Source organism: Algoriphagus terrigena DSM 22685, from assembly GCF_000429445.1.
Lineage (GTDB): Bacteria > Bacteroidota > Bacteroidia > Cytophagales > Cyclobacteriaceae > Algoriphagus > Algoriphagus terrigena.
In genome coordinates, this window is record NZ_KE386904.1 from 170,900 (window position 1) to 228,570 (window position 57,671).

Below are 57,671 nucleotides of genomic sequence, written 5' to 3' on the forward strand. Positions count from 1 at the left end.
TCAGCTTTGCGCTCCCTATTGTCCAAAGCCGACGTGATCATGTCCACGAGTACCTCGATCAGCCTTCGCTCCTCTTTCAAGAATGGATCTTCCTCCATCTGAGGAAGTGTGTTTTTATAAGCTATCTGAATCTTAACGAGCGTCCCTTTTTTGGTTTTCAGTTCGGAGCAAAACGAATGGTCATAGACACCAAAGTCTGGGGAAGCAAATGATTTATCACCCACGAAAAGAGAAGCTACCGCCAAGTCCGGGAATTGCCACCCGAGCGGCAGCTCTTTCACAATGCTGGAAAAGAGCTGCTCCTGAGGCGCATCTTCATCTCTCAAAATGCGGCTAACTTCAAAGAGTGTTTTTAGTTCCTTGACCCGCTCACCCAGTTCGTAGAGGGTTTGATCTTTTGACTTTTCTGCTGCCTCTCTTCTGGAAATCTCTTTCCCCAAAGCCGACAGGCCGCTGCGCAAGTGGCTGGTCGAATAGTACTGCAAGGCTAGAATTGTGCTGAACGGAACAATCGCTCCAACCCATCGGGACAACGGCGTATGGAGGACACGGGGTTCGGGTAGATCACCCGTGACCTCCAGATAGACCATTCCCAAGTCGGTAATCAGGGTCAACAAGCCGACGGTCAATCCGCCTCTCCATCCCAATAGGAACCCGGCAGTGAGGATCACACTCATCTGCGACAATATGCCCGGATCCATGATTCCGCCTGCGGAAAAACAGGGAATCGTCGCAAACAGCCAGATCATTGCCGTCAGGGAATAACCGGCGACTTGGCTACCTGCTGTCTGATTCAGATATAGACTGACAGCCGCTATCACCACGTTAATCCCCAGAAAAAGAACCCAACGCTGCCAGCTCTCGGGAACGAGAAAAAATTCAAGAGAGATGATACAGCCGATCGTCACAGTCCAGATGATGGTCAGGACATAGACCATGTAGCTTTCGTAGTCTCGCTCCTTGTCTGGTATAGAAAACATTTTATTCATAACTGATAAATGGCGGGCAAGATGGGTGTGCAGCGTCTTTCAGAAAAGCAGTCATATAATGTAAGATATAAATTTTGCCGAAATAGAGAATACAAAACAGCCTTTGGAATGTGCTCTCTCAGCTACTCCAATCGAACCTTTACCGGCTAGTCAACTTCCGGTGGTTTTTTTAAAAATCGGGAAGATTATAGCCCGAACCCTGGGTGTGGATTGGTAATCGGTTATGGAGTCAAACCGGATTTGAAACAAAAAAGGGAAGCCTCTCGACCTCCCTTGTTTTATAACTTGGCTATGCTATTTGAACAACCTCTCCAAAATCTTGTATGTAATCAAATAAGTAGGTCTCACCCCGTCCATGCCCAATGCTCCAGAAGCAAGTGTACTGCCGGTCTCCAGAGGATTGTCTGAGGCGTAGTAAGCGTAGAGTACTTTCACGTTAGATCGGATACTACCGCGAATCTTGGATGCTGCCTGAATTGCCTTTTGGTAGTGGGCTCCTTCCATCTCCAGACCCACAGCGTTCCAGGACGACTCCATGAAGTAGGTGAGAATATCCCTGTTCTGAAGGGATGTGCCAAGCACCGTGATCATCGAGCCATCATAGACCCCCAATCCGTAGCCTTCGAAATCAGACTTCTTCAGCTCATTGCGGAAAGGATAGTTGTCAGCCGTGCCCTCGAATACGTGCGAGTTGGGAACCATCAGGTCGCCTTTGCCGCCGTGTAGGATACCGGCTTTCCCCATGATAGACGTAGATATCACGTTGAGATTGTACTTCTTGCCGTCCCGCGAATAGGCCTTGAGCAGTTCGTCGAAACACTCATACGCTTGCTCTCCAAACGCGTAGTCCATCACCACAAAGACGGGTCTTTTTTCTCGCTCTTCCGGAAGTTTAATTCCCGGAATCAGCGTGTTCTTTTCCAGCCAAGCGGTGTCAATGATCTGCGCGCCGATGTTTGTCCCAGACTCGTCTGGCAAGTCAATGAAGCCGTGCGCGAGGGCATATTCGCGGATTTTCTTTCCGTGATTGTTTTTGGCATTCACCGAAATCTCCATGGCCGCGGATTCGATCTCTTCAAAAGATTTCAGCCCCAAAGCCTGATGTCCGTAGATCGTGTTGACGACGGAGTGCAGATTGGCAGAGATGATGTGGATGGGACGTTTGAGCAAGTCCAGATTCATCAGAGTCTCCTTGATGCGATCCGCCCAACGCTCGCCGTAGACGTGATGCCCCACCCGCTCACGAAGGGTCGCCGAAAAGCTGATCTCCCGATCGAGCCCGTTATTCACCTCGTCCAAGGCTAACTTGCCCAAGTGGTAGACAATGGAAACCAAGCTGTTGGAGTTGGAACTCCTGGAGAATTTCCCCACGGCATCCATCGTCTCTTCGAAGGTTCGGCCGATGATATGACTCAGATAAGCGCTTGCGGTTTCTTTGTCAAATTCCTCTCCTGCGGCCTCTTTTTTGACAAATTCCTCCAGCATCGTCCAATTGGAGGAGATCCGGCCCTTCGGATCGGTGCTGTTGCGGAGGATCTTGCGGGACTCGATGTAGAGAAAAGTGAGGTGGGTCAGGATGTCGTATATGTCAGACCGGCCCCGGGTCATCTCCACATACATGATCTGGTCGTCCAGCCTGAAGCAGTTGCGCTTCCGTTTGGAAGGCACCAGTGGAGTCAAATGTGAGGTCTCAAACCCCTCCCGGCTGACGAGTCTTACGAATCGACACTCCTCGATGCCTTTTGGCAGCCGCTCCATTACATAGAGCAAGCCATCGAGTTCCAGCTTTTCCGGATCAGTGACCGAGCCGTAGATCTCCGGGCTGAGTGTCATGAGTGCGTTGACTAGACCGTCACCGGAAATACCCATCGGCTTGTAACTGCCCCGGTTGAAAAGGTGGCGCATCGTGATATACAGCCGCTCGATGGCTCCTCTGGACTCGTGTGCTCTGGTTCTCTTCATGCTTTGCAAAAAGGGTTAAATTGAGTAAAAATAGGTCTTTTTGGGCAAAGTAAGAAGAAAATCTCCTCGGCAATCCGGCAGAAAAAAGGAGGTCTCTACGGTCAGGTGACAATTATTCAGTCTTGCTCAGCATTTGCTGCTTAAACTGTAGCCCAATCCCGTAAAACGCTTGGGAAGATCGAGCCGAAATTCCAAACCGAAGTTCCGGTTCGAGACTTAGGTTTTTGCCAATCGAAAATGGCTTGCTGACCTTCAGAAGCGGCCGTAATGAAACAGCGGGACTGATCTCATAACTGGTGACTTCTCCGGTTCCAGGTGAGATCTGATCCCAGCCAACGAAGGCTTCCACGAACGGGCCAACTGACAATGTAACTGCCTTGGTGTAAAACCGGTAAAGCACTGGAAAAGTCAGGTAGCTTTCCCGGACGCTGAACTCATCAAAAATTTGATTCCCATCTTCGAAGGTCACATTAATGTAGATATCGGTCCTTTCTGCGCGATAGTAAGTTCCAATCTCCATCCCACTTCGCTTGGTAAAGCTCCGCTCAAACACAAATCCAACGGATGGATAAAAGTCGTTATAACTGACCAGCTCGCCCAGCACAGTCACTCCGATTAAATCGCTTTTTGAATGCTGAGAATGGGCCGAATTGCTAAAAACAACAAGGAATAGGATGGCTAGAAATCCAAGTCTCCGGCAGCTCGTGAAGTACATAAAAATCGGGTTGGCAGTGAAAAATATCGGGAATGTACTGAAAAACAGTAGATGAAAAAATGATTAGTGGTGAAACTGAAAATGAATTTTGACATTGAACCTATCCAGCCCGACACAGACCGATCCTACTTCAGCCTTTCCGCAAAATACTTCTTCAGCTTGTGTACTTTGGGCTTGACTACAAACTGACAGTAAGGCTGCATTCCGTTGAGATTGAAATATTCCTGATGGTAGTCCTCAGCGGGATAGAAGTTGGTGAAGGCGGTGATCTCCGTGACGATAGGTTTGTCGAAGATTTCCCTTGCATTCAATTCGTCTTTGAGGCGGGAGGAAATATCTCGCTGATAATCATTGTGATAAAACACCGCTGAGCGGTATTGGGGTCCAACGTCTCCGCCCTGCTGATTGAGCGTGGTGGGATCGTGAGTTGCCCAAAAAACCTCCAAGAGACTTTCGAGACTGACTTTCTTTGGGTCAAAATAAACGTTGATCACTTCCGCATGTCCGGTGGTGCCGGTGCAGATCTGCTTGTAAGTAGGTGATTCGATCAGACCACCGGCATAGCCAGAAACGACTTTTTCGACACCCTCCAGTCGCTGAAATACCGCCTCCGTACACCAGAAGCATCCGGCTCCCAGCGTGATCAGTTCCAATCCGTCGGGGATTTCAGTGGTAGTCAATGGGAGCTTGGTTTCGTTGGTCATGGTGCTTGCTTTTTTGGGTTTAACAAACAGGAGCTTATTTTGGTTTGCTCAATCCGAGGATCAGGATTTTTCCTCCGGAATTTCCCAGCATGTCTGGCGAGCCCTCTTCCACGGACACTTCAATGACCTTTTCGCGGTACAGCTGCATAGTAACCTCGATGACTTCCTCTGTGAAAAGCTCCCAATCCTCCGGAAACATTTGACGGATCACCGCTGTGGGACAAAATGGGCGGCCCTTTTTCCTCCTGCAAAAATCCAAGATGGCTACGCGGAGCACCTCCATAGTCCGAGGGTTAGTGGCAGATCATCACAAATGCCGGGGGCAGATTTCTAAAGGTAAACTTCACCTCCATGTGGGAGAAGAAACGCTTAAACAGCTTCTTCAGATGATAAGAGTAGGTCATAATTACCATCTTCCCTTTGGGAGCAAGTGAGTCCCTGCTCTTGGATAAGATACTGTCTGTCACATCTTTGGGAAGGATGATAAAAGGCAAAGATGAAACGATGTAGTCGGCTTTTCTCCCGGCAAGGTACTTGTCTATGTTTTCGGCAGAGTCACAAATGATTGTGATATTGGACTGCGGAAATTGCTTTTTCATCGAATCACAAAACGACTTGTTGATCTCAAAAACCAGCAATTCCCCTTCCGGTGAAAGGCGGTCGATAATTCCCTGCGTAATGCTCCCATCTCCTCCACCCAATTCCACCACCAAACTGGCGTGCGCGATATCGGTGTACGAAAGCATCTTATTGACCAAAGCTTTCGAGCTAAAAGCGAGAGCACCTGTCGTACTCAAATTGGAGTAAAGCTCCAACAGCAAATCTGATTTACTCATAAAGTGAAAATGACCGTGGAAGATACCCGATTTTGGGTTATTTTTCGACCTCGCGCCAAAAACTTAATCTCTCTCTATGGCCCAAAAGGCTGAAATCCGCTCGACATTACCACTCCGTGCCCAGACTCTTCTCAGAAATTTCTGGGGGATTTCGCTGACTTTCATCGGTTTGATGGCTATCTCCAGAATCGCCGAAACGGTGCTCGTCTTTCGGGGTTATGTCTTGGAATTTTCTTTTCGGGAGGTACTTTTTGCGGGGCTGGTTCAAGATCTGGTATGGGTACTCTATTTCTTGGGACTGCTTTTTATAGTCTACGTCTGCCTTAGCCTGATCTCGATCAAGTTTGCCAGAATCCTCATCCAAGTGATCACTACGCTGCTGTTGATCATCCACTTAGGCCTGGTTCTTTATTTCAATCAGACGCTGGTTCCGCTTGGTAAGGATCTTTTCGGATACAATTACGCCGACTTGTCCCGCACGGTCACCGCGTCCGGCCAGTTTACAGCAACCAATTTGGCTGCGCTGGCTGGGTTTGCTGCTCTGGTTTTTGGCTTGCTTTACCTCGGGATCCGGGTGTGCAATTTTAGACTTAAGACACTTTTCATCTTCTCTGGGATTCATATGTCTGCGCTTTTACTGATCGCGTTGTGGCCGAATTCCAAAGAATCGGATACCGACGAAACCAAGACGAACATCACCTTAAATAAGTCGAGGTACCTTTCGGAGCAGACCTTCGACGAACTGATGTATGGCGGAGAGTTTTATTTCGACTTTTATCTACGCGCCACCAACGATGACCTGCTCGTCAAGAAGGAATTTACCGACGACACCTATCCCTTTGTTCACAAAAGCAACTATCCGGATGTGCTCAGTCCGTTTTTTGACAGTCTGACGCAAGCTCCGGACATTGTCTTTCTGTTTATGGAAAGCTTTGGCAAGGCTTATTCGGGCAAGGACGCCTATCTGGGAAGCTTTACGCCCTTTCTGGATTCACTGGAACAGCACAGTTTGGTGTGGACTAACGCCCTCTCCTCCACCGGCCGGACCTTCGGCCTGCTGCCGGGCGTCTTCGGTGGCCTACCATTTGGAGAAAAGGGCTTTCTGGAACTTTACGAAGAATTCCCTCCCCACATTTCTCTCCTGAGCGTGTTGAAGAAAAACGGGTATGAGGCCAGGTTCTTTACCGGAAGCGATGCGAAGTTTGATAACGAACTGGATTTCTTAGAATATCAGGGAGTAAACCTGATTGTGGACGAATCGAGCTTCCCGGCCAGCTTTGAGAAAGCGCCCACAAACAGCGGATTTTCTTGGGGATATACCGATAAGGATCTATTCTTATATGGGATCGAAACACTCCCGGTCAAGGCTCCTTCACCTGAGGTTCGAATATTTCAGACCCTGACTTCGCATGACCCCTATCTGGTACCGCAGAGGGAAGTCTATCAGGAGAAAATCAGGGATCATCTCAGCAATTACCTGAAGCTGGATGAGGAAAAAATCCGGGAATACCTCACCTACGAAGACGTCTACATGACGATTCTCTATGCAGATGACGCTGTGAGGCTGTTTTTTGAAGAGTACAAGAAGCGTCCTGAGTTTGCCAATACCATCTTTGTGATCACCGGGGATCACCGTCTGCCTGAGATCCCGATGTCCTCCCGACTGGATCGGTTTCACGTGCCTCTCATGATTTATTCTCCAATGCTCAGTCGGCGAGACTATTTCAAAGGCGTCACCAGCCACTATGAAATCACCCCTTCGCTACTGGCTTTGCTCGAAAAACAAAACCTAGTCACACTCCCCGAGGAAGTCATCTGGCAGGGTCAGGTGCTGGATACCGCGCGTACCTTCCAGTCGCTCATTGCTATGCCGTTGATGAGAAATAAAAATCAACTGATGGACTACATTCATGGGGAGTACTTCCTGTCCGACGGCCAGGTATTTTTGGTCTCTGATAATCTGAATATCGAGCCCATCGAAGACATCAATGTCCTAAATAAACTCACCGGGGAATTTGAAGAGTTCAAAAACAAAAACGGATACATGGTCCAGACCAGAAAACTCCTGCCGCCCCGGTAGGCACTGGACGGTCATCGTATGACAATCCATCCGCTTCCGCCGACTGATCTAATTCGTTCTACTCCTCGACAATCGCGCGAATCAACCCCGGGTAAATCTGCTCTCCGTCAGCCCGATCAAATAGCGCAAAGCCGTAGTCCCCTCCATGGCCGTTATCCCAATAAAAGGGCACCAGACCATGCGTCTTGGCGCTTTGGGTGATGTATAGCAGGTAATATTCCCGATATGCGCCGTTGTCCTCTGCCTTCTTGTCTACAGCGCCATATTCGCCCAAAAGCACCGCAATTCCCTCGTCGATAAAGTTCGCTTTCATCTTCTGAAACTGCCCGTCAGCATGGGATTCGCCGCCCCAGGCAGCGGTCTTGGAGGGGTCGGTCGCATCCTTTCCCCATTGGGTGACCTTCTCATCACCTTGCAGTGCAAACTCGTAGGGATCATAGTAATGAACCTCCACCATCAGTCTGTCCGCCGCAGAATCATCGGGCATTTCAAAGAAGCTGATCCCATAGTCGATGTTTGTGTTGAAGGTCTGCACGACCAGATTCCGATAGGCATTTCTCCCGCCGGTAGATCGTACCGCGTCCACAAAGGTCTGATTGAACGAATTCTGAACCTGACTGTATTCGGGTTTCGGAGCACCATAGTCGCCATCCACCATCACCTCATTCGTGCCCGCAAATAGAAGATGATCATCGTAATCGCGGAAATGAAGCGCTATTTGGATCCACATCTTTTCCAATCTATCATTCACATAATCCTGCTTCGCAAAAGTCGGCTGCATCCAGCCCTCGTCCCAGTGATTGTTAAGGAGCACATACATCCCGTTGTCGATCGCATAGTCTACGACCTCCTGCACCCGGTTCATCCAAGCTTGATCAATGGTAAAGTCGGATGCGTTGCTAAACTTGCTCCAGGCCACCGGAATCCTCACGGCGTTGAAGCCCGCAGCTTTCACCTGATCGATAAAGGCTTTGGTGACTTTGGGATTGCCCCAGGCTGTCTCCCCTCCCATCGCTTCCAGTGAGTTGCCGAGATTCCATCCGACCCCCATCTCCTTGGCCAGCGCGAGACTGCTGATGTCCCGCATGTCGGTGGCATCCGCCGGTATGTGATAGGCCGGAAACTCCGGTACAAAGGCCGCCTGCGAGATCTGAATTGTGCGGACTACACCACCGCCCACGACACGCGCCTCCAAATTTCTGGCAGCTGCCGCCGGGTTTGGATCGATGCTAAAGGTGATCTGTCCATCTCCCTCGCCCTGGGCCGGAGTGACCCGAACCCATTCCGAATTAAGCGTCACGGTCCAAGTGATATTGCCGCTGACGGCGACAGACTGAGATCCGCCGGCGGACTCCGAGGCGATCTCGGATAGTGACACCTGAAGCTGTGAAGGTTCATCCTCGACACTTTCTCCGCAGGAGATCAGAGCCAGGGGGATAAAAATGAGGAAGCAAAGTGATTTCAACAGGTTATTCATGGGCTTTGGGGATGCTTTGCCAAAAGTAGAAAGTGAAAACCCAACCCAAGTCCCCCAAATGTTAGCAATAGGGTGTCGGAATGTTTCATGAATGGCTTGGGGAGAGCTTCTGAAAGTAAAAAAGCCGTTCATTTTCTTTGCTGCGAAAGCTCCCCCATTCAGACATTTTGCCAATCTTAGTCCGCATGAAAGTCAGCCCGCATTCTTTTTCCAAGCCCGTACAGGTCATTCAAGTCTATAGAAAGCAGATTAGGTTTGGTAAAGAAGAGAAAGGAAGTTTTGATCTGAAGCAATTTCTTTCTGCCGAAAAAGTCACCTCCAATGTCGGGTATGTAGAAATCGGAGAGCTCTTCCTCCCAGAAGCAGCCATGGAAAATCAGGGATTTTCCGGAGCCGACCTCTTCGTGTTAGTTGACAATATCATCTCCGAAAAGCCCGCCGAGTGTCTCACCCTGCACTCGCCCGGTGCCAATCCGATTGAGATCTTCAAGATCCGGGGAAATGATCCTGCCGAATTACATCTGGAGTGGAGTTACTTCGGCGTCGGAGATCCGACTCGTCAGTCCATGAAGCTATTCGATCTGGTGCCGGGGAAAGCCTACGAGATCCGGATCAACGGTAAAACGGACTTTTCCCTGACCGGTCGCAGACCCAGACATTACCTGGAGCAGGTCTTTGTGCTGGAGTATTTGGGCTCGTTTGACGACTGTAGATTCTACAGCGACTCAGCCGATTTGCCTGCGAAAAAGCTACCTGCTTCCCGGAAGGTCATCGACTTGAGGAAGCCACTTTGGTGAGCGTCATGGGCTAAAAAAGCCCAAAGACAAATCTGCTCTGGATGGATATCTGTGTAAAAGACCCTATTTCAGCTCCACTGGGATTACCCGATAAAACGCATCTCCATCTGAAGTTTGACCCTCGACACGAAGCTGCAATTGAGGAATGCCGTAGGGCACCTTGATTCTTACTTTGAAAGATCCATCCTTGCTTTTTGCCAAAGGATCCCAATAGACCGTCGGCTTCTTCTTCAGATACTGATCGACAGGCGGATCTTTTGGAAACTCCGGAAAAGCCGTGAATCCCCGGATGGGGAAGATCTGGAAGCCTTCGGAGTTGAACTTCCGGTCACTTTCTGGGCCCGTGCGTGATCCGCTTTTCGTTTCCATCATGATCACTCCGTTGTAGCCCGCCATTCCAAACGTCGCGTTGCTGATGTTGTCATTGTATGCCTTGATGGATTTGAGTTGAGAGGGCTCGAAGCCCAGTAACACATCTCTGAACTCCGCGCCGTCCATAAAAGGCATGGAGGAGCCATCGATGATCAAAAGCGGTGAGCCGGTCTTTTCGCCAAAGGTGTGGTTATTGAATTTCAGCGTGTTGATATTAAATCGGAGTAAACCCAGGATCTGCTCCATCGTCATCGTCTCGAGTTTGTCAGGGCCGACTTCCTGATTGGGGGTGCCGTAGCCATAGTTCCTTTCCTCGGACGTTTCCCGCTCTTTGACTTCTTCTTTCACAAACTCCTCCAGCAAAATATATTCGCCCGAAGTATCCAAAAAAGGCTCGTTTGCTACAGGCCAAGCCTGAACTTCATAGGCTAGCTTTGGAAACGCGTCCCGAAATTCAGGCCGTTGAAACTTAAGCAATTCGACACTGCCGAAGGGTCGGTTCTTGGCGTCCAGCGCAGCGATGGCAACCTGAGCTGTATCTTGGAAGTTTAATCCAGTCGCCCAAAACGCCCCCAAAGAATCCGACAATACCGTTCCATAATCCTCCAAATCTCCCTTGACCAGCGTGATCGTCGTAGCCGTGGCAGGTTTCTTTTTGTCCGGAACAAACGTTCCCGCTACCGAAATCCCATACTCAATCTGAAACGACAAGTCGCTGTCAAATAAATCCGGAAGAGGCACGTCCAGCCAGTCGAGTGCGCTTTCCAGGCGAAGTTCTTCATCAAGCTCCACAGGGATAGTCCCATCCAAGGCGGTCAGGATAAATTCAGTATCCACCGCGTTCTGGAACTCATCCAAAAAGCTAAGCTCCAGGTCCAAAATCCGGTAATTCACCGAATCAGATACCGAAAAATCCTCGCGAATCTCGATATCTCCAAAAAGCGTCTCTTCGACTTTCGGCTTTCCAGCGGCAAAATTCCCCTCGGCCAGAATGGGAATCACCGCCTGAAAAATATCCTCTTTAGGAAAATTCATGTTCCAGTGCGTGTAAGCCCGCAGCAGATAATCGCCGGGTGGCAGATCTTTGTCCAACACCATTCCGCCGGCGACCCTGCCCTGCTCGATCCGGAAGGTTTCTTCGCGGACCTTTTGAAAACTCGAATCTATTAGATCCACATACAGCACCCTGCTCAGACTATCCGCATTGGCGGGATTTTGATAAAGCATCTTTCCACCCAGCCACATCGTCTCTCCGGGATGGAAATACGGCTTGTTGGTCGTCAGCCACGCTTTTTCCCTCAAGGTATTCAGTGTAACGTGTCGTGATTGAAACACCTGTACCTGCTCTATCCAGCCCTTGAAATCGCCGGACGGCAGAAAGTCCAGCGGAAGGGATCGCGCCACCCGCTGACGTCCAATATACCCTGACAATAGCAGCTGCGTTGGATCGATCAGTGTACCATTACGATCGACATCAAAGAAACCGCCTGGCGTCTCCATCCAGGAAATGGCATAAAAGGCGTCGGAATAATAGTCGTTTGGCCAGGTCCTGTCAACATGGTGGACCTCGACCTTGCCCGGTAAGAAAATCCGGTAGATGCCATTGCCCAAAGGCTTGTTGTAGAGAGAAAATACCGTGATCGGCACGATGGACTTTCCGACTTCCTCGTGGAACCTGTTTGTCCTGAGCCTCAATCCAAATTCCGGCACGATTTGATACAGTTCAAAGCCCTGCGCCAGGGAATTTCTCAGCAATAAAGAAAGCGCGAGGTGCCTAACCGAGTTTTCGTAATTGAGCTCCTTCGCCATCGTCCACTTCGGATCAGTGAACGCCGAGTCCAAGGACTTGAAAAATGCCAGCCCATAATAACTGGAGGCGGTGCGATGCATCCGAAAATCCTGAAGGTAATAGTCGATTTCGTAGCCAAGCGCCTTGTTCACAATCTTCAGCGGCAACTGTGCGCTGGCTTTGGTGTAGTTGGGGCCGTTGTTGTTCTTGACGTACTCAAAATCCACTACCCAGGGATTTAGGATTTCGATATCCCGGCCATAGGGATCATCCGGCAAAGCTAAAAATACGGCTTCGAACTGCCTGAAACTTCGTTCCCAGCTTCTGTCCCGCTTGGATTTCAGTTGTACTTCAGAGAGGTTATCTTCCAACAGCTCGAGCTCAAACTCTTGAAAAACAGCCTCACGCCCCTTTCGCTTGATCGTTTTGGAGACCGTGCTATATCCGACAAATGACGCCACCAGATCAAACTCTTCCGGGATCCTGCCCCGGATCACAAACTTGCCGTCCGCGTCTGTCGCACCGCCAAGGGTGGAATTATTGATAAAGACATTGGCAAATGGTAGCGGAAGTCCCGATCCCTTCTCGGTCACCACGCCGGTGATCGTCTGGGCAGCTGCCAAATGCGTCAGCAAAAAAAGAAACGCAAGGAGAATTTTGCGCATGAAGGGTAGATTGGGTTCTGGGTAGTATTGATTTGTAAACTAATGAATTTGTGGGACTTTGACCCATGGTATTGGTTTGATCAGAAATATTTTTCAACCAAAAAATTCGAAAGGATCTACGGTTACCACCCGATTCTTGTGGGTTTTGAATTTCGATTTTCTGCATTTCTTTATTGAATTCCAGTCCTTGGCCGACCTTATACCCCTTGCTACATCCTTGAAGAGGCAACACAACTTTGCTTCTATAGACCGGAAACTTTAAATTGCCTTTTCGCTATTTGCATTGCTATAACTAAAAGCCGCTTCCCCAATTGAATCTCAACTCATGAAATCAAGCCTGCCTGAGGCAGACAGGCATGACCCGAAAAGTCACACAGTGCGATGATTATGATCCGTGCGAGATTCTCCCGGTCCGCCGCGACGAACCGGACAGGCTATATGACTATTAAAAAACAAATTATATACAGATGAAAAAACTGCTTTTTCTAATCATCATTTTTTCCTCATTTCAAATCACGGGATCCGCTCAAAATAAAGAAAGTAAACGACCGAATGTTATTCTAATATTTATTGACGACATGGGTTGGGCAGATTTATCCACTTTTGGAAATACCGATGCCCAGACACCAAATATTGACCGGCTTGCCGCTGAAGGGATTGCGTTTGAGCAGTTTTATGTCAACTCGCCGATTTGCTCGCCGTCCCGGGTGGCGATCTCGACGGGTACCTACCCGCAGCGCTGGGGCATCACTTCCTACCTAGATCACCGCAAGCAAAATCAGGCACGGGGCATGGCAAACTGGCTGGACCCTTCGGCTCCTATGCTGGCCCGCAGCCTCCGTCAGGCAGGCTATACCACGGGCCATTTTGGCAAATGGCACATGGGAGGACAGCGTGATGTGGCTGATGCACCGAGGATCAGCGAATACGGCTTTGACGAATCGCTGACCAATTTCGAGGGTATGGGGCCAAAGCTGCTTCCCCTCACCAAAGACGAAACAGGGAAAGTAGGGAGGATATGGCAAGATGCCGAGATTTTGGGAGGTCCCAGTACCTGGATGCAGCGATCTGAGATTACCACGGGCTTTGTGGACGCGGCTATTGGATTTATTGGAAAAGCCACCAAAGAGAATAAACCCTTCTATGTAAACGTCTGGCCTGATGATGTCCACAGCCCCTTTTGGCCTCCATTTGAAGAATATGGCCTGGCAAAAGAAGCGGGCAAAAGAGGATTATACCTAGCGGTGCTGGAAGCAATGGATAAGCAGATCGGCAAGCTCATCGACTACATTCAGGATGACGAAAGCCTGAGAGACAACACCTTGATTTTGCTTTGCTCGGACAATGGCCCTGAAGTGGGAGCCGGTAGATCAGGAGAGTTGAAAGGCGCCAAAGGTCAGCTCTACGAGGGAGGAATACGTTCTTCTTTAGTGGTGTGGGGACCAGGTTTTATGGACGAAAAAGCAAAAGGAAGCCGTAACAGGCAATCTGTCTTTTCAGCCATTGATTTTGCACCTTCATTGCTGGCGTTTACCAACACCGAGTCTCCTGAAAACAAACTCAGAGATGGCGAAAATGTATTGAAGACTATGCTTGGGGCGTCAAAAGCCTCCCGTCAATCCCCGATATTTTACAGTCGTCCGCCAGACAGAAAGAATGCTAACGGGTTCGAAAACCTTCCCGACTTAGCTGTTCGCGAAGGAGATTGGAAGCTGTTGTGCGATTACGACGGAGGACGACCAGAGCTCTATAACATCGTACAAGACCAGGAAGAAACTCAAAATTTAGCTGAAGAGAAGAGTGAGATTGCCCAAAAGTTGATCGAAAAAGTGACGGCTTGGTATGCTGCTATGCCGCAGCTTTAATTAAATTCTCTTGCCGCCGCGAAACGGCGCATCGTGTCCATCTCTATTGTCCATTTTTCAACGAATGCAGTGTCCGAAATAGAACATGCTCAAGCCGCAGATACTTGATAAAATGCTTTGAGTGCTTATTCTCAAAATGGAATAGCCTTTGAACAAAAAAGAAAAACCACAAATCCATGTTGACTTTCATCCTTTGGTGCATCTTGTTTATCCTCTGCTGGCCCATAGCCATCGCCGCACTGATTCTCTATCCTTTTATTTGGCTGTTGCTTCTTCCGTTCCGTCTTCTGGGTTTTGCCGTCGAGTTGAGCTTCGATTTGGTGAAAAATATCTTTATGCTGCCTTTTCGGATTTTGGGAGTGAGGTAAAAGAGACGCAAGACGCTAGAATCAAGAGGCTAGAGCCAAGAATCAAGAGGCAAGACGCTAGACGTGAGCATCGTGAACCTCTGAGCATTTTTTCAATTTAAGATGAAGCTCCTGTCCTCCTCCGTGGGTGATAAAAATCATGAATTCTACTCGCTGCTTTGGATAGATTGCAATTGATCCAAACTGAATTTTCCAGCAATAGACCATGAAAAACCACACCGAAGGAGGCCATTCGATCAGTCCTGATGAATGGGAAAAAGCCTGGCAGGCCAACTGGGAAAAAGCCCAAATGAGCTATGAGCTCCCAACCGAAATCGGAGCAGCAGTGCCCACGGAGCGGGACTTCTTGCAGCATTCCAGATCCTATGAAAAGGAGATGGAGCGGCTCGCCAAGGTGCAGGCCGAGTTTGAGCGGGCAATCAAACAGATGCAGCACATCGGCCCAGCCGTGACGATCTTCGGTTCAGCCCGGTTCAAACCCGGGGAGCCATTCTATGAGTCCTCCAGAGAAACCGGAAAAGCCTTTGCTGAGGCGGGCTTTTCGGTGTTGACCGGTGGCGGTCCCGGTGCAATGGAAGCTGCCAACAAGGGAGCATTTGAGGCAGGCGGAAAATCGTACGGACTGAATATCATCCTTCCCCACGAGCAGGCTGCCAATCCTTATGTGGACGACACGATCAATTTCGATTACTTTTTCGTTAGAAAGACCATGCTCGTCAAGTACAGCTGTGCGTACATTGTGATGCCGGGTGGATTGGGAACTCTGGATGAATTATTCGAAGCCGCCACGCTGATCCAATGCAAAAAAATAGGACCTTTCCCGCTGATCTTGGTCGGAAAGGAATTTTGGTCAGGCCTCCGGAACTACATCAGCTACCTCGCCGACAACGGAGTCTTCAGGCCTGATGAAATCGGTTTTTCGAAGATCGTCGACACACCCGAAGAGGCCGTAGAACTGGTCATCAAGAGCATGCCAAAGGACATGCGGCTGATCCTCGATCACGAGAAATCCCTTTTGAAACCTCGATTAACTTAAATTCAAAATTCAATGAAAATCAAACTTTTTGGTGCTGCGGGCGGCGAAGTGACCGGTTCATGCTACCTGGTCACCACCCAACAGTCTGCCATCCTGATCGATTGCGGGATGTTTCAGGGTGGTCGCGATTCCGAAGCGAAAAACCTCCTGCCCAAAGGCGCCAGACCGGGCGAGGTTCAGGCGGTCCTTTTGACCCATGGTCACCTGGATCATACCGGGCGAGTCCCGCTTCTGATCAAGCACGGCTTCAAAGGCCCGATCTATAGTACCATCCAGACATTGGAGCTCAGCCGAATCATCCTTGAAGATTCGGCCCGGCTACAAGATGCCGATGCTGAGCGACAAAACCGAAAGCACTGGGTACCCGGCGAACCACTCGTGGAGCCACTCTATGAACCCGAGCACGTTGATGCGATGAAAGCGTTAAATCACGCTATCCCATTGGGTGAAGTTATTCAGATTACAGACGATATCTCGGCAAGATGGATAGAGGCAGGTCACATGCTGGGTTCCGGCAGTATCGAGCTCACCGTGAACGAGGATGGCAAGCAAAAGGTCATCGCTTTCTCCGGCGACCTAGGGCCGCTGAATCTCCCGCTGCTTCGCCCATTTGATCATTTTCAACACGCGGACATGGTCTTCATGGAGTCGACGTACGGCGACAGAGACCACAAATCCTATGACGAGACCTTGGTTGATTTCTTTCAGATCGTAAAGGAAATCAGCGAAAGCGGTGGAAAAATCCTGATTCCGACATTCGCTATCGGACGGGCGCAGACACTCATGTACCACATGGCGGAACTGTACAACACAGGAACTGTCAAGCCATTCCCGATCTACTTGGATAGTCCCATGGCTATCAAGGCGACGGAAGTCTACCGGAATCATCAGCACCTACTGGACGAGGAGTTTCATCTTCTAAAAGAAAAGGGAGCCTTTCCCGTGGATGAACAGTATTTTATCTCAAGTCCAAGTCCCGAAAGCTCGAAAAGCCTAAACGATCTGAAAGGTCCGTGTATGATTCTCGCAGGTGCAGGAATGTGCAACGGAGGCAGGATACTCCATCATCTCCGACACAATCTCCGAGACCCCAACACCCACGTGATCATCGTGGGCTTTCAAGCCCAGGGATCCTTGGGAAGAAAACTGGTGGAAAGACATCCAATTGTGCGAATATTTGGAGAAGAGATACCTGTGAATGCAAAAGTGCACACACTCAACGGATTCAGCGCCCACGCGGGCCAGTCGGAATTGCTGGAATGGTTTTCCTACCTCGCGCCTTCCAAGCCACGGGTTGCCTTGGTACACGGGGAAGACAAAGCCAGAAGCGCTTTGGCAGAACTGATGGAAAAGAAGTTCGGAATCCGTCCGGAATTGCCGGAAATCGGAGATGAAATTGAAATCTAAACTTGATAAAATGGACAACCAACGCTCACTCGCGATTCCATTCGTGACTGATAAAAAGTCTCAACGCTGGACCGCATTGACGGCGCTCCTATTCTTTTTGGCCTTCACATCCGGCTATGCTCAGGTGGGATGGCCGAAAGATGTCTTTGGAAAAGGCGGCGCAAAGATAACCGTCTACCAACCTCAGCCCGAGGCCATGAGCGGAAATGAGATCTCGGGACGCTCTGCTTTCTCTGTCGAAGAAACCACCGGAAGTGAATTGATCTTTGGAGTCTTTTGGTTTTCCGCCAACATGCATACCGACCGGGATGCGAGGACGTTGACACTGGAGAGCATCAAGATCACCGATGTCAAGCTGCCCGGAGTGGAGGATGAGGAAAAGATCACCAAGCTCAAATCCCTCTTGGAGACTGAAATCCCGCTTTGGGGGATTGAATCCACCATCGATGAGATCAATGCGACCATCGAAAACGAGCAGCAGATCAATCAAAGCGAAGGCCTCAACAATGAAGCTCCGGAGATCTTCTATGCCGAAGAACCGACCCTGCTCCTGCTTTTTGACGGAGAGCCAAAGGTCGAGCAAGACAAAGACCTGAAGATGGGTCGCGTGATCAATACTGCCTTTTTGATTATCCAAGCCACTGAAAACAAGAACTATTACCTCTATGCCGGTCAGGGCTGGTATGCTTCCTCCCAAGTCAAAGAAGGCTACGCACTCACCTCAAAACTCCCAAAGTCAATCTCCGCAGTGGATAAGCAGATCAAAGAGCAGCAAGATGAAAAACCCAATACAAAGGCAAAGGCTCCCAAAAAAGTAATCTCCAGCACGACTCCGGCGGAGATCATTCAGTCCGATGGCAAGGCTGATTTTGCCAGCATTGACGGGACAGATCTCCTGTACATGTCCAATTCAGATGACAATATCTTCCGCTACATCGACGATCAGAAGTATTACCTTCTCCTCTCGGGCAGATGGTATTTTTCTCCAAAGCTAGAAGGACCATGGACCTATATCGCTGCGGAAACGCTGCCTGCTGAATTTGCAAAGATCCCCGAATCATCACCAAAAGGCGGCGTCCTAGCCAGTGTGCCGGGCACCAAGGCAAGTACAGACGCGATCCACGATGCGCAGGTGCCCCAGACCGCCAAAGTCGACCGCTCAAAAGCCAAACTGGAGGTAACTTATGACGGTGAACCCAAGTTTGAACCCATCGAAGGAACTTCGTTGGAGCTGGCGATGAACACCAAAAGCACGGTGCTCAAGGGTGGTAAAAAGTACTACGCCGTGGACAACGGGGTTTGGTTTGAGGCATCCAACGCCAAAGGCCCCTGGAAAGTAAGTGATGAGCGTCCAAAAGATGTGGAAGACATCCCGGCCAGCTCCCCTGCCTACAATGTCAAATACGTCTATATCTACGAAAGCACGCCTGAGGTAGTCTACGTCGGCTACACACCAGGCTACATGGGCAGCTATGTCTATGGCCCGACAGTCGTCTATGGTACCGGCTACTACTACAATCCCTGGTATGGCCCCTACTACTATCCGCGCCCGGTGACGTATGGTTTTAGCATGCATTACAATCCCTGGACGGGTTGGAGTATGGGATTCAGCATGAGCTACGGCTTCTTTACCTTCGGATTCTACGGCGGAGGCGGAGGCTATTGGGGACCTGGAGCGTATCGTCCGCCCTACTATGGTCATCATGGCAACAACGTCTTCATCAACAATGGTGACATCAACATCGACCGGTCAAACAATATCTACAACAAGCGAAACGATGTCTCCACCCGCGATGTGCAGCGTGGCGACCGTGGCACTGCCTCCAACAGACCAACCGCCGGGCAAAGGCCAGCCAACCAACCTGGTGTGTCAACCAACGATAGAAACAGAGCGAACACTCCGAGTGCGCGCCCTTCTACCGGACAGCAGCCTGCTAATCGCGGGGCGATGGCCGGAGCGGGAACTCGCGACGTGTACTCTGACAAGAGTGGCAATGTCTACAACCGCGACGCCGGCGGCAACTGGAGCCAGCGGCAGGGGAATTCATGGCAACAAACCAACAATCAGCCTTCCCAGATGAACCGGGACTATCAAAACAGACAGCGAAGCACCACGCAGAACCACAGCTTCCAGCAATCCAACCGAGGTGGAAATCTGGGCGGATCGTATCGTGGCGGCGGCGGGGCTCGTGGCGGAGGTAGGAGGTAAACCAGTTTACAGCCTTCAGTTGCCAGTTTGCAGCGACGCGAAATAGCCTGAAAATCCAGCTTCCCAAGATTGGATTTTGCGGAAGCATCCTAGAATGAAAGCCCGGAGTCAATAATGACTTCGGGCTTTTTTGTATTAGGGTTTTCGGCAACTCCCCCTTTGACTTCAAATCAAGATTTGGAAAAGTATCTCGGAAAAAGGGGGTTAGGGGGATTTTGACCCGAAAAAACTCATCAATCGAAGTAGGTTTTTGATTAGAAGACTGCTTTCCCGAAATAATCGGGACAGGCTGCTCGTGCCTCACTACCAATGACAGTATGTATTTTATTTTGAAAATAATGATATTTCCATACTTTATTCTGAATTCTATCCCAATCGTTTCTTGCCAGAAACCGATCAAACAACGGCCTTACAGCAGTTTAGGCTATTTATTTTCATTGTTCTTTTGGCTTAACCCAAAAGAACCAAAAGGTCAAGATTTGCCCAGCCCTGCAAGCTGGCCCCTCGCTAGATTAATCCACTGGATTAATCTTTAACGCTCGGTCCTCACCGCACAAGGCCGAACGCTGGCTCGCTGGCAAATCCTCCCACCGCGCCCTTCCGATCAATGTTTTGTCTAAGCAGGCAAGATTCAACTGAAGTTCAAGAATTTAATGGCTTTTGGCTTGCAAAACCCTGTCATCTCCTTTTGGCATGTTTTCGAAATATTTAGGACTCTCTGTTACGGCTCCGGTTGAGACTACATTGCCGAAATAATCGGGACAGACTGCTCGTGCCTCACTCGCAGTGGCGACTCCGATTAAGCCTCAACCTGACAGCCCTATGGCTGGTTTCCGAGCCTAGCTGGTGAGCTCGCCCGGCCATGAAATCCAATCAGTTATACCACTTAGCCCAAAAAATGACTAATTTGATTTTTCATTGTTTACCTGGTTCTCCTCTGATTTTTAAACCCTTACACATATGACCGGCCTTGCTGTTTTAGACGTTTTCATCAGCCTTGTTTTTATCTACCTGCTCTATAGTCTGCTGGCGATGACACTCATTGAGTCGATTACCACTGCGGTCAGTTCCCGGTCCAAGAACCTCATCACAGGCATTGACCGGCTCCTTTCTGACGATCAGCTCTCCAGCTGGATCAACCATTCCGTGCTCAACCTATTTTGGGTCAAGACTGTGAATCCGCTCACCAACGCCTTCTACGCCCATCCAGGTATCAAATACCTGGGACATAAGGGAGTCAACTCCAAACCTTCCTACATCACCAAAGACCGGTTTGGGAGCACCTTGATCGATCTGCTGAAAAAAGGCGCCTATCTCGATGACGTCGAAAACATCGCCGCGACCCTGGGGGTCATTCCCGAATATGACTCAAGTCTGCTCGCTTCACGGATACGGGGTTTGGAGGAAAAGCTCAAAGGGCTCTCCCAGGCAGAGAGCGTCGACGAAGTAGAGACGGGAAGCACCCAAGAGCAACTGGACCATCTGAAACTGGAGCTTTTCAAGCGAACCAACAAAGAGAATCCCTGGGACATCGAGGGCCTTTCGATAGGACCAGAGACAAAATACCAGTTAAAGATGCTCTGGCAGCAGGCCGCCAACGACAAAGAGAAGTTCAAGGCTCTGATCGAAAACTGGTACGAGGACCAAATGGAACGGGTGGCAGGCTGGTACAAACGCAAGCTGACCTTCCTGACATTTGTGATCGGCCTGTTGATCGCCGGGCTGTTCAACGTGGACAGCATCGGCTTAACCACAGAGCTGGTCAAAAACGAAGACATGAGAACAATGCTTGTGGAGAGTGCAAAGGGGTATGTGGCTGAAAATCCCGAGGGCGTGGGCGCAACGACCTTTAAGGCTCAGAAACAATACATTGACTCCCTGAATATGGAGATCGATAAGTACAACTATGTCCTCGGAGCAAGCAAAGAACCTGATTACACTTTTTGGACAGTCCTCGGCTGGGTGATCACCGCTTTTGCGATATCGCTCGGAGCACCTTTTTGGTTTGACCTGCTCAACAAACTCATGCAGGTACGCAATTCGGTGAAGATCCCGGCTAATACCTCCTCCAACAGTGGAGAGGCCAACAATTCAGTGAACCTCAAAGCGGTGGGATAATGGCTACGTATAAAGGAATCACGACCTTGCATGTAAACCTGAGGAGAGAGCGTCCCTCGGTCAATGCGCCGACCTTCAGAACGCTCAAGCCAAATACCGAAGTGGAGATTTCCCATGCAATTGTGGGTGAACAATATCTGGACAGCAACATCTGGTATGTACTCGGCAATCAGACTTTTGTCTGGAGCAAAGCCGTCTCCACTACTTCCGAGGTGCCGTTTATTGAGAAAAAGCTGCTCGTCACCGCCGACGACATCGGGATCGTCGATGAGATTGACATCGGCGCCCAGATTGCGCTTCGCGAAGGCTGGATCAATTCCATCGCAGTATTGGTAAACCGACCCGGTGATCCTGATTCGGGCTATATAAAAAGCTTTTGTCAGAAGCTAAAAGACCATAAAACAGCCTCGGGAAGATCGCTCTACGATACGACCCACATCGGCCTCCATTTCACCATCACATCCGGACAGCCCCTCTCCAATCATGCTGCGGTGAAGCTGTTGGTTGATGAAAAGAATAATTTTCTGGACTTCCGGAAATTCAACCGAGATTTTGAAAGTTCGGCCTACGTGGATCAAATAAAAACGGAATTCTTTGCGCAATACGAACGATTCAAGGAAATCTTTGGGCGCGAGCCTGATCATCTCACCTCGCATCACGACGTACTCACCTTCAATCGACCCTTGTTTGATTTTATGCAGGATTGGTCCAGAAGCAAAAGAATCCCGCTTCGAAATCACCGGTATTTACCCGGAGCCAAGCGATTTTGGTACGATACGCTGGCTTTGATGGGTATGAATCTACCCTCCCCCAACCTGATGAATGACTGGGAAGAGCGTCTGGGGCCCTTCCCGACAGATTGCTCGCAGCGAACCATCGTGGATCATTACGGTCCGATTCCCCCGTTTGGTATCACGGGCTATGACAGCATAATATTCAAGAAGCAAACCGCGCTGGACAGTTGGATGAAGGACTTTTTGGTGAGTACCGATCGGAGAAGAGAGGTCGTAATCCACCTGATCAAGTCAGGATTCCGCAGCCAGTCTGACTTCGTGCGCCAATATGCGACGCTCCGAAATTCTTATCCAGGCATTGAGATCAAGTACTTCGATGGAAGAGTGGCGGAGTATCTTTCCCTTCAGAAAAACTGCCATTGGAACACCGATCTGTGCCTGGGGTTGCTGCCGCGGGTGTGATGGCTTTCAAAAATTATCTTCGTGAATCTTCCGATGGCGGCTTGGAATCCGGTAAACTAGAACCCGTTAGCAGAGGAAAAACTGTTTACTTTGGAGCATCCCAGAAATACATGAGATTTATAGCCATGATCTTGATCTTCTTATGCCTTGCATGTGGGGTAAGAACCTCCAGTGAACAAAGGTTTGAGGACAATATTGGTTTTGCGCTTCCAGATGACAAGGAGGTTTTAAAAGATGAATTTCATGATATATTACAAGACTATGCTCTCATTTACGAAGTTGAGCTGTCTGTAAAAGCTAACCAAGCCCTGGCAAAACAACTAGCTGTCCAGATCGGACCATCGGGTATAAATTGCAACTGGTCACTGGTAGACAATGGTTTCTCTTACATATGCGACACGAATCGAACAACTTACCGGGTTAGTTTTGATACGCTAAGTCGGAAGTTGGCCTATGAAGAATCTGCTGACTAGAAGCAATAGAAGGCACTGCCCCACTACCTACAGAAAACTCCTCTTACCCTAGAGTCCTCTCGTTCCCTCAAACAATTCGTATTTCCCCTCCCGTGAGTGTCGCCACTCACGGTTTTTGTTTGGAGTGACTCAACACTTTATCGGACCCTCTCACCTATGGTATGTGTCGTCACAGACCACCGATTTTGGAATTTACTCTTGTCTCAGCCAAATGGATTTATCACCTTCTTCTATCAATGAGCCATCATCTTGCAGCTTGAATGTCAATTCCAGTCCAAACTGATCATTCTTTTTAATCTCAATTTTTTGCCCCTTGATCTGATAGGAAGTTCTGGACACGATGTCTCCGCCGTATAAAACATCCGCTACTCCTCCCCCAAACAAAGTGACGAATCTGCTGCAATTATACATCGGAGAGGTGCCGAGATCACATCCTTCAGGAGTATGGGTAAACGTCCCCAAGATCTCCGGTTCCTCAAGTTTATCGCAGGAAATAAAAGCAAACGCCATCAGCGCCAAAAAAAGCAGGTTTTTCATATTAAAAGGTTTAGGTACGCTAGCCAGACGATGGCAGGAAAACAGACGCTACTTCGAGTCTGTCTTTTTACAATCCGCCTTTGCGTCTGGCGATGAAATTGCAGTCTCTGTTTTACAGAAAGAAAGGTCACCGATGGTTCCTTCGACTTTTAGAAAGCTTGATTGCTTTGCCATGTTCAGTTTGTTTTTTGGTGAAAGATGACCAAATCTCAACGAAGGAAAGTGAAAATCAACCCCCCCCTGACTCTAGCGAAAAATTGAAAAATGAATACATTTTCAGTTTATAGGCGTACAACGACAAATCTCTAAAATCAAATGTCAGTAAGATGTCGGTTGAATGTCGTGGTAAATCCCATTTTAAGATTAAAATTAAACTCTAAATTGTAGTTGGGATTTCTCAAAACCTCTATCAGAATGACTAAAGAAGACTTTGGAAAAAAATTGTTTGAAATCAGGAATGCTAAAGGATTAACACAGGATGATCTTGCGAAAAAATGCAAAATCACAGCTAGGACAGTTCAGAGAATCGAGGCCGGCACAGTTACTCCAAGAGCTTTCACTATCAAATTAATTTCCGAAACTCTTGAATTTGACTTTTTTGATAGTCATTACCGCTTACCTGAAATTAATTCTGACAATCAGAAATTCAATGCTAGTCGAAACAGAGCAACCCATTTCTTTAAAGATCTCCTTAATTTAAAATCCAATGCCATGAAAAAAATTTCAATTCTATCTGTATCCCTATTGCTGGCCAGCTTTTTTTTCGTGAAAATCTTAAAAACAGATGCACAATCTGTGCCCTTGGATAAAACAAAAAACCTAACTATAGAGCTTAATAAGGATAATTCTATATCAAAGGTTAACGCATTTTTTACAAATGATCTTAGCCTAGAAGAACTTACTGAAGTAAAAAACAAATTAGCTGAAAATGGTATTAACATTCATTACAGATCTCTTGAGTTTGATGAAAATGGAGGTTTGTTAGGTATTACTTGTGATGTTGATTGCACAGATGGTTTTAAAGGAAGTTTTTCAATTGGCATGTTGAACTCCATAAATAAAGATCGAAGGGTAGGATTTGTTCGCAACTACTCGGATGATGCAGAAACACCATTTTGTACCGGTGGCTGCAATCTTTAAACATAGCAAAATCAAATTATCAGACCGCATTCCAATACACTTGATTAATCTGATAAAAGGACTCAACTCCCCTTTGCTTAGGTTTAAATGTCCGGACGGTTTGAGAGATTCCTTGTGAAATGCAATAGGTTTGAAGCGAAAAGGTAAAATCGATTCCTTCGTCAAACTCACCACTCAATAAGGTAGCGTCCCGATACGGTATGCTATTCGGACAGGCTCTTTCCTACCTCACCCCAGCTCCCGATTCCCGATTCTCTAGCAATCGGGATTAAAATCTCGGGACAGGTCCTCTCCTTTAGGAGAGGGAGCTTGAGCAATGGTAGACTGGCAGATTCTGGTTCGATCAGAGCTGTTTACATCCAAAGCCGAAGCGATCAGGAGCAAGAAAAAGATATGTTCCGTCCCCATGGGACTCTGAAATCTAATATCTTCCTTATTCCAGCCATCAAAATGGCTGGCTATGGAATCGGCCGTCCCGATGGGACTTTTTGGATTCGCATTGCTGGACACCGGGCCCAAACTCCCGCTGCGCTTCCCGATTCGCTAACGATCGGGATTAACACCTCGGGACAGGCTTTCTCCTACCTCACCCCAGCGACCGATCCGCTCCACTCCATCGAAGAAGTTTATAGACGCCTATGCATTGAGGCTGGTGAAAAGAAGAGATCTGGCAAATCTGTGGGTTAGGTACCGGAATACAGCCAGGAATGACGAGGAAAAAGAAAAGGCCCAGTTTGAAATTGACTGTCAGCTACATTATCTCCTTGATGGCAGATTATTCCCTTTAGTCCATGGGAAAACAGGAAAAACAGAGAAAACCTGCAGCTGGGAAATTCTCTTAAATCCTTACCACCATGCCTTCAGCTAAGGGCTCCAGTTCAATTTGAAATTCGTCTACCTCTTCACCCTCCTTGATATCCACCACTTTCCAAGTGATCCCATCAGAGAACAGCGTGGCACCGATTTTCAAGAAAGAAGGAGGTGGGTTTACAACCACCATTATTTTACGGGATCCTTTATTTTCTGTCTCGATACTCTCTTTACCACCCACTTTCCCCTCTAGTTCCTCTTCTTCCAAGTCTGCCTCGCGATGCGGCATGAATTGCCGGGCAGCGGTAAAATGGTTGATTCCATCGTGCTGGATGTACAATACATTTTCTCCGATATTGGTCGTGGTATCTGTCCAGTCCTCCCCGCGGTAAAATACCATGGCACCTCGATCACTAAGCCCCATTACTTCCAGGATTATGTCGAGGTTCTGTTGAGTAGCATAGAGCATGTCGCCCAGGGGTACATTTAGAATCTCACGGACACGGATCACCGTTTCTATTGATGGACGCGCTACGTTCGCCGCATCGGCAATGGCATCGAACAGACAGTTATTTACACCAGCTAGAACTTTCCGATCCAGGTAATTTTCCGAAGAATAGAATTCGCGCATTTCATCGACATAGGAAGAATCCAATTTAGTGGAGCCACTTTCCGACGCACTCGAATCATCCAGATCATTGCTAATGGGCCTAAGTGCATCCAGTCCTCCCCCTATTTCCGGCTTTTTCCCTGTTTCGGCAAATTCGGCAGCCCTTGGATAAGCCTGGGCAATAAAAGTATTGTGCCTGTCCTTTGCCTTGGCACCTTGGGAATCATAGAGCTTTCCGATGGCTTCTTTCACTTCTTCAAAGGTTCCAATATCTTCATATTCAAAATTTAACAAGACTGCCCGCCATACCCCTTCTGCATTGCCGGTCGTCTTAATTGAGTCCTGCGAGATAGTGGGCAGAAGGTTCAAATAGGAAAGCGTATGTGTGATCATTTGCTGAATCCTGTCTATGCTCGCCTCTTTCTCAGTAATTTTATCGGCGTTTTCGATAGATGCTCTCGCTTCAACAATAAGGTATTCGGCATTGTCCCCCAATGTCCCCTTTGAAAGATGATCCCCAAGCTCGAGGGTTTCACCGATCAGCAGATGCATCTCTTTTACCGCTTCCTGCAAGGTCTTGCCCATCAAACGCCTCCGGACCCGATCCAGATGAACAATCCATGCGGTTGAGTGCGCACCCATCGAACCTTTGAAGGGAGACGGAGGTCTGCCGCTGGAGAGCATTCCAACGATCCTGACCTGTCCGGATGTTGACATCAACATCAGTTGGATGGACATGCTATGAGTCTCATGCACTATGGTGCCTTTCGGTGCATCGATCTCGAATTCTTCCTCACCTGCCTCGGATTCCCCGGAAATATCCATGCCGAGATCGCTACTCAGAGGACTTAATCCCTCATCTGATATAGTTGATATCGGCAGCTGCGGTTCGGGGTTTTCCGATTCCTCTTCCATGCCAAAGCCAGTATATGCTGGAGATAAAGGGTAACTTAATGGAGATCCAGGAGACGAAGGTGGACCTACGGACACATCATACAGATCTTGAAGATCTTTCTTTAACTTACCTGTTCCCGTTTTTGCAAATTTCGAACTTAGATGTGACGAAGTCTCAATAGCCGTTTCATGTTGGGTTTCCTTGTCGTATTGTGGCAGTTCCTTATTGATTCTTGCCCTTAGTAGACTAGCCTCTGATCGTAATTTCTTTAACTCACCCGAATATTTACCGCCAAGTCGATTATTGATCCGATCCAATCCTGGAAATAAACTGTTCACTTTTGAAAGGGCACGATATAATTTGGCCAAAGCTGAGAGCTTAGAAATCACAAATTTTCCACTTCTTTGAGGTAATTTTTTAAGTTTAACAAACTCCAAAACACTATTTTCCAAACTCCATTCTAGCTGGTCAAGTTGATTTCTTGCATGAACCAGGCCCCATTTCATGTTGGTTTGATCCAGTTGGCTCAGTCTCGGCTCCAGTTTTGACACAGGAAGCTGACCGTCGATCAGAGCGAAGCACTTCGGAAACATGGCTTCAATGGATTTAAGGTGTTGATTCCAAATAGGCTCCAAGCGTTTCATCGCACCGGATGGCGGGTCTTCCACATTTCGTCCAACCAAGGCATTGACCAATTTGGGTTCGTTCTCCACTGCCACCATCCCGGCTGCTTGATCATCGAACAGGCCATATACGGCTTCGATTAGGTTTTCATTAGTTATGCTTTTATCCAGGCCACGCTCAAACTGGCTCAAGGTAGCCGCATGGCGGGATTCTCCATGGCCTTTGCCGGCCAATCCTACTGAAACCGCAGCCACATTGATTGTACTGAAGGGTACCAATTCCCTCGCACGTAAGTAGGCATTCACTGCCAGCTGCAGATGGTGAATAGCCATATCTTCTCCTCCACCTGAATAGTATGCCAAAATGGACCCAGCAATGTGTCTGTTGAATTCATTCAATTCTTCCTGAACATCCGGAGTTTCGAAAATGGCGATCCCGGGCAATTCCCGAATATGCTGAAACATCTCATCCAAGGCATGGGTCGCTTCCGGTATCGTCAGGTTTTGTAATTTGATGTTCAGCCCCTCTACATGCACGATAAATGCTGTACTGTGATCTCCCATACGACTGCCGTGTGCACGCGGTGGACGACCGCGGATCACTAAATGGCGGATTCTTCGGGGGTCATCATTCATGACAATCTGGGAAGAAATCAGTTGGATCACCTTGCGTTGTACCGCCACATTTACCGGTCTAAAGGCAGCTTCATCTGCGACAGGAGGACCGTGAAGTCCTATTGATGCAGCCTTTGCTCCCATCACATCCGCTTCTTTTTCCAATCCGGCATCGTCGTTGACATTTACTCCCGCCTTCATCTGAAGCGTAGGCTTTACCCTGCCCTGCTTCTGCTGCACCAAGTGCCAAGCCTCATGGGGAAGGTGTTTTTCCTGTCCCGGTCCCACGTGAATATCTGTTCCCTGGGCATAAGCATGTGCCTGTAATTGGGCGGGCTTTCCTGAATTGTAGTGAACCTTCACATCTTCGAGAGAATAACCGGAGAGACTTTCCACGCCGGACTTAAGGGAGTCGGGCAAGCCGGTCTTATTTTCTTTTTTCTGGACAGCCGTTCCATTTGCTATCTCACTGAGCTTCCGTTGGGTTGCAGTCTCAGGTCTATTGTCTTCAAACTGAAAGGATGAAGCCGAAAGATCCGGTGTTGCGGGTGTATTCGCCTGTACGGATGGTGTCTTTGGGGCTGCGAAGCCCGCTGCAAATGAAGGCATAAAAAGTTCGATTAAGCCGGTACTCCTTTCCTACCCCGCGTCCAGCCCGGTTTGTCAACTAATTCAACTAAAAATAAGGGATCAAGCGATCAATTACAAATGGCTGATTCAAGTCACTTTCGAGTGGGGCTTTTGCCAGCGCCAGAGGAAGGCATGAGCAGAACCACAGAGTTTTTAAAACAAAAAAAAGCGCATCCTCTTAAATTTGCAAAGCTTGCCCTCCCATTGGAAAAAGATGGGGCAGATCCGTCTGTCAAAAAAGCACATCTTTACACCATCAACAGTATCCCAATGTCCACCCCGATCTTCACCACCAAAAAACTGGAAAAACTGATCCAGAAGTACGTCAAGCCCAAAGCACAGGCCGGAGAGCCCGGGATTCTTGGAAAATGGAACGCCACGGTCTTCTATGTCAACCGGAGAAAGAACTGGCTGCTGTTTAATCCCCAGACTCACTATTCGGTGATCCTGGAAAACATCACCGCCAAAGACCTGGCGAACATTCAAGAAAAGTTTCGAGAGGAGTTCCAACTACAGTTGCTCGTAGACGGGATCGATATCACCCAAAAACAGGTCGACTGGCTCATAGAAGATGTCAGCCTCCACTCCACCGATGCCGACCGGAGTGCTTTGGGTTATATCAATGAGATCTTGTATACGATAGATTGTTATCAAGACCCGGAGTACTACAAGAGCCTCGCCGAAATAAACGTCTACCTCAACAACAGTATCTTCAGTCTCGACGGCTCATCCAGATACACCCGGCTTACCAAACCCAAAGAGGAAATGGAAAAAATACTAAAGGCATATATGGGTACAGAAGGGGACATGTCCATCCTCCCTATCTCGTTAAACTGATCGGGGCAGCAAACTATCGGGAAACCGGTTTCCTAATTGGGAAGAAAATCGTGTTTTGGGGCAATCCCGACGGACTGTCGAGATCAATATCCCTACTATCGACTGGACCATTCATCTCGAGAGACGGTTTTCCTCTCTTAAACGCTGATTTCCAGACTAAACAATGTCTTTCCATCTTGATCATCGTAAAAGCCCTTTGGAGACCAGCTACTTTCAGATTCAAGCACAACGTAGCGCTAAATTCTATTGGTTAATTATCTCGATGGCTTTGCTCAGCACCTCATCTCCCCCTTTTTTGACCCCTTCGATCGTCGGCGTTACAAAAAAGTCAGGTACAATACCCGCTCTTTGGGTTTCTGTACCGTCAGGATAATAAACCCCTATTCCAGAAATCATGGTTCTTAATCCGCCAGGCAGTGAAATTTCTGACACATTTCCGTCAGCTCCTGCGGTGGTGCTGCCAACTATTGCTGAATTTTCAACTGCCCTGAATGCCATGGCAGTGTACTCAGCTTGGCTTTGGGAATTTTCGTTGACCAATACAACCAATTTTCCGGTATACGTATTTCCTTGACTCGGTATTTCCAAATTACCGGAAAGAGTGAATTCTCCGGGATTAGCTACATTCCCGACGGTAAATTTCACAAAGGGAGTAGATTCAGACATAAAATAAGTTCCTAAGGCAAATGGAACAAATGTCGATGGATAATTCCGAATATCGATAATGATCCCCTTTGTGTTAATAAAGGACTTTTTTATTTCCGGGATATCTTCTTCTTTGATATTTGCTAACGTGATGTACCCGATATTTCCATCTAATATCCTATAACATTTTTGATCCTTATCTACTTTGTACCAATGGTACATGTTTAGACTCCCCCTTTCATGCAAAGGCAATTCATGTTCGAGGGTTTGATTTTCAGAGACATAGGTTAAGTTGAGTGTTGAGTCGCTGGACCTTAACAAATCTATTGACACATCCCGCAACAGCGAGGCTTCATTTGAGACCGGATAGTAAGTTTTTAAACTGTCTACCAGTGAATCAATTGTTTTGCCATCGATGTGAGTGATGATGTCTCCAATCTTCAGTTTACTTTTCTCTGAAAATTCCGGGTTGTAATAGTCTGCTACTACAAATTTATTTTCCACAAACTCTCCCCTAAAAGGAGCAAAATTACTTCCCCTCAGCTCCGAAATTTTATCTCCACCTCCCCATAAATTTGCGTGTGTATCTTTTACATCCCCAATGATCTGAATTGCAGCCAGTTCATACTCCAATTCATTTGACGCATTGATAAAACCAGGCAGATATTCTCTAAGAACACCGCTCCATTCCTTGTCGGTCAGGTGTTTGTATGGAAAAAAATACTCAATCATATTCCAATATCTGTAAAGAGAGAGCAATCTAAACCCACTGTCAGGGTAAGGATTGTCAGAATAGGAATTCTCATTTGTGAATTGTGGATTTCCCACACCAGGATGAAGTCCTATGTAATAGTGCTCGTCTTGATTTCTATTGGTATAGATGTCCTTGATCTTTGATTTCAATTCCACTGACAGATTTGAATCATCTATCCAGGACAGGTTGGGTTTCAGCACCGCATCATTTGCTGTTGTCTTACAATTCTCACAGGGATTCAGACTTCCATATTTTTCAAGCCAAGCAGTGAGAACGTTATCTCTTTCCTGACTGTTTTTTGCATCTAAATAGCTTGGTAAAACTCTAAACAATTCATAATCCCAGTTGTACTTCCCCTTGGCAATTTCAGGATGATGGTATTTTAAGAATCCCCAGATTCTCCCCAGGAGTTCCAAGTTATCCATTACTTCCGGGTCTAAATCGGGAAAGACTATGGATGAGCCATTGTCAAATTCTTTGTCATGTTGGGCAGGCAATATTTCCGGCTTGTAGATTTCAATGCCGGCGTCATTCAAGTCCTTTCCGTCTATAGAAACTCTCAAATCATCCAACCACATTTTTCCTTTTCCAGACAGTAAACCGCCAACAATGATCTGTTGTGTGTTTTTTGGATTCAGGGGTAAGGTAATTTCATATTCTTTCCAGTCAGTTGTTCCTGTTATCCCCCTGTCACTCATATTGTCTAAGGCTATTCCGGGGTCAATTCTCATCCAAAGACCTGCAAATCCTCCGGACACGTTCTCCGTCTTGATAAATCCAGATAGTTTAATGGACTTACCATTGTAATTATTGGGCAGGTTAAAGGCCAATGCTTTGAAGTCTGACGGACTTTCAGCGCTTTCAATTACGGCGGAAAACTTCCCGCTTTTTGCAGTTAGCGAATCAATATAAATCTTGTAATCCTGGCTCCCAAAGCTTTCCCATCCACTGGGAAAACCCTTTCCACTTTCTTCAAAGTCAAGGTTTAACTTATGAGTCTCAGAATTTTGAGCGCAAGCAAATAGAGAAAACAGAAAAGTAATCAGTATGCTTAATGATAGGTTTTTCATACTAGAATTTAATACCTGTAATTTATTGCGAAAAAGGGCGTTTGAAAAATCCATAAACTACTGAATGACAATTTTTTGAATTTAATTCTCAGCGTTTCTCTGGGTTTCTTGTCAAGGTCAATTGCAAATTAACAATTTCGGTTAAAAGTCTGGCTAATTTGTACGTTTTGTTGGGAGTCTCCTGCAGCCTGGTCTCCAGATTCGAGGTGCTTCTCGGGACAGGCTCTCGCTAAATCCCACCCTTCAACCAGGCTCTTCGCTAGATTAATTCACAGGATTAATCCTCAACGCTCAGCCCTCCAAAGGGATCATTTTTTGACGCTCGCCCCTCCTACAAGCTGGCTTCCCGATATGATTGAGCTAATCATAATTTTCGGTCATTTCCGAACATTTTTGTCCGCATAAGTAAATACTTAATATGAAATAATAGGCTTCGAATGGGATTTAGACGCTTTCGTTTTGGTACAGAACTCGCGTAAATTTTATTCTTTTCCCTTGACGTATGATTCGAAACTATCTCCGCATAGCGCTGCGCAATTTCAAACGCCAGAAAGGGTTTACCCTGCTCAACGTCATTGGTCTTGCCGTGGGACTGGCCAGTGCTGCTTTTATCTTTCTGTTTATTATCGATGAGTACGGCTTTGACCGATTCCACCCCGACGCCGACAATATCTATGTGCTGGGAGCCCAGGGAAAGTATAACGGGATGCAGTCAGCCACGGTGATGGCGCCGGGCGCGTGGGTGCAAGCCCTGAAGGATGAATTTCCGGAAGTCAAGTCGGCAACGCAAATGCTCTCACCGGGATTTCCGGCTTCATTTCGCAATTCCGAAGTCGATCGGATTGTGCTCTCAGAACAGTTTTTTTGTGTCACACCCGATTTCAAAGACGTGTTTTATTTTTCGCTGACTCACGGAAATCCGGCTACTGCTTTTCAAGACAACCGAAGTGTCGTGCTGAGTGAAACGGCAGCTGCACGGTTGTTTGGCAGCCAGAACCCGGTAGGCGAAACATTGGAGATAAAACATGTTTTCCTGAGTCCTGACAAGTACACGCCCTTGAAGGTAACAGGTGTGATGAAGGATTATCCGCAAAATTCCCACATCCGGCCAGACTACCTCTTGAGTATGGATCTATTTGCAGAGCAGCAGAGTTGGCAACAGAACTGGGGTGCCGACTATGGGTGGTTCAACTCCTACGTACGGACAACCGATCAGGCGAATGTCACCTCGCTGGTTGATGAATTCGAAAAAATGATTCAAACGCATTTACCGAAAGAGGTTGATCGTTTCACAGAACCTTTCCTGCTTCCCCTAAAGGATCTCCATTTTGATGAGGAACTCAACATCGATGGAATACCAAGAGCCGATATCAAGTATCTGTACATCTTTGCCTGCACAGCGTTGCTGGTTTTGGTAATGGCTGCTATCAATTATACCAATCTGGCAACGGCAAGGGCTGTATGGCGGGCTAAGGAGATTGGTCTTCGAAAGGTTATGGGCGGCAGACGTTGGCAACTGATAGGACAATTTTTGGGAGAGTCCCTGTTGACCTCTTTTGCCGCGCTTCTGGTTGGATTGCTGTTGGTGGCCTTGCTGTTGCCCATATTCAATTCAATTTCCGACCGTCAGTTCACGTTTAATCATCTGCTGCAAGGTCAATTGATTTTTGTCCTGCTGGGCACCACCGTACTGGTTGGGTTGCTGGCGGGCAGCTATCCTGCAATCTACCTGTCTGGCTTACGGCCGATTTCTGTACTGAAAAACACCCGGTTTGTAAGCGGCAGTTCGGGTTTGTTCCGAAAGGGCTTAATCATGTTGCAGTATGCGGTTACGCTCCTGCTCATCGTTGCGACAGGAGTGATGATCCAACAGCTGAATTTCATCCGCAGCTCGGCACTTAGCCAGAAAAGTGACCAGATGCTGTCCATTCGCTGGTCCGGTGTCGCTTCGCTGGACAAATACCAGATTCTAAAGAGTCGCATCCAGGAAGACCCCCAACTGCAGGTGGTAACGATGGCCAATCACCTGCCAATTCAGGACTACTTTGGATCATTGCAACATCATGTCGATTTTCCCGAACTGGACGAGCAGCCCTATGAATGGTCTGCACTGTTTGGCGATTATGATTTTCCAGAGGCGTTCAACCTCGAGCTAATCGCCGGACGTGGATTTGATCGTGGTAATCAGGCCGATTCAAATGCTTACTTACTCAATGAAAGTGCTGTAAAAGCATTGAATCTACCGATAGAAAAAGTTTTAGGGTTGTCGCTTCAAATCAAGCCCTCCTGGGATGAATCCAATAACAAAAAGAGCGGAGTGGTTATCGGCGTGGTGCGTGACTTTCCCTACCAGTCCTTTCGGCACAGCATTAGCCCTGCGGTGATCAACGCTCATCCTGACCCGATTGATCAGATTGTTTATGTGAAACTACCAGCGGGCATGTACCAAGAAAAGATTGCCAATCTGGAAAAGATCTGGAAGCAAGTATTGCCAGAAGACGGCTTTGATCACTGGTTTATGAGTGAGGAATTTGAATCGATGTATGAATCTGAGACCAGGATGGTTAACCTGTCAAAGACATTTTCACTTTTGTCCATCCTGATAGCCAGTGTAGGTTTATTTGGCTTATCATCATATATGGCGAGGCGGCGTTCTAAGGAGATTGCGGTTCGTAAAGTAGTAGGGGCCAGAGTGCCGGGGATCTTTTGGCTGATGTTTACCACTTTTCTTAAACTACTGGCTTTTGCATGTCTGGTTGCCGTACCTATCGCTTGGTTCGCGATGAAAAGTTGGCTTGAGGACTTTACCTATCAAGTAGAGTTGGGTCCGCTCATTTTCTTCTTGGCCATATTGCTGGTGGTGCTGCTGACAGTGGCTTCCGTCAGCTATGAGACGATACGGGCGGCCATAGCAAACCCTGTGAATGCGCTTAAACAGGAGTAAGCTAAGCGCCAAGAAAAAACCGAAATTGGAGGCACTTAAAGATGCAACTGCAACCGAACACTGCAAACTGAAAATGGTTTCGACTCTCCCGATCCGCCGCGGCGGACCGGGACAGGCTGCTCAACCTGACAAACCTAGAACTGCTCACTGAGCTCCGATTGCCTCCTGCGCGGCTGCGAACTACCTACTGAAAACCGGCTCCTACCCCCTCGGCTCTCTCGTTCCTTCAAACAATTCATATTTGAGCAGGCGACAGTCGATCGTCCCGTTCCAAAACTCTATCCGACGGCTGGCTTTCAAGCCGACCTTCTTGGCCAGCTCTAGATTTCCTGTGAATATATAGCCACGGTATCCAGCGCATTTTTGCTTCATAAAGTCCCCCATCCGCTTGTAGGTTACTTCGAGTTCGTCGTTTTCACCCAAGCGCTCTCCATATTCAGGATTGAACATGATCACGCCACGGGGCTTTTCCGGGATCTCAGTCTCGGCAAAGTCGCAGGTTTGGAACTCGATCATGTGATCTACGCCTGCGTACGCGGCATTTTCCTGCGCAAAAGAGATAGCCTGTAAGGAAATGTCCGAAGCGATGATCTTCACTTCTGTCGCCTCCACGATCTTGCTTTCGAGCTTTTTCTTTTTTGCCAAAAAGGCCTCCTCGTTATAGCCCAAGATATGCTGGAAGGAATAATGATCGCGGTACAATCCCGGATAGCGCTTGGTCGCCATCAATGCCGCCTCGATAGCCAAAGTCCCTGATCCGCACATCGGATTGATAAAAGGCACACGTGTATTCCATTCCGTCGCATAGATCGTCGCTGCTGCCAGGGCTTCCATCATCGGCGCCTTGCCGGGAATCTTGCGATAGCCGTGCTTGGCCAAGGTCTCGCCGGAGGTGTTGAGGTAGACTGACGCCTGTGTTTCTTTCCAATACACCTGAATCACCAGACCGTCAAAGTCTGAACCCGAGTCGGGCCTTCTGCCTTTTTGCTCACGGAAGCGGTCGACGATGGCGTCTTTTACTTTCACATTCACTATGAGCGGTGTGGTGATGGATTCGTTTTCGGCGACAGAATTCACCGAAAAGTACCCGTCGACGTCGAGATATTCTTCCCAGGGGATTGCTTTGAACTTCCGGTAGATGTCCTCTGCATTTTGCAGGTAAAAAGATTTCAGCTCATACAGTACATGGGAGGCTGTGCGCAGGTGCAGGTTGAGGTCCATGCAATCTTCCATGCTGGCGCGGAGCTCAAGCCCCGTTCGCATGACCGAGGTCGGCACAAAACCCAGTTCCCTTACTTCCTTTTCCAAGTAACTCACCGAGCGATCCTTGCAGGTGATGAACACTTTCCCTTTTACGTTAAAATCAAGCATGCGCAAAAGTAAGCAAGGGCGGTGGGAGTTCGGTTCTTCGAAAGAGATTAAATCCAGCAACGGGCGACGTTTCGCAGCCTGGTGCATATTGACTCGTTTCCATTTTCCTCTCTGCTTACAGACCTTGCTTCTTACCACTTTTTAGATCTTCAAACCATCTATCCCTTTCTTTACGCATCTCGCAATCGTTTCCGTAACTTGGATTTCCGGCGGGTTGTCCCTGCTGTCATTTATCTGGAATTTTAACACAAATCCATAACCCAAAAATAAATGAACCATCCCCTCAGAAAGAGTCTCTTCTTTCTCTCAACATTAGCCCTGATCAGCTGCTCCAAACCCGCTGTGGAAGCGGAAGATGGCTGGAAAAATCTTTTCAACGGTGAAGATCTCACTGGCTGGAAAGCAATCGCCGGCACCGCAACCTTCGAAGTAGTAGACGGCGAAATCGTCGGAACTTCCGTAGCGGGATCTCCAAATACCTTTTTGGTAACCGAGGAAACCTACGGTGACTTCATCCTGGAACTGGATCTGAAAGTCGAACACACGACCTCCAACTCCGGTGTAATGGCGCGTGGACAGTTTGACCCAGCCGCCAGAGAAGGCAAAGGGATGGTCTTTGGCTACCAAGTCGAAGCCGATCCATCGGAGAGAGCCTGGTCTGCGGGCATCTATGACGAAGCCCGAAGAGGCTGGCTGTACCCCCTCGACCTGAATCCTGAGGCAAAATCCGCCTTCAAGCTTGGCGAATACAACCACTACCGCATCGAAGCCATCGGCAACGAGATCAAGACTTGGCTCAACGGACAGGAAGTCGCCTATGTGGTAGATGACATGGACAAGACGGGCTTTATCGGCCTGCAGGTGCACAGTGTACGTGACTCTACCGAGGCCGGCAGAAAGACCTATTTCAAAAACGTGAAGGTTCAAACTGAAAACCTTCAGCCTCAAGCCTTCAGCAAAGACATCTATGTCGTAAGTACCGTCGACAACGCCCTGACGGAATACGAAACAGGAAAAGGCTGGAAGCTTCTTTTCAACGGAAAAGATGGCTCGGGCTGGAGAAGCGCCAAGTCCGACAGCTTCCCGAGCAGCGGTTGGACAGTGAATGACGGAGTGTTGTCCATCGCCAAGACTGACGGCAGCGAGTCTACCAATGCAGGTGACATCGTGACGGTCGACAAATATGCTGCGTTCGATCTTTCCTTTGACTTCAAATTGACCGAAGGAGCAAACAGCGGCGTGAAGTACTTTGTGACACTTTCCGAAGGAAATACAGGTTCGGCTATCGGCCTGGAATATCAGGTGCTGGACGACGAAAATCATCCAGATGCCAAGATGGGTATCGCCGGCAACCGGACGCTTTCTTCACTTTATGACCTGATCACGTCGAGCAAGCAGCCAAGATTCATGAAGCCAATCGGCGAATGGAACAAGGGACGCGTGGTGGTCTATCCTGACAACCGTGTGGAGCATTACCTCAACGGCGTAAAAGTGGTCGAGTATGTAAGAGGTTCGCAGGAGTACAGAGACTTGGTCGCCAAGTCTAAATACCAGAAGTGGGAAAACTTTGGCGAAGCCGCCGAAGGACACATCCTCTTGCAGGATCACGGAGATAATGTGAGCTTTAAAAACATCAAAATCAAATCACTGAAATAACCCAGAACGACCATGAGCCAACAGAATCGAAGAGATTTTATTAAGAAAAGTGCCGCTGCGACGCTTGGTATTTCTGCCTTGGGCTCTGTTGGCTTTTCGGCAAAATCCTACGCCCGCATCATCGGAGCCAACGAGCGTCTGAATATCGCAATTGCAGGTTTGGGAAGAAGACTCGGAGCGTATTATGAGCCGATCGGGCTGGCCTCCAGCAATGTCAACCTGCTCTATCTCTGCGATGCGATGCAATCCCAGATGCCAAAAGCAGCTAAAAATTTCGAAAAGCACATCAGCTACGCACCCAAACTGGAGCAGAACATCATGAAAGTGCTCGAGGACAAAGATGTGGACGTGCTGATCAATGCAACACCGGATCACTGGCATGCGCCGGGCACTTGGCTGGCATTGGAACGCGGCAAGCACGTGTATGTAGAAAAGCCCTGCTCCCACAATCCCCGCGAGGGCGAATTGCTGATCGCTTTGCAAAAGAAATACAACAAAGTCGTGCAGATGGGAAATCAGCAGCGCTCAGCTCCCGAAAGCCGCGAGATCATCGCAGCGATTCACAATGGTGCGATTGGCAAAGCCTTCATGGCGAAAGCCTTCTACAGCAACAACCGCGGAGAAGTGCCAAAGCCGGTAGCTCAAGCCGCTCCGACGGGACTGGATTGGGATCTGTTTCAAGGACCAGCTCCGCGAAAGCCTTACATGCACGATACCTGGGACTACAACTGGCACTGGTACGGTTGGGACTACGGCACTGCCGAGACCGGCAACAACGCCACCCATGAACTCGACGTGGCCCGCTGGGCACTGCAGGTGGACTATCCAAGCGAGGTAAGCGTGATTGCTGACAAGCGTCACTTCGCTGAGGACGGCTGGACGATGTATGACACGATGGATGCGACCTTCAAATTCGGCGACAACAAGGTCATCCAGTGGGATGGAAAAAGCCGAAATGCGTACAAAACCTATGGCACGGACCGGGGAACCATCATCTACGGCACCGATGGCTCTGTCTATGTGGACCGCGGGGGATACAAGCAGTTTGACCGTAGCGGCAAGTTGGTGAAGGAAAATATGGGCGGCGGCTCTGAAGGCGGCACCCAGCTTGGAGGCGGCGGAGACATGAGTACGACGCATATTGTCAATTTCTTCAATGCCGTCCGTGGCCTTGAAAAGCAAAACTCCAACATCGAAGAAGGCGCTGTGTCTACGCTTCTTTGCCACTTGGCAAACATCAGCAGCCGAACAGGAGAATCCCTGATCTGCGACCCAAAAAACGGCCACATTCAAAACTCCGAAAAAGGAAAAGCACTCTGGACTAGAGAATATGAAAAGGGTTGGGAGCCTCCAAAGATTTGATTCGCTAAGTAAAAATTGGTTTTCTTATTTCACCAAACACCTGTCTTCGAATCGAAGGCAGGTGTTTTTTTTAGCTTCCATACAAACTGTCTCGTTCGTTTTTTAATAACCCCTTAAAAAATCCACGATTTTGTTAACTATTGTTCAATAGAATCACTGTTTGAAAGTCAAATCAATAAAATACTGAAGTATGGTAACGAAGGACTTTTCGTGTGCAATCGATTTCGTAAATAGAACCTTTGGGATTTTGATCAACATCCACCTTCTATCTACCTTTTATCGAGAAAAATGACAGGTATTTTCCGCTCATCATTTATCAAAGAATAACCTAATAATTTACCTATTCTATCTTTTAACAATAACCCATTTTACTATGCGTACAAAGTTTTACACCTACCTCTCGGTGGTGTTGCTCTTGTTGCTTAGCGTAGGCTATACGCAAGCACAGGATGCTCCAGTCAGTGGCACCGTTTCAGACGAAACCGGCTCACCCCTACCCGGTGTGACGATTCTCCTGAAAGGAACCACCACAGGAACCACCACAGATTTAGATGGAAAGTACTCCATCTCAGGTCCAGCCGATGGCGTGCTGGTCTTTTCATTTATCGGATACACTCCCCTCGAGGAGACGATCGGCAATCGCAGCCGTATTGATGTCAACCTCAATCCTGACCTGGCTGATTTGGAAGAGATTGTTGTAGTCGGATATGGCACCGTGAAAAAGAGCCAGTTGACCGGTGCGATCTCCTCAGTGGGAAACAAAGAAATCCAGGAACTCCCCATTACGGATGCTCGCCAAGCCTTGCAGGGAAGAGCTGCCGGTGTGGATGTAACACAAGCCGGTTCTAAGCCAGGCTCAGCTCCCCAGGTTCGTATCCGTGGACGTCGATCCTTCAACGCCTCCAACGAGCCACTTTATGTAGTGGATGGAATCCCCACAGCGGGCGGTATCGGCGACATCAACCCAAGCGACATCACTTCCATGGAAGTACTGAAGGACGCATCCTCTACAGCGATCTATGGGTCAAGAGGAGCTAACGGTGTCGTTCTGATCACCACCAAGCGCGGAAACGTTGGAAAAACAGTTGTTTCTCTGGATGCTTATTACGGAATCAATGACGAGATGGGAAGAATAGACGTCTTTAACGGTCCTGAGTTTGCAGAATATAAGAGAGAGTCCAGAAGAACTGTCGGAACCTATCCTGCGGGACCTGGGACGGAAGCTGATGATGCCAAGATCTTTGAACCAGTAGAGATGGAAAGCATAGGACTGGGCCGCAGTACAGATTATGTCGCCGGTCTGATGCAAAAGGGAAGTATCCAAAACTATCAAGTCGGTGTCAGTGGCGGGAGTGACAAGACCACTTTCTTCGTGTCCGGCAACTACTTCAAGGATGTGGGTATCATTCAGAATCAGGATTTTACCCGGTATACCTTTCGTATCAACCTGGATCATCAGCTCAACAAAAAGGTCAAGATAGGAACCTCCACTTTGGTCACCTATAGTGAAAGAAACGGTGAAAACTTCAACCCAATCGGTGGCGCACTTGCAGAAAACCCGCTGGGCAAACCTTACGATGACGAAGGAAATCTAATCTTCCTCCCTACTCAGGATGGATTGAGGACCAACCCTTTTGCAGAAGTCGTACCGGGCGCTCAGGTTGATGAGACCTTCAGGACCCGCATATTTAACAGCATCTTCTTAAACTGGGAGATCACGAAGGGCTTGACGTACCGACTGGTCTTGGGACCTGACTTCAACGTGAGAAGGAGTGGCCGATTCACTGGATCTCAGACCAATGCCCGACGCGGTGCCGCCCCAACCGGAAGCGTGGACGAAAGATTTGAGTTTAACTACACGATCGAAAACATCCTGACCTACCAAAAGATCTTTGGGCAGGATCATAATTTTAAAGTCGACGTACTCCAGTCTTTCCAAAAAGACAAGCGTGAGGAAACAAGCATTAGTGTATTGGGAATTCCCGATCCTTCTCAACTATATCACAGACTCGGAGACGCTTCCCAAATCACGGGCGCAAACACCAACTTGATAGAATGGTCTTTGCTGTCCTACATGGCGCGTGTGAACTATGGCTACAAAGGGAAATACCTGCTCACCGGAACTATCCGGGCGGACGGCAGTTCCAAGTTTGGTGAAAATAACAAGTTCGGCTACTTCCCTTCAGTTGCCTTGGCTTGGAATGTCAATCAGGAGAATTTTTTAGCAAACTCCTCTTGGATAGACCAACTGAAGTTAAGGGTAAGTTATGGCTCCATCGGTAATCAGGCAATCAACCCGTACCAAACCCAAGCGCTGCTGGGGAGAACCAGCTATGCATGGGACAATACTGCGGCATTTGGCTATCGGCCTGTTTCCATCGGCAATCCAGACTTGAGATGGGAAACCTCAACAACCTTCAACACCGGTGTGGACTTCTCTATCTTCAAAAACCGCATCTTTGGCTCTCTGGAATACTACGTCACCAACACCTCAGACCTGCTTGCTCCTCAGCCTTTGCCTAACTCCACCGGATTTGGTGGTTTCATTACCAACATCGGCGAGACCCAGAACCGAGGAATAGAGGCAACAATCTCCACACTGAACATCGAGAAAGGCGACTTTGTATGGCAGACGGACTTTATCTTTACCCGTAACCGAGAAGAGATCCTTTCCCTTCCCAATGGCGACGATATTGGTGCAGGCCGATTCATCGGGCAGCCTTTGTCCGTTTTCTTTGATTACAAAAAACTCGGCATCTGGCAGACAGAGGAAAAAGATGAAGCGGCTAAATATTCTGACATACCCGGTTATATCAAGATTCAAGACACCAACGAAGACGGGAGAATCAATGCGGAGGACCGGATAATTCTGGGATCTACAGTCCCAGATTTCTCCTTAGGATTGACGAACCGATTCAATTTCAAATCCTTTGATTTCTCCTTCTTTATCTTCGGGCGGTTTGGATCGATGATCAACAGCGAGTTCCACACCAATAACAACTATCTCGCCGGACGCTATAACAACCTGGATATCGACTATTGGACTCCAACGAATCCAACCAATCTCTATCCGAGACCGAATCAAAACCAGGAGTTTCCGAAGTACAATAATTCCCTGAGATACTATGACGGCACCTTTGTCAAGGTCCGAAACATCAACTTTGGTTACACCTTTGGCTCCAATGTTCTGGAAAAACTCAAGCTCAGCAGCTTGAGACTCTACACCAGCATCCAAAACCCCTTCATCTTTGCTGAGTACCGCAGCGTGCACAAAGGGATCGATCCTGAAGTATTCATGGATACTGAGCAGGGAGTTGACGCGGGTGTGGTCAGTGGTAATATCACCCCGCCAACCGTCCAGTACACCTTCGGTATCAACGTGAAGTTTTAACCCAAAGCAAATCTGACGATGAAAAACATACCAAAAACATATCGAATTAATACGTGGATCAAAGCAGGAACTTTGGCCTTGGCATTTTCCTTGCCCTTTTCCTGTCAAGATGTCCTACAAGAAGACGTAATTTCCCAGATAGGCAACAACTACCTGAACACCTCTAAAGGATTTGAAGACGGCGTCAGCGCTGCCTATACATCCATGAGGGCCTGGTACGGCACCGAACGGGGGCATAGTATGACTGAGTTTGGCACCGACATCTATACCAATGGCGCGGACGGTTCCTGGAAGTTTATGAATACCTATACCACTGATTTTGACTCCCAAAATGGCTTTGTCCGTGAAATCTGGGATGAGTTTTATCGGGGTATCAACACCTGTAATGCGATCATTGACCGTTCGGTGAATGTTACCGGCATAAATGAGGCAACCATGAAGCAACGGATAGCCGAGGTGAAGTTTATCCGAGCTCACCACTACTTTCTGATGGTTCAGCTTTTTGGGCCACTTGATTTGCGGCTCACCGAAACACTTCTGCCAACCAAGGAAGTGGCCCGCACTCCTGTGTCGGAAGTGTACACCGCGATTATTGCGGACTTGGAAGCAGCCATTCCAGATTTGGAAGCGCTAAAAGCCTCTGCGCAATATGGAAGAGTGACCCGACCCGCGGCCCAACACCTGCTGGCGAAAGTCTACATGACCAAAGCAACTTCTGAGGCCGCTTCATCGGATGATTATGCCAAAGCGGAGCCTTTGTTGAAAAGCGTCATCAATGACTATGGCTTTATCTTGCTACCTGATTTTGCTCAAGTCCACCAGTTTGGCAATGAGCGAAATGACGAAATCGTCTGGGCAATCCAATATACCCGCGACCCGCTGACAAATCAGCAAACTAATACCACAGCTAACCCTGTTCTAAACAACGGAAACAACTCTCACCTCTATTTCCTGATGGAATATGACACCCAACCGGGGATGAGAAGGGACACTCAAAACGGTCGACCATTCAAAAGATTCCGGATGACCCCTTATGCCATCAACACGGTATTTGGAGACAGAGTGAACGACAGCCGGTATAAAGCATCCTTCAAAGATGTGTATTACTCCAACAACCTTGGTACTAACGGCGGTAAGTTTAACACTAGCTTCGACCCGTCTAAACCCAGCGTCACTTTTGCCCTGGGAGACACCGCCATCTATATCCCTGGCTACGAGATGTCTCTGGAGGAGCGGGCCAAGAAGCCGTACCAGGTTTTGGTTCCTAGCCGATATGACGAACGTTTGTTTCCAGCTTTGAAAAAGCACCTCGATCCGGGAAGAGCTGATTTGACTCAAGAGCAAGGTGGCCGCGATTTTCCAGCGATGCGATTGGGCGAGACCTATCTCCTATTGGCCGAAACGCAGCTGAAGCTTGGAAAAGTTGCTGAAGCCACTGCTACCATCAATGCCGTGAGAAGAAGAGCAGCATTCCCCGGCAAGCAAGCCGAGATGGAAATCACCGAAGCTCAGATGACCATGGAATTCCTGATGGAAGAAAGAGCCAGAGAACTGATCGGTGAACAATTCAGATGGTTGGATCTGAAGCGTTGGGGAGTCTTGGTGGAGCGTGTGAAATCCTACAACGCGCAGGGTGCTCCGAACATCAAGGACTTCCACGTATTGAGGCCAATTCCTCAAAATCAAATCGACCGGGCCGAAGGTGGCGCAAGTGCCTTCCCGCAGAATGAAGGATACTGATCACTCCCAACTTTGAATAGTAAAATAGGCTCCGAGATTCGGGGCCTATTTTTTTTAATACGATTCAATAGCTAAGAAAACAGCGCGGCCGGTATCCCATTTTCAATTTTTTTTTTAAACGAAAAGCCCCAATTGAAGCCGATTTTTTTGAAGTCTGTACAAACTGCAAAAAGCATCTTCCCTGGATAATTTGTAAGCTGGAAAATAGCTGGTTCCAAAAGGTTTTTCTTGTATTCCAGCTTTCGCAATCGATTTCGTCATTCTCGCCTTTATTGTATTGTTGGAATTATTCGGACTCAATATCTTGCCCTCGGTCATTTTCGAAGAAATAGAATCAGTTGCTCGGCAGACAAGTCCTATTTCCAAAAAATGAGCGGAAAGATTAATTAACCTAACCCAAAAAACTATGCAAAAAAAGTTCTACACCTACTGTACAGTGGTGATGCTGTGGGTTCTGAGCCTCGGAATGGCTAGAGCCCAAGATTCGCAGGTGTCCGGTACGATCAAAGACGAAACAGGTACTCCAATGCCTGGCGTAACCGTCGTCTTGAAAGGAACCACCAGAGGCACAACAACCGACTTGGACGGGAAATACTCGCTTTCTGTCCCAGCGGATGGAGTATTGGTATTCTCCTTTATTGGTTACCTCACCGTCGAACAAGCGGTAGGAAACCTCAGCACGATCGACTTGACTCTCAACCCTAATATGGCGGATCTAGAGGAGGTCGTAGTTATTGGCTACGGTACGGCCAAGAAACGGGATATTACTGGTGCGGTATCCTCCGTCAATCCTGCCAAGCTGGAAAACGAAAATCCCAACTCGGTGCAGGACATCCTGCGAGGTAACGCAGCCGGGCTCAACGTAGGGCTCAGTACCTCTGCTAAAGGAGGAGGAAGCCTTGAGGTAAGAGGCAGAACCTCTCTGAATGCCGGTAACAGTCCCTTGTTGGTGTTGGACGGCGCGATCTATTATGGTCAGCTAGCGGATGTCAATCCTAACGATATCGAAAACATTGAAGTACTCAAGGACGCAAGTGCCGCTGCCGTTTTTGGGGCGAAGGCTGCCAGCGGAGTCATCCTTATTACCACAAAAAAAGGAGTTAAGGGCAAACCAACCGTCAAATTTAACCTGAACACCGGTCTGGCGACATTGGGAACGTTCCCGGAGGTGTATGGTCCCAATGAATTTGTGAGCTGGAGAGAGGATGTTTTCAAAAGCATCAATGCGGGCGGCTACGATCCCTATGAATTTTCCGATCCAAGAAATCTCCCCAGCGACATAACTCTGGAAGAATGGATGGCCTACGATGGATCGTCGGGCGATCCGGTCACTGTCTGGCTCCAACGGCTCAACTTGCAGCCAGCCGAAATCGAAAACTATAAGGCTGGCAGGTCTGTGAACTGGAAAGACAAGATCTTCCAAACCGGGTTCCGGCAGGATTACACCGTGAGCCTGTCAGGCAGCACGGAAAACATCAACTACTATTGGTCCCTGGGCTATCTAAACAACGAGGGTATCGTCATCGGGGATGAGTATGAAACGATCCGAAGCCGGGTCAATCTCGAGGGAAAAGTGAACAAATGGCTTACAGTGGGCATGAATACACAATTTGCCGTGAACGACGATAGTCATGTGCCCATCAGTCCGAGAAGCGATGATCCCGCACCCATGTATGCCGATTGGGGTCTATTACGAACCCTCTCGCCTTGGGGCTCGGAATTCAATGAGGACGGCACCTATAAATGGCGGCCAAATGATGAGGCCAGCGGGGGAACTCATCCGGCATACAACATCAGCTTTACAGATCGCTACCAAAAAGCGATGACAGTGAATTCAATGGTTTTTGCTTCGATAAAATTGCCCTTCGGCTTTAATTTCCGAACAAATTTTACGCCTCGGTTTATGTTCAGTGAACGGTTTTACCACCTGTCCGCAGATCATGCCGAATGGGGAGCACAGGGAGGAATCGCAAACAGAAGAAATCAAAAAGAATACTATTGGCAGGTAGATAATATCCTGACCTGGCAAAAAACCTTCGGCGAGAAACATGACTTTAACGCTACTTTCCTGGCAAACGCGGAGAAATTCCAGTCCTGGTCCAACACAATGAACAACAACGGCTTTGAGCCGACCGACCGACTCGGTTATCACAATATCGGAGCAGGCATCAATCCTATCATCTCCAGCGACGACCAATACAGTACGGGCGACGCCCTCATGGGCCGATTGATCTATTCCTATGATGGCAAATACTCGACCACGCTCTCTGTTAGACGTGATGGGTACTCCGCATTCGGACAGGCTAATCCTAGAGCCTTATTTTATTCTGCGGCTTTGGGATGGGTATTTTCCGATGAAAATTTCATCAATATCGACTGGCTGGACTTTGGGAAGATGCGCGTTTCCTGGGGAAGCAACGGAAACAGGGATATCGGAAGGTATGTGGCACTTTCCGATCTGAATACCGGCAAGTATTTCTACCAGACCCCCTCTGGAGAGCTCTACCTGGTCAATCAGCTCTATGTGAATCGCATGGAAAACAAGAATCTGCAATGGGAACGGACCGAATCGTTCAACTTTGGTCTAGACTTCTCTGTTCTCAAAACCCGTCTGACAGGGACCCTTGAAGCTTACAAGATGTCAACCACTGATCTTTTGGTGCAGCGGGCACTACCCAATTTCCTTGGTTTTGACAACGTGTATGACAACTTGGGCCAAGTAGACAACAAGGGATTTGAGCTCACTCTGAACTCCGTCAACTTTGAGCGACTAAACTTCATCTGGAGGACTACGGGCAACTTTCAGTTAAACCGTAACGAAATCGTCCATCTCTATGGCGACTATGATGAAAACGGTAAGGAGCGGGACGACATCACCAACAAATGGTTCATAGGACACGCGATTGACGAAATCTGGAACTACAAAACTCAGGGGATCTGGCAAAGCGACGAGGCTGAAGAGGCAAAAAAATATGGGGTTCGCCCGGGTGATTACAAGATACAGGATGTCAACGGTGACGGGCTATACACTAACGCAGACAGACAATTCCAAGGCAATACCCAGCCAAGGTTCCGTTGGAGTTTGCGAAACGAGTTTACCATCCTAAAAAACATCGATTTCTCCTTCATGATGTATTCTTATTGGGGACATGAAGACTCCTTCAACCAGATGAAAAACCGAGACGGGTTTCTGGATAGAACCAGTTCTTACGTGACTCCCTATTGGACCGAAGAAAACCCGAACAATGAATGGGCGAGGCTCAATTCAAGCGAGGGCGGCGCGAGCGGATTCAATGTCTATCGTAAGAAGTCCTTTATCCGTCTGGAGAATATCTCCGTTGCCTACCGCTTCCCAACACAGATCGTGGAGAAAGCCAACATGTCCAATGCACGGATGTACTTCAATGTGAGAAACGTAGGCTACTACGCTCCTGAATGGGATTTCTGGGATCCTGAAAATTCCGGACCGACTCCACGCTACTTTACACTAGGACTCGATGTCACATTTTAAGTTTAAAAGAACATTACAATGACTATACGAATCAAATATACTCCGATAAAGATCCTCTTAACAGGGTTGATCCTAGCGGTGGCCCCAGGCTGCAGCGAAGATTGGCTGGATCCGAAGCCGCTTTCTTTCTACACTCCGGAAAACACCTATAATGAAGCCAGCGGCCTATGGGCTGCGCTGGTCGCTTGCGAGCGAAATATGCGGCACGAATACACGGGTGACGGATCTCCGATCCTTACCGAGCACATCTTCTCTGAGGTGGCCGTGGAGGGTACCACAGACAAGACAGGCCCGGCTCAGGATATGAACCTGCTCATCACCCCCGACGCACAGCTAAACCATACCGATTTTAACCGAATCGGATGGTACTGGCTAGAAGGCTTCAAAGGAATTAAATACGCCAATACGGTGGTATCCAGGATCGATGAACCACAAGACTACGAATCTGAGGCTGAGCGAAATCACATCTTGGCCACCGCCTATTTCCATCGGTCGCTGCGCTACTACCGATTGACGCAGCAGTTCGGTGACGTTCCGCTGATTTTGGATGAGATTATCGCTCCTAAACTTGATTTTTATTCCACCGACCGAAAAGTAATCCTTCGAAAGATGAAAGAAGACCTAGAGTGGGGCGAAGAGTGGATTCCTGATGGACTTGACCGGGGAAGAGTACCCAAAGGAGCCCTACAGCATCTACTTATCAAGATCAATCTCGCCCTGGGAGACTTTCAAGATGCCTTGGACGTAGCCAATAGACTGATTGATCAGGGGCCCTACGCGCTCATGACTCGGAGATTCGGAGTTGATGCTAACGATCCCACTAAGAATGTAATCTGGGATCTTCACCGTCCAGAAAACAAGTCGCTCGCCACCAATACAGAAACGATCCTACTTGTAATGGATAGGATAGACACGGATGGAAACTCCGGCGGAATTATCTCGATGAGAAATGCAGTACCCTTCTGGGGAAGCAATATCAACACCCCTGCCGGAAACAAAGGGACATCGGACGTGGCGGCTCTTCCAATCGACCAAGTGACGACATACGGAAGAGGTATCGGAAGACTGCGGGGCACGTGGTATCACCAAAGTATGATTTGGGATGATGAAAATGACCTAAGACATGCTCCGGGTAACTGGATGAATATGACTGATTTGGTCTATAACAATCCTGATATCCGGTCAAAAGATCCCTACTATGGAAAAAACCTGCAGCTGAGAAACGACGCGGGAGTGTTACTGTCTGTGGATACGATCAGAAACTGGTTTTCCTGGCCGCATTATAAACTCCACGTCCCAGACCCACAGCGAGTTCAGCCACAAGGTGGGCCGACCGACTGGTACGTATTCAGACTTGCCGAATCCTATCTTTTGAGAGCAGAGGTCAAATTTTGGATGGGCGATATGGCGGGAGCCGCTGAGGACGTAAACGCCGTCAGAACCCGTGCCGGTGCGGCACCCTACAACGCTGCGGAAATTAATATCGGTACGATTCTCGACGAGCGTGCCCGCGAGCTGTATTATGAAGAGCCGAGAAAAACCGAGCTTACACGAATCGCCCGAATCTTTGCACAGACCGGACAGAGTGCCTACAATGGTAAGACGTACAATGAAGCAGATTTTTCCAAGAATAACTTCTACTATGATCGGATGATGGAAAAGACGGATTTCTACAACAAAGGCGTATTCACCCGACATGGGGACACGTATACGTTAAGCCCCTACCACGTCCTATGGCCGGTTCCCCAAAGTTCAATTGACGGCAATACACAAGGCCGCATCAACCAGAATGAAGGGTATTCGGGATTTGAAAGCAATGTCCCTCCGTTGACTACTATTGAGGAAGATTAACTTCAAAGTCGTTCGTGGCTAAAAGACCAAGGGCTGCCGTGCTTAATTGCAACTGGCAGCCCTTTTTTTTAGATCTTAAAGGATTATCCGACGAAAACTGTTGGAGTAAATCTCTGACCGAAAGCCGAACCCAGTTAGTTGTAAACTACTGTACTGGATCGAATCGTCAGTTTGGAAGGCAAGGAAATGACCTGATTGGGCAGGTCCGGCTGCCGGGGCTTGGTCAGCTTTTTCATCAAAAGCTTGGCACACTCTTCGCCGATCGTAAAGGCCGGCTGGGTAATCGTGGTTAGCGCGGGCGTAAGAAGCCCCGCAATACTAAGATTGGAAAAGAAACTGATGATCTTCAGGTCTTCGGGAATCTTGATATCGGTCCTTTTCACGGCATGGTAGGTCGCCAGAGCCAATTTTTCCACCGAGGAAAGCAGCCCGTCGGGCCGATCCTCAGACAACAGCAGAGTGCGGATAGCCTCAATGTTTTTTTCCTCCTCGTGCGCACAAGTGACCTGTAGGGAAGGTGTCGGGGAAAGTCCGGCTGCCTTTAAAGCATCAAGATATCCGCGGTATCGCTCTTTGGTGATCGACAGTTCTTTTGAAAGCATCAAAAAGGCAATTTTTTTACACCCTTGCTGGATCAGATGCTTGGTACCCTCAAAGGCACTTTCGTAGTCGTTGGTGATGAACTTGGTAGTAGGAATATTGTCACAGATCCGGTCAAAAAAGATTAACGGAAATCCTCTTTCATGCAACCGGGCCAGATGCGAGATGTCACTGGTTTGGCTGGAAACGGACATGACAATTGCATCCGCTCGCCCGTTCATCAATAGGTTCACGATTTTCTTTTCCCGCTCCACATCCTCATGCGTGCTGTAGATCAGCAGATGATAGCCATGCTGATGGGTGACCTCCTCAATGCCATCGATGACTTTTGAGAAAAAACTGCTCATCCGCTCGGGCATGACCACCGCGATGGTCTTGCTTTTGTTTTCTCTCAAACTACGAGCAAAAGGATTGGGCTGGTAATTGAGCTTTTCAGCCATGCTCACCACCTTCTTTTTGGTCGCTTCGCTGATCTCGTAGCTGTCGTTAAGCGCGCGTGACACGGTTGAGGGAGAAAGCTTCAACTCCGCTGCCAGCTCTTTGAGATTGACTCCGGTACTCATTAGTTTTAATGGGTTAATTGTACTTTTAATTGACGGTCAAAATTCCGAGGCCTTAATTTATACAAATTATTCCACATCTATTATTTCGCAAACGTTTCCGTATTTTAATAGGGTCTTGGCGCTAAATCAGGGTAAATTTAGCTTGGCAAAACAACCCTGGCCTAGCCTCCCATTTTGACTATGATCCCGACGCAAACCCAAAATTCTTTCCTGACCGAAGATTTTTTGTTACAATCTGAGTATGCGAGAATCCTATATCATGATTATGCAAAAGATCTCCCGATAATCGACTACCACAACCACCTCCCTCCCGCCGAAATCGCCCAGAACAGGAAGTTCGAAAACATGAGCAAGATCTGGCTCGCAGGCGACCACTACAAGTGGAGAGCAATGCGCACACTTGGGGTCGATGAAAAGTACATCACCGGCCCCGGATCTGATTCGGAGAAGTTTCAGCACTGGGCGCAATCGGTTCCTTATACCATGCGAAACCCGCTTTACCACTGGACTCACATGGAGCTGAAGCGATATTTTGGAGTGGAACAGCTCATGAACGGAAGCAATGCAACTGAGATTTATCTCCAAACCTCCGAACAACTGCAGGACGACGACTTCAGAGCCCGGGCACTGCTCGAGAAGATGAATGTCGAAGTAGTCTGCTCTACCGATGACCCAGTCGATACCTTGGTACACCATGAGAGCTACCTCAGGGTGGGAGGTAAAGTCCAGCTCTATCCGGCCTTCCGACCAGACAAATCCTTTGCGATCGAATCACCGGAAGCTTACACTTCTTACCTGAAGAAACTCGGCGAAGTTGCCGGTTTTGAGATTGACTCCTTCGACAAACTGATCGAAGCCTTGCAGATCCGGATTGACTTTTTCCACAGCAGAGGATGCCGACTTTCGGATCATGGCTTGGAAAATCTCTACTATTCCGACGATACACGGCTTTCTGCCGACAACATTCTGCACAAAGTACTTCGCGGCAATCCAGCCACCGAGGAAGAAATCAACCACTTCAAATTCAAAGTCCTCAAGAAACTCTGCAAGATGTACCACGCCAAAGGCTGGGTACAGCAGTTTCACTTGGGCGCCCTGCGAAATACAAACACCCGGATGCTGAGAATCCTCGGCCCGGACACCGGATTTGATTCCATCGGGGATTTTGACCAGGCAAGAGCCATCGGTTCTTTTCTCAATGAACTGGATTCTACAGATCAGCTGGCACAAACCATTCTCTACAATCTCAACCCGCGGGACAATGAAGTGCTGGCCACGATGATTGGCAACTTCAACGACGGCTCGATCAAAGGCAAGATCCAATTTGGCTCCGGCTGGTGGTTTATGGATCAAAAAGACGGGATGGAAAAACAGATCAATTCCCTCTCCAATATGGGTCTGATCAGCTGCTTCATCGGCATGCTGACAGATTCCAGAAGCTTCCTTTCCTTTCCGCGACATGAATATTTCCGTCGAATCCTGTGCAACCTATTCGGTCAGGACGTCCAAAACGGCGAACTTCCCTGGGATGAAAAATGGCTCGGTCAGTTGATCTCTGACATCTGCTACCGCAACGCCAAAAACTACTTCAACTTCTCCCCTTCTAATTACAAGCTTTGATGAGCACGCCTAATTTGTTTTCCCTTGAGGGAAAGAAAATTGCTTTTTCCGGGGCAACCGGAGTCTTGGGAAAAACGATGGCCTTGCATCTGGCTTCAGCCGGAGCGGAGCTTTTGATCCTGGGCAGAACTCCCGAAAAAGTCAACGAATTGGTCGCGGAAGTAACTGCGGCCGGAGGCAAAGCTTCCGCATACATTGCAGACGTGACGGACGAAGAGTCACTAAGCAAAATTGCCAAAGAGATTGAGATTCAACACGGGCGAGTGGATGTTTTAATCAACTCCGCAGGCGGAAACATGCCGGGAGCTGTCGTGAGACCAGATCAAACCTTCCTGGACTTGGATACTCAGGCGCTGCGCAAAGTGATGGATCTCAACTACCTCGGCACCGTGCTTCCAATCAAGGCTTTGCTTCCATTGATGCTAAAGAACGGAAAAGGCAATATCCTCAATATCAGCTCAATGGCAGCATCCAGACCCATGACCCGAGTGATGGGCTATGCGTCCGCCAAAGCTGCCATCGACAACCTTACCAAATGGCTTTCTGTCGAGTTGGCACAAAAGCACGGCCCGGAATTCCGGGTGAATGCCATCGCCCCCGGCTTCTTTCTGACGGAGCAAAACAGAACCTTGCTGACTGAACCAGACGGAAGCCTCACCCAACGGGGAAACCAGATCATCACCCACACGCCGATGAGCAGATTCGGAAAACCCGAAGATCTGCTGGGCGCCTTGCAGTGGCTTTGCAGCGACGCATCGGCCTTCGTTTCCGGCACCATCGTACCGGTGGACGGGGGATTCAGCGCCTATTCAGGAGTGTGAAAGGGTTATTGGTTAAAAGTTAATTGTTAAGAGTTAATCGCTGCTCCGTTAACATTTAACCTTTAACCCTTAACTTTTCCGCTTAACTTTTCCTTTCAATTACAAGCAACCTACTAACCAATAACCCATTTTTCCATGAGCTATAAGATGGAACAAACCATGCGCTGGTATGGTCCCAAAGACCCGGTAAGCCTGAGAGACATCCGACAGTCGGGTGCCACGGGTATCGTGACTGCACTTCACCATGTACCAAACGGGGAAGTCTGGAGTCGCGAAGAGATTCAGATCCGCAAACAAGTGATCGAAGACGCCGGATTGACTTGGTCAGTCGTCGAATCTGTGCCCGTGCATGAGGTCATCAAAACCCGAACTGGTGACTTTGCCCAGATCATCGAAAACTACAAGACCACGCTCCGAAACCTGGCCGCAGAGGGTATTTTCACTGTCTGCTATAACTTCATGCCGATCCTGGACTGGACTCGTACCAACTTGGAATATGAGCTGGAAAACGGTGCAAAGGCCTTGCTCTATGAGAAAAAAGCCGTTCAAGCGTTTGATCTTTTCATCCTTCAGCGTCCTGAGGCTTTGAATGAATACACAGCTGACGAGATTGCAGCGATCAAGACCTACTACGAAGCGCTGGCACCCGATGCCAAGCAGCTCATCATTGACAACATTCTCAAAGGATTGCCAGGCTCCGAGATCGGCTATACAATGGACGAATTTCGCGCGATGCTGAAGACCTATGAAGGGATCGATGCACGGAAGTTGGCAGAACACCTGCGCCTTTTCCTGGATGCCGTGACTCCGGTAGCCGAAGAAGTCGGCGTATTTCTCTGCATCCATCCGGATGATCCGCCGTTCTCTCTCTACGGGCTTCCGAGAGTGGTCAGCACGGCTTCAGATGCGAGGAGAATCCTTGTCGAAACGCCGAGCCGACACAATGGGGTCACATTTTGCACCGGTTCGTATGGAGTGCGGGCCGACAACAATCTGCCTGCCATGGTCAAAGAATTTGGTGACCGCATCCATTTCATCCATTTACGCAGCACCAAACGAGACGCCGAGGGCAACTTCTTCGAAGACAATCATTTGGAAGGAAATGTGCCGATGGTAGCGGTCATCAATGAGATCATCGAGGTGCAACAGCGATTGGGCAAAAGCCTTCCGATGCGTCCCGACCACGGCCATCAGATGCTGGACGATCTGCACAAGAAGACAAATCCAGGCTATTCGGCCATTGGGCGACTCAAAGGCCTCGCTGAGATCCGCGGTGTGGAAGAAGCTTTGCTTTGGGTAAAGGGAAAATGATCTTGTCAACCGACGACAGTCGACAGTCGACGGCTGTTAAGTAATAACTTCAGACTTTCTTTTCCTTGGTTATTGGAAAGAAATAATCATTTCAAAAACAGATCCACTTGGAAATTCATCCGAGTGGATTTTTCATTTTGCTAAATCGTATTATTGAAATTAATCTAATAAATGGAAGTTTGATGCTGGCCTTTGGCGAATTCCCCCTTCTTAAGGGGGTTAGGGGGATTTATCACTATTAGTTTCGATATATCCCAATTTCGTGCACCATTCCGAATTGTTAGATTTCCCTTTTTCCTATATTCTTAAGAAATTCCACCCAAACCCCATTCCCAATGACAGAAGACTTTTCTCCTTTGCCCACGTCCTACCGAGCTATCCAGCAAGCGACGATTGACCAGGGCTTCACCATGGCCTCAGATCTGGCGACCGGCAGCTTCCTTAAAACCCTGGCCGGAAGCAAACCAAAAGGCAGGTTTTTGGAGATGGGTACCGGAACGGGGCTTTCCACCTCTTGGATCTTGGACGGAATGGACCAGAACTCCAGCCTCGTTTCCATCGATTTTGATGACCAATTCCTGTCAATAGCTCGGGAGTTTCTCGGTAATGATCCCCGTCTGGAACTTGAGCTGATAGATGGGGAAAAATGGGTTGAATCCAACGCGGGGCAGCGCTTCGATTACATCTTTGCCGACACCTGGCACGGCAAATACCTGCTGCTGGACGAAGTCTTGGAGATGCTGAAAGTCGGAGGTCTTTACATCGTGGATGACATGCTTCCCCAAGCCAACTGGCCGGACGGTCACGCGGAAAAGGCAGAAAGGTTTATCCAAAAGCTCGAATCCACGCCGTTTCTCCATCTCACCAAACTCAACTGGTCCACGGGAATCATCGTCGCTACCCGTAAATTCTAAGTAGCATCAATGCCATCCATTTTTTTCCGTGAAGCAGCCTGACCTCTATTTATTGATGAGTAAGGACTGTTGACTTATTTTAAAAAAAATAAAAGCTTGTAGTCCATAGTCCATAGATTTGCACCCAGCTTTCCAGTCTGGAAAAACTAAAACTTAGACTTAATTCGATTGTGACATCAGACATCTTTTGTCTGGCGTCTAAAATCTTACATCTCACTGATGAACATTCAAGAAAGTATCATCCAGGGCATTCAGCTGGCATTTCAGAATAGTTACAACCATGACTTGCCTTTGGACCAGATTGTCCTCGCTCCTACCCGAAAGGAATTTCAGGGAACCTACACCTTTGTAGTTTTCCCATTTTTGAAAATCTCACAAGCAAATCCTGACACCACCGCCAAGCAAATCGGCGAATACCTCAAAGAAAACGTCGCAGTGGTTGCAGATTTCAATGTCGTGAAGGGCTTCCTCAACCTTGTTTTGAACGAAAAAGTCTGGCTGGATCTTTTCTCCCAAATCTACTCCAACCCGGATCTGGGGCAGCTCCCGGCCAACGGCCAAAAGGTAATGGTGGAATATTCCTCTCCCAACACCAACAAACCGCTTCACCTCGGACACCTGCGAAACAACTTCCTCGGCTTCTCGGTCGCGGAAATCCTCTCCGCAAACGGCTATGAGGTCATCAAAGCCAATCTGGTCAACGACCGCGGCATCCACATCTGCAAATCCATGGTCGCATACCAGCACTTTGGAAACGGAGAAACTCCAGAATCCTCCGGACTCAAAGGAGACCATTTGGCAGGAAAGTACTACGTGCTTTTCGATCAGGAGTACAAGAAGCAGATCAAGGAATTGGTTTCTGCCGGTCAGACAGAGGAAGAAGCAAAGAAAAACGCGCCAATTATCCTGGAAGCGCAGGACATGCTCCGTAAGTGGGAAGCCAATGACGAGGCTGTGGTCTCGCTTTGGAAGCAGATGAATGCCTGGGTCTATGCGGGGTTTGAGGCCACTTACACCAAGATGGGCGTCAGCTTTGACAAGTATTACTACGAGTCCGACACCTACCTTTTGGGCAAGGATATCGTGGAAGAAGGCTTGGCAAAAGGAGTGTTTTTCAAGAAAGAAAACGGCTCCGTCTGGGTGGATCTAACCAGCGAGGGACTGGACGAAAAGCTCGTCCGTCGCGGCGATGGCACCTCGGTGTACATCACCCAGGATTTGGGTACTGCCGACTTGAAATACAAAGATTTCCAAATCGACAAGTCCGTATATGTAGTTGGTAACGAGCAGGATTACCACTTTGAAGTCCTGTTTAAGATCATGCGAAAGCTCGGCCGATCTTATGGTGATGGCCTGTACCACCTGTCCTACGGGATGGTGGATTTGCCTACCGGAAAGATGAAGTCCCGCGAGGGCACCGTGGTGGATGCGGATGACCTGATGCAGGAGATGGTCGAGACAGCCGAGCATCACACCAAAGAGCTGGGCAAGATCGAAGGATTTACCGAAGAGCAAGCCAGCGAACTCTATGAGATCCTCGGCATGGGCGCTCTGAAGTACTTCCTGCTCAAGGTCGATCCCAAAAAACGAATGCTTTTCAATCCCAAAGAATCCATCGAATTTCAGGGTTATACCGGACCTTTCGTGCAGTATTCTCACGCGCGGATTGCGGCGATCCTGCGCAAAGCTGACCAGATCGGGGTGGCTTACCAAAACCCGGATTTCTCAGGAATAAGCGAATTGGCGGAGTCGGAAACGGCCCTGATCTTTCTCCTGAGCAACTTTGAGAAAA

The 57,671-nt window shown here is 48.4% G+C and carries 38 protein-coding genes (2 of these 38 running past the window's edge); 25 read left to right on the forward strand and 13 right to left on the reverse strand.

Annotated elements, in window-relative coordinates; all coding sequences use genetic code 11:
* The 6 genes from G459_RS29270 to G459_RS0124650 all read right to left on the reverse strand — a co-directional run.
* On the reverse strand, positions 1-980 hold the 5' end (the start) of the coding sequence (locus tag G459_RS29270) for a PAS domain-containing protein (RefSeq protein ID WP_051315419.1). 1,018 nt of this gene lie to the left of the window's left edge; 980 of the gene's 1,998 nt are visible here — the first part of the coding sequence; its start codon is at positions 978-980; its stop codon lies beyond the left edge, outside the window.
* Between the two features lie 303 nt (positions 981-1,283).
* Positions 1,284-2,951: a DUF6909 family protein gene (locus G459_RS0124630; protein ID WP_026969959.1), complete on the reverse strand. Its 1,668-nt coding sequence runs from the start codon at positions 2,949-2,951 to the stop codon at positions 1,284-1,286.
* Positions 2,952-3,063: 112 nt separating this feature from the next.
* The gene (locus G459_RS0124635) at positions 3,064-3,666 is read right to left on the reverse strand and encodes an outer membrane beta-barrel protein (protein ID WP_026969960.1); all 603 of its coding nucleotides are present in this window, start codon (positions 3,664-3,666) and stop codon (positions 3,064-3,066) included.
* A gap of 125 nt (positions 3,667-3,791) precedes the next feature.
* Positions 3,792-4,370 carry a peptide-methionine (S)-S-oxide reductase MsrA gene (gene msrA, locus G459_RS0124640; protein ID WP_026969961.1) on the reverse strand — a complete coding sequence of 193 codons (579 nt, stop codon included), beginning with the start codon at positions 4,368-4,370 and terminating at the stop codon, positions 3,792-3,794.
* Positions 4,371-4,404: 34 nt separating this feature from the next.
* A complete protein-coding gene (locus G459_RS28555; protein ID WP_035456999.1) occupies positions 4,405-4,653 on the reverse strand; it encodes a hypothetical protein in 249 nt (82 codons plus the stop codon).
* Between the two features lie 10 nt (positions 4,654-4,663).
* Positions 4,664-5,206, reverse strand: coding sequence for a class I SAM-dependent methyltransferase (locus tag G459_RS0124650; protein ID WP_026969962.1), 543 nt, complete (start codon positions 5,204-5,206; stop codon positions 4,664-4,666).
* A 76-nt stretch (positions 5,207-5,282) separates the two neighbouring features.
* Between G459_RS0124650 and G459_RS0124655 the strand changes: the two genes are divergently transcribed.
* Positions 5,283-7,286: a sulfatase-like hydrolase/transferase gene (locus G459_RS0124655; protein ID WP_026969963.1), complete on the forward strand. Its 2,004-nt coding sequence runs from the start codon at positions 5,283-5,285 to the stop codon at positions 7,284-7,286.
* A gap of 58 nt (positions 7,287-7,344) precedes the next feature.
* Here the strand turns inward: G459_RS0124655 and G459_RS0124660 are convergent, their stop codons facing one another.
* The gene (locus tag G459_RS0124660) at positions 7,345-8,763 is read right to left on the reverse strand and encodes a cellulase family glycosylhydrolase (RefSeq protein ID WP_026969964.1); all 1,419 of its coding nucleotides are present in this window, start codon (positions 8,761-8,763) and stop codon (positions 7,345-7,347) included.
* A gap of 185 nt (positions 8,764-8,948) precedes the next feature.
* Here G459_RS0124660 and G459_RS0124665 point away from each other — a divergent pair, with 185 nt between their 5' ends.
* A complete protein-coding gene (locus G459_RS0124665) occupies positions 8,949-9,560 on the forward strand; it encodes a hypothetical protein (RefSeq protein WP_026969965.1) in 612 nt (203 codons plus the stop codon).
* Between the two features lie 63 nt (positions 9,561-9,623).
* Here the strand turns inward: G459_RS0124665 and G459_RS0124670 are convergent, their stop codons facing one another.
* The gene (locus G459_RS0124670) at positions 9,624-12,386 is read right to left on the reverse strand and encodes a carboxypeptidase-like regulatory domain-containing protein (RefSeq protein WP_026969966.1); all 2,763 of its coding nucleotides are present in this window, start codon (positions 12,384-12,386) and stop codon (positions 9,624-9,626) included.
* Between the two features lie 467 nt (positions 12,387-12,853).
* Here G459_RS0124670 and G459_RS0124680 point away from each other — a divergent pair, with 467 nt between their 5' ends.
* The 8 genes from G459_RS0124680 to G459_RS0124720 all read left to right on the forward strand — a co-directional run bounded on the left by G459_RS0124680 (position 12,854) and on the right by G459_RS0124720 (position 23,058).
* Positions 12,854-14,251, forward strand: coding sequence for a sulfatase family protein (locus G459_RS0124680; RefSeq protein WP_026969967.1), 1,398 nt, complete (start codon positions 12,854-12,856; stop codon positions 14,249-14,251).
* A 176-nt stretch (positions 14,252-14,427) separates the two neighbouring features.
* Complete coding sequence (locus G459_RS0124685) at positions 14,428-14,619, forward strand: hypothetical protein (protein WP_026969968.1); 192 nt, start codon at positions 14,428-14,430, stop codon at positions 14,617-14,619.
* A 205-nt stretch (positions 14,620-14,824) separates the two neighbouring features.
* Positions 14,825-15,655 carry an LOG family protein gene (locus G459_RS0124695; RefSeq protein WP_026969969.1) on the forward strand — a complete coding sequence of 277 codons (831 nt, stop codon included), beginning with the start codon at positions 14,825-14,827 and terminating at the stop codon, positions 15,653-15,655.
* 12 nt (positions 15,656-15,667) lie between these two features.
* Complete coding sequence (locus G459_RS0124700) at positions 15,668-17,062, forward strand: MBL fold metallo-hydrolase RNA specificity domain-containing protein (protein WP_026969970.1); 1,395 nt, start codon at positions 15,668-15,670, stop codon at positions 17,060-17,062.
* A gap of 10 nt (positions 17,063-17,072) precedes the next feature.
* Positions 17,073-19,271, forward strand: a complete 2,199-nt coding sequence (locus tag G459_RS28560; RefSeq protein ID WP_157373452.1) for a hypothetical protein — start codon at positions 17,073-17,075, stop codon at positions 19,269-19,271.
* 960 nt (positions 19,272-20,231) lie between these two features.
* Complete coding sequence (locus G459_RS0124710) at positions 20,232-21,389, forward strand: hypothetical protein (RefSeq protein WP_026969971.1); 1,158 nt, start codon at positions 20,232-20,234, stop codon at positions 21,387-21,389.
* Positions 21,389-22,585 (forward strand): ChbG/HpnK family deacetylase, encoded by a 1,197-nt coding sequence (locus G459_RS0124715; RefSeq protein WP_026969972.1) that lies wholly within the window; start codon positions 21,389-21,391, stop codon positions 22,583-22,585. The genes G459_RS0124710 and G459_RS0124715 overlap by 1 nt, the downstream gene beginning before the upstream one ends.
* Positions 22,543-23,058, forward strand: a complete 516-nt coding sequence (locus G459_RS0124720) for a hypothetical protein (protein WP_169725069.1) — start codon at positions 22,543-22,545, stop codon at positions 23,056-23,058. The genes G459_RS0124715 and G459_RS0124720 overlap by 43 nt, the downstream gene beginning before the upstream one ends.
* 192 nt (positions 23,059-23,250) lie before the next feature.
* Here G459_RS0124720 and G459_RS0124725 read toward each other — a convergent pair whose 3' ends face one another.
* Positions 23,251-23,595, reverse strand: a complete 345-nt coding sequence (locus G459_RS0124725) for a hypothetical protein (protein ID WP_026969974.1) — start codon at positions 23,593-23,595, stop codon at positions 23,251-23,253.
* Between the two features lie 414 nt (positions 23,596-24,009).
* Here G459_RS0124725 and G459_RS29275 point away from each other — a divergent pair, with 414 nt between their 5' ends.
* Together G459_RS29275 and G459_RS0124740 are read left to right on the forward strand one after the other, a co-directional pair.
* Positions 24,010-24,735: a helix-turn-helix domain-containing protein gene (locus G459_RS29275; RefSeq protein ID WP_157373453.1), complete on the forward strand. Its 726-nt coding sequence runs from the start codon at positions 24,010-24,012 to the stop codon at positions 24,733-24,735.
* A 309-nt stretch (positions 24,736-25,044) separates the two neighbouring features.
* Complete coding sequence (locus tag G459_RS0124740; RefSeq protein ID WP_026969976.1) at positions 25,045-25,422, forward strand: hypothetical protein; 378 nt, start codon at positions 25,045-25,047, stop codon at positions 25,420-25,422.
* Between the two features lie 151 nt (positions 25,423-25,573).
* On the opposite strand, the gene G459_RS29765 is transcribed toward G459_RS0124740, so the two are convergent.
* On the reverse strand, positions 25,574-28,897 hold the full coding sequence (locus tag G459_RS29765) for an eCIS core domain-containing protein (protein ID WP_084454693.1): 3,324 nt from the start codon (positions 28,895-28,897) through the stop codon (positions 25,574-25,576).
* A gap of 99 nt (positions 28,898-28,996) precedes the next feature.
* On the opposite strand from G459_RS29765, the gene G459_RS0124750 reads away from it, so the two are divergent.
* Entirely contained in the window at positions 28,997-29,755 is a 759-nt protein-coding gene (locus G459_RS0124750; protein WP_157373454.1) for a DUF6933 domain-containing protein, read from the forward strand.
* 243 nt (positions 29,756-29,998) lie between these two features.
* Here the strand turns inward: G459_RS0124750 and G459_RS0124755 are convergent, their stop codons facing one another.
* Complete coding sequence (locus tag G459_RS0124755; RefSeq protein WP_026969978.1) at positions 29,999-32,224, reverse strand: S41 family peptidase; 2,226 nt, start codon at positions 32,222-32,224, stop codon at positions 29,999-30,001.
* A 502-nt stretch (positions 32,225-32,726) separates the two neighbouring features.
* On the opposite strand from G459_RS0124755, the gene G459_RS0124760 reads away from it, so the two are divergent.
* Positions 32,727-35,168 carry an ABC transporter permease gene (locus G459_RS0124760; RefSeq protein ID WP_026969979.1) on the forward strand — a complete coding sequence of 814 codons (2,442 nt, stop codon included), beginning with the start codon at positions 32,727-32,729 and terminating at the stop codon, positions 35,166-35,168.
* 201 nt (positions 35,169-35,369) lie between these two features.
* Here G459_RS0124760 and G459_RS0124765 read toward each other — a convergent pair whose 3' ends face one another.
* Positions 35,370-36,539 carry a THUMP domain-containing class I SAM-dependent RNA methyltransferase gene (locus G459_RS0124765; RefSeq protein ID WP_026969980.1) on the reverse strand — a complete coding sequence of 390 codons (1,170 nt, stop codon included), beginning with the start codon at positions 36,537-36,539 and terminating at the stop codon, positions 35,370-35,372.
* Positions 36,540-36,809: 270 nt separating this feature from the next.
* On the opposite strand from G459_RS0124765, the gene G459_RS0124775 reads away from it, so the two are divergent.
* The 6 genes from G459_RS0124775 to G459_RS0124810 all read left to right on the forward strand — a co-directional run bounded on the left by G459_RS0124775 (position 36,810) and on the right by G459_RS0124810 (position 50,050).
* The gene (locus tag G459_RS0124775; RefSeq protein ID WP_026969981.1) at positions 36,810-38,195 is read left to right on the forward strand and encodes a 3-keto-disaccharide hydrolase; all 1,386 of its coding nucleotides are present in this window, start codon (positions 36,810-36,812) and stop codon (positions 38,193-38,195) included.
* Between the two features lie 12 nt (positions 38,196-38,207).
* Complete coding sequence (locus tag G459_RS0124780; protein WP_026969982.1) at positions 38,208-39,557, forward strand: Gfo/Idh/MocA family protein; 1,350 nt, start codon at positions 38,208-38,210, stop codon at positions 39,555-39,557.
* Between the two features lie 373 nt (positions 39,558-39,930).
* Positions 39,931-42,948 (forward strand): SusC/RagA family TonB-linked outer membrane protein, encoded by a 3,018-nt coding sequence (locus tag G459_RS0124790; protein WP_026969983.1) that lies wholly within the window; start codon positions 39,931-39,933, stop codon positions 42,946-42,948.
* An 18-nt stretch (positions 42,949-42,966) separates the two neighbouring features.
* Positions 42,967-44,688: a RagB/SusD family nutrient uptake outer membrane protein gene (locus tag G459_RS0124795; RefSeq protein WP_026969984.1), complete on the forward strand. Its 1,722-nt coding sequence runs from the start codon at positions 42,967-42,969 to the stop codon at positions 44,686-44,688.
* A gap of 406 nt (positions 44,689-45,094) precedes the next feature.
* A complete protein-coding gene (locus G459_RS0124805; protein ID WP_026969985.1) occupies positions 45,095-48,199 on the forward strand; it encodes a SusC/RagA family TonB-linked outer membrane protein in 3,105 nt (1,034 codons plus the stop codon).
* Between the two features lie 18 nt (positions 48,200-48,217).
* Positions 48,218-50,050: a RagB/SusD family nutrient uptake outer membrane protein gene (locus G459_RS0124810; protein ID WP_026969986.1), complete on the forward strand. Its 1,833-nt coding sequence runs from the start codon at positions 48,218-48,220 to the stop codon at positions 50,048-50,050.
* Between the two features lie 134 nt (positions 50,051-50,184).
* On the opposite strand, the gene G459_RS0124815 is transcribed toward G459_RS0124810, so the two are convergent.
* On the reverse strand, positions 50,185-51,213 hold the full coding sequence (locus G459_RS0124815) for a LacI family DNA-binding transcriptional regulator (protein ID WP_026969987.1): 1,029 nt from the start codon (positions 51,211-51,213) through the stop codon (positions 50,185-50,187).
* 180 nt (positions 51,214-51,393) lie between these two features.
* Between G459_RS0124815 and uxaC the strand changes: the two genes are divergently transcribed.
* The 5 genes from uxaC to argS all read left to right on the forward strand — a co-directional run.
* Positions 51,394-52,833 (forward strand): glucuronate isomerase, encoded by a 1,440-nt coding sequence (gene uxaC, locus G459_RS0124820; RefSeq protein WP_035457003.1) that lies wholly within the window; start codon positions 51,394-51,396, stop codon positions 52,831-52,833.
* Positions 52,833-53,654: an SDR family oxidoreductase gene (locus G459_RS0124825; RefSeq protein ID WP_026969989.1), complete on the forward strand. Its 822-nt coding sequence runs from the start codon at positions 52,833-52,835 to the stop codon at positions 53,652-53,654. Before uxaC ends, G459_RS0124825 begins: the two co-directional genes overlap by 1 nt.
* A gap of 135 nt (positions 53,655-53,789) precedes the next feature.
* A complete protein-coding gene (gene uxuA, locus G459_RS0124830) occupies positions 53,790-54,965 on the forward strand; it encodes a mannonate dehydratase (protein WP_026969990.1) in 1,176 nt (391 codons plus the stop codon).
* A 335-nt stretch (positions 54,966-55,300) separates the two neighbouring features.
* Positions 55,301-55,879 (forward strand): O-methyltransferase, encoded by a 579-nt coding sequence (locus G459_RS0124835; protein ID WP_026969991.1) that lies wholly within the window; start codon positions 55,301-55,303, stop codon positions 55,877-55,879.
* 219 nt (positions 55,880-56,098) lie between these two features.
* Positions 56,099-57,671, forward strand: the 5' portion of a protein-coding gene (gene argS, locus G459_RS0124840) for an arginine--tRNA ligase (protein WP_026969992.1). 218 nt of this gene lie beyond the right edge of the window; the window shows 1,573 of its 1,791 coding nt (coding positions 1-1,573); it begins with the start codon at positions 56,099-56,101; the stop codon falls past the right edge of the window.

Bases quoted from the DNA above. Each gene is read 5' to 3' on its own strand.
- G459_RS0124695 (WP_026969969.1), top strand. From the start codon at position 14,825: ATGAAAAACCACACCGAAGGAGGCCATTCGATCAGTCCTGATGAATGG.
- msrA (WP_026969961.1), bottom strand. From the start codon at position 4,370: ATGACCAACGAAACCAAGCTCCCATTGACTACCACTGAAATCCCCGAC.
- G459_RS0124665 (WP_026969965.1), top strand. From the start codon at position 8,949: ATGAAAGTCAGCCCGCATTCTTTTTCCAAGCCCGTACAGGTCATTCAA.
- G459_RS0124630 (WP_026969959.1), bottom strand. From the start codon at position 2,951: ATGAAGAGAACCAGAGCACACGAGTCCAGAGGAGCCATCGAGCGGCTG.
- G459_RS0124765 (WP_026969980.1), bottom strand. From the start codon at position 36,539: ATGCTTGATTTTAACGTAAAAGGGAAAGTGTTCATCACCTGCAAGGAT.
- G459_RS0124655 (WP_026969963.1), top strand. From the start codon at position 5,283: ATGGCCCAAAAGGCTGAAATCCGCTCGACATTACCACTCCGTGCCCAG.
- G459_RS0124635 (WP_026969960.1), bottom strand. From the start codon at position 3,666: ATGTACTTCACGAGCTGCCGGAGACTTGGATTTCTAGCCATCCTATTC.
- G459_RS0124685 (WP_026969968.1), top strand. From the start codon at position 14,428: ATGTTGACTTTCATCCTTTGGTGCATCTTGTTTATCCTCTGCTGGCCC.
- G459_RS0124725 (WP_026969974.1), bottom strand. From the start codon at position 23,595: ATGAAAAACCTGCTTTTTTTGGCGCTGATGGCGTTTGCTTTTATTTCC.
- G459_RS0124680 (WP_026969967.1), top strand. From the start codon at position 12,854: ATGAAAAAACTGCTTTTTCTAATCATCATTTTTTCCTCATTTCAAATC.
- G459_RS0124750 (WP_157373454.1), top strand. From the start codon at position 28,997: ATGGCTGATTCAAGTCACTTTCGAGTGGGGCTTTTGCCAGCGCCAGAG.
- G459_RS0124710 (WP_026969971.1), top strand. From the start codon at position 20,232: ATGACCGGCCTTGCTGTTTTAGACGTTTTCATCAGCCTTGTTTTTATC.
- G459_RS0124670 (WP_026969966.1), bottom strand. From the start codon at position 12,386: ATGCGCAAAATTCTCCTTGCGTTTCTTTTTTTGCTGACGCATTTGGCA.
- G459_RS0124780 (WP_026969982.1), top strand. From the start codon at position 38,208: ATGAGCCAACAGAATCGAAGAGATTTTATTAAGAAAAGTGCCGCTGCG.
- G459_RS0124835 (WP_026969991.1), top strand. From the start codon at position 55,301: ATGACAGAAGACTTTTCTCCTTTGCCCACGTCCTACCGAGCTATCCAG.
- G459_RS0124790 (WP_026969983.1), top strand. From the start codon at position 39,931: ATGCGTACAAAGTTTTACACCTACCTCTCGGTGGTGTTGCTCTTGTTG.
- G459_RS29275 (WP_157373453.1), top strand. From the start codon at position 24,010: ATGACTAAAGAAGACTTTGGAAAAAAATTGTTTGAAATCAGGAATGCT.
- G459_RS0124660 (WP_026969964.1), bottom strand. From the start codon at position 8,763: ATGAATAACCTGTTGAAATCACTTTGCTTCCTCATTTTTATCCCCCTG.
- G459_RS28560 (WP_157373452.1), top strand. From the start codon at position 17,073: ATGGACAACCAACGCTCACTCGCGATTCCATTCGTGACTGATAAAAAG.
- G459_RS28555 (WP_035456999.1), bottom strand. From the start codon at position 4,653: ATGGAGGTGCTCCGCGTAGCCATCTTGGATTTTTGCAGGAGGAAAAAG.
- G459_RS0124700 (WP_026969970.1), top strand. From the start codon at position 15,668: ATGAAAATCAAACTTTTTGGTGCTGCGGGCGGCGAAGTGACCGGTTCA.
- G459_RS0124795 (WP_026969984.1), top strand. From the start codon at position 42,967: ATGAAAAACATACCAAAAACATATCGAATTAATACGTGGATCAAAGCA.
- G459_RS0124715 (WP_026969972.1), top strand. From the start codon at position 21,389: ATGGCTACGTATAAAGGAATCACGACCTTGCATGTAAACCTGAGGAGA.
- G459_RS0124810 (WP_026969986.1), top strand. From the start codon at position 48,218: ATGACTATACGAATCAAATATACTCCGATAAAGATCCTCTTAACAGGG.
- uxaC (WP_035457003.1), top strand. From the start codon at position 51,394: ATGATCCCGACGCAAACCCAAAATTCTTTCCTGACCGAAGATTTTTTG.
- G459_RS0124815 (WP_026969987.1), bottom strand. From the start codon at position 51,213: ATGAGTACCGGAGTCAATCTCAAAGAGCTGGCAGCGGAGTTGAAGCTT.
- G459_RS29765 (WP_084454693.1), bottom strand. From the start codon at position 28,897: ATGCCTTCATTTGCAGCGGGCTTCGCAGCCCCAAAGACACCATCCGTA.
- uxuA (WP_026969990.1), top strand. From the start codon at position 53,790: ATGAGCTATAAGATGGAACAAACCATGCGCTGGTATGGTCCCAAAGAC.
- G459_RS0124650 (WP_026969962.1), bottom strand. From the start codon at position 5,206: ATGAGTAAATCAGATTTGCTGTTGGAGCTTTACTCCAATTTGAGTACG.
- G459_RS0124755 (WP_026969978.1), bottom strand. From the start codon at position 32,224: ATGAAAAACCTATCATTAAGCATACTGATTACTTTTCTGTTTTCTCTA.
- G459_RS0124825 (WP_026969989.1), top strand. From the start codon at position 52,833: ATGAGCACGCCTAATTTGTTTTCCCTTGAGGGAAAGAAAATTGCTTTT.
- G459_RS0124760 (WP_026969979.1), top strand. From the start codon at position 32,727: ATGATTCGAAACTATCTCCGCATAGCGCTGCGCAATTTCAAACGCCAG.
- G459_RS0124775 (WP_026969981.1), top strand. From the start codon at position 36,810: ATGAACCATCCCCTCAGAAAGAGTCTCTTCTTTCTCTCAACATTAGCC.
- G459_RS0124805 (WP_026969985.1), top strand. From the start codon at position 45,095: ATGCAAAAAAAGTTCTACACCTACTGTACAGTGGTGATGCTGTGGGTT.